Genomic DNA, 57671 nt, shown 5'->3' with positions numbered 1-57671 from the left:
GGGCATAAGGAAGTAATCTCATTGCCGAAGAAGTACGGAGCTTGCTGGCACCAGCACCCACAGGATCTAGAATGAATGGTTTACCCAAAGCATGTGCAACTTGAGCTGCGAATAAGGCTCTTTCCATAAAGACATCATCTAGAGTACCTATGTTGACGTATATAGCTTGGCTAAGATTAGCTAATTCTTCAATTTCTGCTTGAGACTCAGACATAAGGGGGGCAGCACCTAAAGCCAAAAGACTATTGGCCATAAAATCCATGGTGACGTAATTGGTTAGGCAAAGTATTAATGGTTTTTGCTTCTTTAATGAACTGATCGTAGCTTGTATCTGGTCGAGCATGTAAATTCCTGATGGTTATACTTCACGGAGTACTAGAAGCCGCGAAGTATAATCCTAAGCTTACCAAGCTGCAATTTTCTCTTCTGGCCTCAATGAGCATTCTTCTGAGATAGAGCCATCATTACATACAACGAGCCCCGTGATGCTATAAGTAGTTACAGGACCGCCTTTCCATAAGCAGCAACCCCGAAAGAGTTGTAAATCCATTACTGCATGTGGTGTGCAATAACAGGTAGAGTAAAAACCATTTTTACAAACAAGTCGTCCAGCCGAAGAGTCACAATAACTAATTCCGCCCATATTACTGCAACAGCCATCTACATAAAATTTAGTTCCTTGGGCCGCTTGTGCGGGTGAGATCAGAATACATAATATACTTGCATAGAAAAAAGCTTTAAGTGAGTGCATCTTGATTTCTCGAGTTATTTTTCTTTTTATCCCTTTAGAATAACATAGGGCCAGTTTACATTTCTACTATCTTGGCCAACCTGGGTCTGAAATCCCTTGAAAATAATTAGGGTAAAATCCAAATAGGTAGCTGACTGCTAAACCGGCGAGAAGACCAAACAAATGGGATTCCCAGGAGATGCCCTTTTCTTTGGGGAAAATACCAAAAAAAATACCAGCAAAATAGTAGATGCTGATGACTCCCAGGATTATGGTCGTTAAGGTTCCCTTTTGATAGATATTACTCACTAAAAAGCCCCAATAACCGGTAATCAGGCCACTAGCCCCTACATGTAAGCCAGGTTTGGCAAAGCACCAGATAGCAATCCCACTTAAGATGGTAATCAGTACCGTAACCACTAGAAAATAGTTAAGTCCGTTGATCAAAATGAAATTGCTTAAAACCACCAAAGGAATTGAATTAAAAAAAATGTGATTGAAATTGGCATGCAGGAGTGGGGCAAATAGGATGCCCGGTATGCCGCGAATTTGTCTTGGGATAATACCTAGAAATAATATTTTTCTATAGACCAGGCTTACCAAAAAGAAAAGCCAGGGTATTAACAAAATAATTTCCAATGTGGGAATGTTATTTTTTGTTTGGATGATAATGAAATCAAGACTATTGTTTAATTCTTCAAGCATATTATACGTATCCGTTTACGCCCATCTATCGAAAGGCAGCATTAGGCACATCATTGGCGCGAAAAGAAACTTAGGAAGCCTCACATAGGAATGTATATTAGGTTTCCTCCGCATCGTTTAAACGCAACCAGAGCTCAAATCCAACCTTTCACCAAAAATCAAGAATCCCTCATGAGCAGACACCTTTTTACTCGTTGATTTGAGTGATCTCGCAAGTTAAATTTCCTTGTGCCAAGAGTATCTCGATTGAGTCGCCAATAGTTACTTGCTGACTGGAAAACAACACTTTATTTTCTTTCGTTGCAATTGCATATCCTCTATCCAGTGTAGCCAAGGGGCTGACTGCATGCAAGGTAGACAGTTGAGTTCTTAATTGATATTGAAGTTGATTTAATTTATTTTGCATGTGTTGGACTAACTGCAAAGTAATTTTTTGTAACAGTATCTGGGTTTGTTTGATTTGTGTTTTGGGGTTTTTAGCATTCAGATGATTGATGCACAGGTGCAATTGATGTGTTTTTCGTTTGATAAGATACACCATATGCGCAATTAATTGCCGCTCCAGATAATCAGATGTTTGCCAGTAACTCGCAATCGCTCTTTGTGGTGATGATATCTTGTCGATTAAATGCTGTAGTTTAATTTGGTATTTTTGCAAAAATCGATGCGTTGCTTGATGCATTCGTGAGATAGAGTGATTTAATAATTTAACCAATTCATTATAATCAGGCGTTACTGCTGTAGCGGCAGCAGTAGGTGTTTCTGCCCTATAATCCGATACAAAATCAGCAATTGTAAAATCCGTTTCATGCCCTATCCCAGATACGGTAGGGATTGAGCTGCTTGCAATATGACGTGCTAATTGCTCGTCATTAAACGCCCAAAGATCTTCAATACTTCCTCCACCACGAGCAAGAAGAAGTACATCACATCGTTGTTCCTTATTCGCCAGTTCTAATGCATGAATCAATTGTTGTGCCGCACCAGCACCTTGCACTTCACTGGGATAGATTATGACCTTTGCTAAGGGGAATCGACGAGCAAGAGTGGATAATATATCGCGAATTGCGGCCCCAGTGGTTGACGTGATTACTCCGATGATACGAGGCATGACCGGTATTGGTCTTTTTTTTGCGGTGTCAAATAAACCCTCTAATGCAAGTTTATTTTTTAACGCTTCAAAACGTTGATAGAGCGCACCAAGACCTGCTTCGGTAATTTGTTCCACGATCAATTGATAATCGCCACGTGCTTCATAAAGACTTAATCTTCCACTAGCAACTATATGTTGGCCATCGGTCAGTTTATGCGCACTGACATGGCGATTTTTAAAGTAAACGCAACGGATTTGGGCGTTGCTGTCTTTTAAGGTAAAATAAAAATGCCCTGAGGAGGGTTTACTCAAATTAGAGAGTTCTCCTTCAACATCGACTATTCCCAGTTCATTTTCAAGATAGTTTTTAACTTGTCGGTTGAGCTGAGTTACGGTAAGAATTTTTTTTTGTTGTTCCATGATAAGTTAAAATTATCCCATAAAAATGAAAATAAATAGAAAACAAGCTTTATGTTTAAATTTTAAACATAACAAAAGTATTTCATCTTTAAGACGCAGAGTAACAAAATTCATCGCAGACTTACAGCACGAAAGAATGAACTTCATGCATGAGCCATCTTGGCAAACCTTCTAAGAATAGGCTATGATCTTTTCTCTAAAAAATAAGAATAATAATAAAATGAACTCTTTCTTCAAAAATAGAAAATTAGGTATTTTCTGCTCATTTTTGTTTTTTCTGATCAGCATGAACATGACTGGTTGTGTTGACTTGTCAGGTGGCAGGGCTTCTGAGAAAAAACCTATACCAAAGATCGCTCAATCTGTGGTGCATCAACCTAAATCTCAGAAATCAACGAAACAAGTGAAAACGGTAAAGTCGGGTAAGACACAATCCTACCGGGGTGAAGTACATACGATGTTAGGTGGCCTTGGACTTTTTAGTACGGGTATGCGAACACTGAGTGGTACTGTTGTTGAGGAATGTAATATACCAGCACCCAGTAATATGTGGTACAACGCGGGTAATGTGACGCGCTCTATTGTTTCTTATTATCAAAATCATAAGATGCACCGACCTATCATTCTGGTAGGGCATTCTTTGGGCGCTAATGAACAAATTAAAGTAGCACGTAATCTTGATAAAGCAGGCATTCCAGTGGATTTGCTTGTTACTGTAGATGCGGTGTCACAAACAATTGTCCCTCCTAACGTGAAGCATGCGATGAATTTTTACAAACCTGGTTTTGTACCCATGTTTAGTGGTTTAAAACTCAGGGCTGTAAATCCAGAAAAAACTCGTATTGACAATATCAATGTCGCTACGATAAAAGGAATTGAAGTGAATCATTTCACGATTGATAAAGATCCTGTGGTTCAAGCAATGATAATGGATGAAGTGAAAAAGGTGTTGAGTAATGCAAATAAAGCAAAAGGGTAAAAAAGATTGTCCCCGTGTCTGCGTTATTGGAGCAGGTCCTAGTGGACTTGCTGCAATTAAAAATTTGCAAGAACAGGGAGTCACTGATATCACCGTATTCGAAAAAAACAATCAGATCGGTGGTAACTGGGTATATGATGAAAAAAATAATCATTCCAGTGTTTATGAAACCACACATATTATCAGTTCTAAGCGTTGGTCGGAGTTTGAAGATTTTCCTATGCCCGCGCACTTTCCTGATTATCCAGCACATGCCTTGGTTTTAGATTATTTTAAAAGTTATGCTGAACATTTTGATTTGATTAAGTACATCCGTTTTAATACCAATGTTGTCAAGGTAGATCATACCGATCAGCATCAATGGAACGTTGTTTTTGAAAACGATCAAGGTACGAATGAAGCGTGTTTCGATTATTTGTTGGTTGCTAATGGTCATCATTGGGACCCTTTCATGCCAGACTATCCAGGTACCTTTTCTGGACAATTGCTCCATTCACATCAATATAAAAAAGCCTCGGTTTTTAAGGATCAACGTGTTTTGGTAGTTGGAGGGGGAAATTCTGCTTGTGATATAGCCGTAGAGATAGCTCGTAATTCGCCCAAAACCTGTATTAGTATGCGTAGAGGCTATAATATTTTTCCTAAATTTGTGTTTGGTAAACCGACTGATGATGCTGTGGCTAAAATCAGATGGATGCCTTCATGGTTAAGACAGAAAGTTTTGAGCTTTTTTATTCGTATCCTTCAAGGCCGATATGCGAAATATAAATTAATGAAGCCTGATTGTGGCCCTTTAGAAATTCACCCAACCATTAATTCAGAATTACTGTATTTTATTAGGCATGGAGAGATTTTTCCTCGCCCTGGAATTACTCATTTCGAAGGAAATCGAGTTCATTTTACTGATGGCAACTATGAAGAGTTTGATACAGTAATTTTTGCCACAGGGTATAAAATCAGTTTCCCATTTCTTGATAAAGAAATTGCAGACTTTAGTAACTCAACCAAAATACCGCTTTATCGAAAAATGATGCATCCAGAATATGATAATTTATATTTTATTGGTTTGTGTCAGCCTCAAGGGTGTATTTGGCCTCTTGCGGATTATCAATCAAAAATAGTCGCACGTATTATTATGGGTACTTTAAAACGACCTGATCAATTGCACGAAAAAATAATTCAAGAAATGAATAAACCCCATTATCGATTCAAATCGCATATACGACATGCCGTTGAAGTGGATTATCATAAATTCCGTCAAGAATTGTTGGATATGTTGGAAGCGTGATTGAAAAGTACGAAGATGAGTAGCCCGGATTAGCGCCGCGTAACCCGTGTTTTATATGCCAGAGATCCCGGATTACGCGGCGCTAATCCGGGCTAAAGTGAACAAGGTTGCCTTCAATGCCGAGATTCTTGTCGCTTAATGAGTGCGCACATTAATTTTTCAATATTAGTAACATGTGGCTTTTCTTGAAGTATCATTGCTTTAGTTCGTTCTTCACAATATCCTTTTACTTCTTTATCGGGAAAAATATAGAACTTTTTTTGTTCCACTTCATGAACTATGTGTTCTGCTATATCGACTGCAGATCGAGAATGCGATAAAAGTGACTTTAACGCCTCATGAAATGAGGAATTTGTATTGGTTGTATGAGATAACAGTGCCGTATCTGTAAAAGATGGAAAAACCACCGAGACATCCACTGGCTTGTTCAGGCGCACTAAATCAAAATACAAAGACTCAGATAAAGCCAGTACTGCATGTTTTGACATCGCATAGGAAGCTGTTTGTGACCCTGTACACAAAGCATATAAACTCGCTACATTAATGATATGTGAATGAACAGTTTGACGAAATAAGAAAGGAGTAAATGCCTGAATGATATGAATCATCCCGTATAGATTAACATCCATTACCTTTTGGATATGTTCAGGACATAAGTCCCAAAGGGGGGCTAATTGTCCTATGATGCCTGCGTTATTATAGATCCAGTCAACACGTCCCAACTGCTCCTCAATCTGCTTTACCAACTGCACTACTTCATTCGATTGAGTCACATCACATGGAATTTCCAGAATTTTTTCTGGGAATTGGGATAATAGACGTTCCGCCTCTTGTTTGAGCTTAATGCCGTCCTTATCCACCATGACTACAGTGTTGCCTCGTTGTAAATTGACTTCGCTTAACGCTAAGCCAATTCCATTCGCAGCTCCGGTGATTACAGCTACTTTCATTTTCTTTCCTTTTGCTATAATGTTTTATAAATAATACAAACATAAGGATGCTATTTTGAAAAACGGTGACGAAATACCAGAACCTTATGAGTATCCTGATGAGCCTAATGAGTATCCATCAGAACCAGAGCCCTATGAGCCAGATACTCCAGGAACTCCTGAGCCGGAGCCTTCACAGCCTTCCGAGCCCAATTGGGAGTAGTTTTTGTGTTCTGCCCCTTCTACCGAAAGGCTGAATTGGCTTAACTCAAACCGTTCAAAAAGATTCAGGCAGATACTCCCTAAGCCAAAACATTTTGCAGCCTGGCTGCAGCGATAGCGAAAACCGGTATACGGTGCTTACGCGTTCACCCATTGCCATTTAGTAAAGAGAAGATCTTATCCCCTTAGGGAGAAGGTCCCATTAGATCAGATCAGGGTAATGGATTTGGTTCATAGACCCTCAGACCGACTCCCTCACATGGGAGAAGGAATTTCCCCGTCTTCATCCATGCACAACACCCTCTAGTCTATTCCTCTCCATTGATAAGCAGATCTAAGGCTTTCCCTATGTCTTTAGCCCTCATTAAACTTTCTCCAATAAGAAAGGTATTAATGCCGTGAGATTGCATCAAATCGATATCTGTATGTGTATTAATACCACTTTCAGTAATGGTTATTCTGTCTTGAGGAATGTATTGTTTTAACTGGATGCTGAGTTGAATGTCTGTCTTAAACGTATGAAGGCTCCGATTATTAATGCCAATTAAAGGCGTAGGCAAACGCAGTGCGCGTTCCAGTTCTTCTTTGCTATGACTTTCTACCAATACCGCCATTTGCAGTTCATGCGCTAATTGGCAAAAATCAGCGAGTTGGATATCATCAAGTAAGGCAACAATCAGTAAGATACAATCCGCGCCTAATGCCAGGCTTTCATAAATTTGATAGGGATCAATTATAAAGTCTTTACGGAGTATCGGTAATTTGCAATGATTTTTTGCTTGAGCTAAATAATCAGGGTGACCCTGAAAAAAATCAACATCAGTAAGAACAGAAAGGCAACGTGCACCATGTTGTGCATAGATTGTTGCAATCTCCTCTACATTAAAATCTTCCCGGATTAACCCTTTGCTAGGGGAGGCGCGTTTAATTTCTGCAATAATTGCTGGGGCTTGATCCATGCTCAACGCAGCAACGAAATCACGGCGCTCCATAATGGGTTGTTGTACTAACAAATTTAATGGTTTGTTTTTTTGGGCCAGAGCAACTTCTTCCTGCTTACGTTCAGCAATTCGTTGTAATACACTATTCATGATGCGATTCTTTATTTAAAGTTTGAGTTAGTTGACTAAGTTGAGTAAAACATTGATTGGCTTTGCCGCTATCTATTGCGATCCTGGCTTGCTCTAATGCCTCTGCAAAAGAGGTATTCTCGTCAGCACAGTAAATCGCTGCAGCGGAATTTAATAAAACCATATCCCGTGCCGCTCCTTGTTTTCCAGAAAATACATCTTGAATAAATTCTAAACTTTGATGTGGTGAATCAACAATCACCTCATCTAAAGAATGGCGCTCTATACCATAGTTTTCTGGACAAATTATCCAATGATTAAAAGTTCCTTCCCGATATTCAATTACCTCTGTAGGTGCTGCAATACTGATTTCATCTAATCCATCTTGAGAGCTGACTACTAAAGCTCGTTCACTTCCCAAATGAGCAAGGACTGCAGCTAGAGGTTTTTGCCATGCCGTTGAAAATACACCTACGACTTGTCTCTTTACGCGAGCTGGGTTAATTAAGGGGCCTAGTAAATTGAACAACGTTCGAATACCCAATTGTTGTCGTGCAGTCCGTGCGTATCGCATGGCAGGGTGGTAGTGGGGGGCAAATAAAAATGCCAGACCGCATTGTTGGATACACGTTTGTACCTGTTGATCGGTAAGCGTCAATATGAAACCAGCCTGTTCTAATAGGTCGGCGCTACCACTCCGACTCGAAACAGAGCGATTTCCATGTTTTGCGACGGGAAAACCTGCCGCTGCCACTACAAAGCTGCAGGCTGTAGATACATTAAATGTATTTTTCCCATCACCACCGGTGCCAACGATATCAATCAGATTCGAACCGAGCTCTATAGGATGAGCCAAGTGCTGCATGACCTCGGCTGCAGCAATTAATTCCTCTGTAGTTTCACCCTTCATCCGCATGAGCGCTAAAAATGTTGCGACTTGTGCATCATTATATTCACCTGACATACACGCATGAATGACTTGGTGCATTTGTTCTGGGCTTAAGTTTTTTTTAGCGATCAGGTGTTCAAACAGGAGATTGGGTTTCATATTGTAAAAAATTCTCTAATAATTGCAGGCCATACTGGCTTAATATTGCTTCTGGATGGAATTGTAGACCAAAAACAGGGTATTGACGATGTGAAATCGCCATAATTGTATTATTTGCCCAGGCATCGATAGAGAGGCATTCTGGAAGACTGTTTTTTTCTACTGCTAATGAGTGGTAGCGGGTAGCTTTGAAGTGATTTGGAATATTTTTAAAAATTCCAGTCTGGTTATGTTCTATGGTTGATGTTCTTCCATGCATTATTTCTGGTGCAGGTATTATTTGCCCCCCAAAAACTTGAGCGATACTTTGGTGTCCAAGGCAAATACCTAATACAGGGATAGTTTGATAAAAGGTGCGAATCGCTTCCATTGAAATCCCTGCCTCATTTGGCGCTTTGGGGCCTGGTGAGATAACCAAATGGTCCGGCGCCAGTTCCTTTATTTGGCTTATATTGATTTGATCATGGGTATAAACTAACACTTCCTGGTCGAGACATTGAAAATATTGCACCAGGTTGTAGGTAAAAGAGTCATAATTGTCGATAATGAGCAGCATATTAAATCAAAATGTTAGTCAATCATGTAGACCGGGTACAGTGGCCGCGTAATCGGGTTTTATTTGGTCATCCGAGTATACGAAGGGATGACGTGTTCCAAGTTACAATGTAAATTCTTCCCCTAAATATACAGCCCTGACTTGTTGATTGGCCAGTATAATCTCAGGGGTTCCTTCACACAAGGTTTTTCCTTGGCTGACAATATAGGCTCGTTCGCATATATCCAGGGTTTCTCTTACATTATGATCAGTGATTAAAACGCCTATGCCTTTATGACACAAATGTTGAATAATTTTTTTAATATCAAGAACGGAAATAGGATCGACTCCGGCAAAAGGTTCATCAAGAAGAATGAAGGAAGGTTCTATCGCGAGAGCTCTTGCAATTTCAACACGTCGTCTTTCTCCTCCAGATAGAGCCATACCTAGACTTTTTTCTAAATGTGTAATGTGAAATTCTTGAAGTAATAAATCCAGTTTTTCTTCCCGAGCTTGTTCATTTAAATCTGCCCTAAGCTCCAAAATAGCCATGATGTTCTCCGCAACAGTAAGCTTACGGAAAACAGAAGCTTCTTGAGGAAGATAACTGATACCTAAACGTGCTCTTTGATGCATAGCACTTGCAGTTATGTCGCGGTCAGATAAGAAAATTTGTCCCTCATCGCATGATTGCAAGCCAACGATCATATAAAAACAGGTTGTTTTTCCGGCACCATTAGGACCGAGTAAGCCAACACACTCACCTTGTTTAATATGGATGCTGATGCCATTAACTACTGTTCGCGATTTAAAAGATTTTTTTAGATTTCGCGCTTCAAGGATGTTCATGATGGTTTCTTTTCTGGATGATAAATAATAGTTATTCTTTGGTTTTTGTTACCCTGAGACAGAACGTGCTGTTTTTCAATATCATAACTTATTTTTGCAGCAGAGAAAGAGTTTTCTCCTTGTTCTACCCGAGCATTTCCTATTAACTCAATTAAATGACGTAGGGGATAATATCGAATAGTATCTGCATAGGCATGCACCGGTGGTTTCTTGGGATCTGTTGTGGTCCAATAATGGGCTTGTTTTCCGGTAGTTCCGCTCGCTATCGCCACAACGAGTTGATTTTTTTCATTTCCTAAAGTCACTGCTTTGGCCGCATGCAGATTTGTTGTTCCTTGTACTAATTCGACATTGCCAGTATAAATGCCTTTATGTTCTTGCTGGCTTAGATCCGCTGTATCAGCCATGACATGCATTATTTTCTCTTTATCCTCTGTAAGAGCATATGCGATAGAAGAGAGTAACATGAGAAGAAGGATTAGAGTGGAATTAACCGTTCGCTGGAACATAACTGCCTCTTGCCTGGTGAAGTAATTCTACTCTTTTTTCATCAAGGTAAGCATTCATACCAGTCGATTGAATGATGTTCCCCGGTTGTTCATAGGTCACGAGCACATCGGAACTGGCTTTCTTTTCTTTAGGGAAATAAGTTACTTCTTCTGTTTTTAGAGTACTTTCTTGTGAATTATTTCCTTTTTGCTGACGTACAATGACATTACCTGTAAAAGTAATTCGTTTGCCACCTTCAAAGGATTTAGCTTTTATTGAACTAATATCCCAAGGGGCTTGCTCTTCCTGACTTACGATAATATGCGGTTTTTGAAATAAATAAATATTGCCATTTTGAATATGCTGCATGAGGGGGGCTTTCAGTATGTTGGCCAGCTTCCCTTGTTGATTAAACTGACGCACTGTAACATCAGAAATAGTCGTATCTACCGAATTGGCTAGAGTATCTCTATCCAGACGAATCATTGTTGTTGCTCGGCTGCCATAATACCATCCTGAACAGGCCAGGAGAATCAAAGTAAAAAAAAGCCACATAAGTTGTTTTGCTGCATTCATTTTTTTAGGTAACCTGCGATAGCCAAGTCCATTTTATTTTGTGCTTTGAGAATAAGGTCGCATAATTCGCGTACTGCTCCACGGCCTCCCGTAAGTGTTGTCTGCCACATGGCAATTTCTTTAATTTGATGTACTGCATTGGCCACTGCGACACTAAAACCGACTTGTTGCATAATTGGTGCATCAGGTAGATCATCGCCAATATAAGCAAAATGTTCATCTTGAAGATTGAGCTTCTCTTTTAGTTGCTTGTAGGTCTCTTGCTTATCAAACTGATCTTTATAGTAGTGAACAATACCTAGCTGCTGCATTCTATGATCTACTACTGCATTGCGCGAGCCCGTAATAACCGCTACTTCGATTCCAGCAGTCATGAGTAATTTTAAGCCCACTCCATCATGAATGTGGAATGTTTTTAGTTCATTAAAGTGATTGTCGATATATAAGAGACCATCAGTAAGAACGCCATCCAAATCACAGATCAGGCATTTAATGTTTTTGGCTCGTTCAATTAAGTTATTCATTTAAAAAACACCCGCTCTTAATAAATCATGGAGATGAAGAACTGCTGTTGGTCGCTTTTCGTCGTCAATGACAATTAATGAAGTGATACTGTGTTTTTGCATAATTGCCAAAGCTTCTGCGGCAAGCATTCCCTTAGGAATTGTCCGTGCATTTCGAGTCATGACCTCTTTAATTGGGGTAGTATTAATATCATATTGACGCGTTAAAGTTCGTCGAACGTCGCCATCGGTATAAACTCCAACAAGATAGCCTTTATTATCAATAATACACGTCATACCCAATTTTTTATCGGTTACTTCAATTAAGGCTTCACTCACGGTTGCATTTTCATGAACAAGTGGGAGTTGGTCTCCATGATGGCATAGTTCATCGATACGCAGTAAAAGTCGTTTACCTAGAGAACCTCCAGGGTGCGATAATGCAAAATCTTCTTCACTAAATCCTCTGGCCTGCAAAAGAGCAATCGCTAATGCATCACCCATAACTAAAGCAACAGTAGTGCTGGTTGTAGGAGCAAGGCCAAGTGGGCATGCTTCCTGCTTAATGCTGACATCTAAGTTCACATCCGCTGCTTTGGCTAAGGTAGACTCAGAATTTCCGGTCAAAGTAATTAGTGGAACTTCCATGCGCTTTAATAAAGGAAGCAGGGTAACTAGCTCCAATGTGTTGCCTGAATGAGAAATGGCGATCACTGTATCTTGTCGAGTAATCATGCCAAGATCTCCATGGCTTGCTTCGCCAGGGTGCATGAAAAAAGAAGGGCTTCCGGTACTAGATAGGGTGGCAGCGATTTTATTCGCAATGTGACCTGATTTTCCCATACCAGTTACTACGATCCGTCCCTTGCAAGCAAGTAACAGTTCGCAAGCTTTTTCAAATCGGTTGTCAATTCTTTGGGATAATTCAAAAACAGCTTGTGCTTCGGTTTCAATAACAGCAAGTCCAAGTGTACAAAAATTCATAGGTCATTCGATGTTTTTTGTTTATTTTTCATTCTAACAAAAAAACATTTGAATAAATAGGATTAGATACTTCATTTTTTTCGATAGAATTTATCTGTCGAAGATATTTTAAAATGCTATTTTTAACTTAGCATTTTTGTTTATCTTGGGTATACTTCTACTTTTGGCTATAACCGGAAAAGTGAGAATGCCTGAAAATTGGGTCGAAATCAAAAATCTTAGCTTCATACGCGAGAGCCGTTCCATTTTCAATGGAATTGACATGGTGGTTAAGCGAGGCAAGATTACTGCAATTATGGGGCCTAGTGGTTCTGGAAAAACCACATTATTACAGTTAATTGGAGCCCAGCTAAAACCTGACAGTGGTTTGATTCATGTGAATGGTCAAAATGTGCACCAATTGTCGCGTAAGGCTTTGTATGATGCAAGGCGTAATATGGGCTTACTTTTTCAAAGCTCTGCTTTATTCACTGATCTTTCTGTATTCGATAATGTGGCCTTTCCATTGCGTGAGCATACCTTGTTAAATGAATCCATGTTACGAGACATCGTATTGATGAAACTAGAAGCGGTGGGACTGCGGGGGGCTTCAAATCTGATGCCTGATCAATTGTCAGGAGGAATGGCCCGTCGAGTTGCTTTGGCGCGTACAATCGCTCTGGATCCCGAGCTGATGATGTATGATGAGCCCTTTACGGGCCAGGATCCTATTTCTCTGGGTGTTTTAGTTCGTTTGATCAAACGGTTAAATGAATTACTACATACTACTACAATTATCGTGTCGCATGATGTTGAAGAAACCTGTTCTATAGCAGATTATATTTATCTTATTTCTGGTGGAAAAATCATAGGACAAGGCACTCCCGAGGAACTCATACAATCATCAGAGCCTCAAATCAAACAATTTATGCATGGTGAAGCGGATGGAGTGGTTCCTTTTCATTATCCTGCCAGATCCTATTTAGAGGAGCTATTAGATGCTTGAGTTCATCACGCGTATCGGTAATCGTAGTTCACGGATTTTGCAAGACTTGGGAACTTCCGGTTTATTTTTGTTTTTAATGTTGTTCAGACGCCCTGGTATTGCAAGGCTTTGGCCTTTGCTACGCTATCAAATTTATTTCGTGGGTGTTTTATCGTGTTTGATTATTGTTGTTTCCGCATTATTTATTGGGATGGTTGTCGGTCTGCAAGGTTATAATACATTGCAAAAATTTGGTGCATCAAGCCAATTAGGGCAATTATTAGCCTTAAGTATCTCCAGAGAACTTGGACCGGTAATTAGTGCTTTGTTGTTTGCAGGCCGCGCGGGTTCCGCTTTAACTGCTGAGATTGGGTTGATGAAAGCAACAGAACAATTATCGAGCATGGATATGATGGGTGTTGACCCTTTGGGTAGGGTTATTTATCCTCGTTTTATAGCAGGCTTTATTACCTTGCCGCTTTTAGCCTTAATTTTTTCAGCTGTCGCGATTTTTGGTGGTTATTTTATTGGGGTGCATTGGTTAGGTGTCGATGCAGGAAGTTTTTGGTCCAACATGCAAGCAGCTGTGGATTTCCGTATTGATGTACTCAGTGGTATCATTAAAAGTTTAGTTTTTGCTTTTGTTGTAACCTGGATTTCTGTATTCCAGGGTTTTGAATGTGTTCCTACTGCAGAAGGTATTAGTCAGGCGACGACTAAAACAGTGGTTTATTCATCGCTTGCTGTATTAGGGCTTGATTTTTTGTTGACCGCAATGATGATTGGAGATTGGTAAATGAGTAAGCAACGTTATGTAGATTTTAGTGTTGGGCTATTTATGTTGCTTGGTATATTGGCTTTACTAGTCATGACAATGAAAGTAAGCAATCTTTCTAGTTTTATGGCTCATGACAGTTATGATGTAACGGCTGATTTTACCGATATTGGTGGTTTAAAAGTACGTGCGCCTGTGACTGTAGCGGGAGTTAAAATTGGAGAAGTAACTCATATTGAGTTACAACCTGGGGAACTGAATGCAAAGGTTACTATGCGCTTACGTAGCGATAAAAAAATCCCTTACGATGATGCTTCGGCACGAATTTTGACCGAGGGTTTGCTTGGTTCCAATTACATCAGTATCGTTCCTGGTTTTGAGGATGAGGAGAACAAAGATCATCCTTATTTGCAAAATGGAGACGTGATTGGAAAAACACAAGAAGCGATTATTCTTGAAAATTTAATTGGTCAACTACTCTTTAACATTAAAAAATAAGGTCAGAGACATGAGAATAATAAAAACAATTTTATTAGTTGTCAGCGTCATTTTATCCCCTGTAATGCATGCGTCGCAAAACTCTCCTATACCTATGCTGGAGCAAACTGCGAATAACATCATCGCTACGCTTAAAGAAAATAAGTCGAGTTTGAAAAATAATCCTGATGTGATTTATAAGGCCGTAGAAACCAATTTGCTTCCTATTGTTGATGTAACGGGGATGTCACGTTCGGTTTTGGGTAGACAAGCATGGAGTAAGGCAACCGATACGCAAAGAACGCAATTTTCAAAAGCGTTCACTCGTCTCGTAATTCGTACGTATTCTAGCCCTCTAGCACAGTATAGCGATGAAAGTGTACAATTTTTGCCTTTAAGAGGCTCATTGAACTCTCGGTTTTTGCGAGTTAATAGCATTATTGTACGTGCTGAAGGTCAAAACATTCCTTTGTCGTACAGTCTTGTTGCCAAAAATGGTCAGTGGAAAATTTATGATATTAGCGTTGAAGGGGTAAGCTTACTGCAAAGTTTCCGTTCACAGTTTGCAGCAGCATTACAGAACTCCAGTATTGATGAAGTCATCAAGTTAATGGAAAAAAAGCAACTTAAAAGGGCGTCATAATTGTGAGTACAGTGTATTTTAAACCGGGCGTCGATCTTTCATTTAAGTCTGTTGTTGCAGTGCGAGCAAAGATCTATCAAGCTTTGATGGATGATAAAACGGGTAAATTTGGCTTGGATTTAAGTGATGTGAAGCATTGTGATAGCGCTGGTTTAGCTTTACTTATCGAAGCCAGGAAATTATGTAAAAAAAATAATAAGGTATTTGAAATTATTGGAATTCCTGCTGAAACCCAATCCTTAGCCGAATTTTGTGGTGTTAAAGGTATTTTGGAGGCCGTATAAATTTTGATGATTCAGTGTTAATACTCAATTTTTTGGAAAACGGTTACTTTTTGAGAATTATAAATTGTAGCCTGGGTGATGCGTAGCGTAACCCGGGTTTTCTTTTTTTTATTTTGGGCGATAGAGGCTCGAAGAGGGCATATGCTGTCCTCGACAAATTTGTTGCCAAAAGTTGTATTTATTTCTATTTGTGGGCTAATTTTAATGATAAGTAATGAAGAAATTGAACAAAAATTTAAAGCCATTGATGATGTTTCCTACATCAAAGTGGAGGGGGATGGTTATCAATATCAGATAACCGTAGTAAGTGACGTCTTTTTAAATAAATCCAAAGTAGCAAGACAGCAGTGGGTCTATGCCCAGCTGAAAGAGTTAATTACTTCTGGCAAGCTGCACGCGATTAGCATGAAGACGTGGACGAAAGAAGAATGGGGAAAGCAACATGGATAAATTATTAATTAACGGTGGTAAGGCACTGAATGGTGAAGTTGTCATTTCAGGAGCAAAAAATGCGGCTTTACCTATTATGGCGGCAAGCTTGCTTGCTCGAGATCATGTGACCATTTCCAATGTTCCTCATCTCAAAGACATAACGACAATGATGGAGTTATTAGGTCAACTAGGGGCTCACTTAATCGTTGATGAAAAAATGAATGTTCAGGTTGATGCCAGCCAAGTGAATGAATTTGTTGCCCCCTATGATTTAGTTAAAACAATGCGCGCTTCAATTTTAGTATTGGGCCCCTTACTCGCTCGATTTGGTAAAGCGGATGTATCTTTACCAGGAGGATGTGCTATTGGGACAAGGCCTGTTGATTTGCATTTAAAAGCGTTAAAAACTATGGGGGCTGATATCACCGTAAAAAATGGTTACATTAACGCTCGTTGTAGACGTGGTCGTTTGCAAGGGAAGCGTTTAATGTTTGATACCGTTACTGTGACTGGAACTGAAAACGTACTCATGGCCGCTACCTTGGCTGAAGGGACTACCATTATCAAGAATGCGGCACGTGAGCCTGAAGTGGTTGATCTTGCTAATTTTCTAATTCAAATGGGTGCAAAAATTTCTGGGGCTGGGACTTCAATCATTGAAGTTGAAGGAGTTGAATCTCTTTCAGGAGGCACCTATTCAGTCATGTCTGATCGGATTGAAGCGGGTACTTACTTGGCAGCTGGGGCTTTAACCCGAGGTCATGTGACTGTAAAACGCGTACGCCCTGACACCTTATTGTCGCAATTGTGTAAGTTTGAAGAGGCCGGAGCTGAGTTAACCATAGGGGAGGATTGGGTAAGTCTTAATATGCACAATCAACGTCCTCAGGCAGTAAATATCTCTACTGCACCTTATCCTGCGTTTGCAACAGACATGCAGGCTCAATTTATGGCAATGAATTCCGTAGCAGCTGGTTCTTCAACGATTGTCGAAACGATATTTGAAAATCGTTTTATGCATGTACAAGAGCTTCAACGCATGGGGGCACAGATTCAACTTAATGGAAATACCGCACTCATTAATGGGGTTGAAAAATTAACTGGTGCACCTGTGATGGCAACGGATCTACGTGCCTCAGCCAGTTTAATTTTGGCTGGATTAGTTGCCGAAGGGGAAACCTCCGTTGAGCGTATTTATCATGTGGATAGAGGTTATGAACGTATCGAAGAAAAGTTATCTTTATTAGGTGCTGACATCAAGCGAGTTTCTGACCGGTGATTACTAGAGAAGAACTATCGTTATACCTGCATCAATTCTTAGAGTGTGGTCGATACAATGATTATGCTCCAAATGGAATGCAGGTTGAAGGTAGAGAACATATTAAACGAATTTGCACGGCGGTAACGGCCTCCGGGGATGTAATTTCCCAGGCAATTGCGTGGAGTGCCGATGCATTGTTGGTTCACCATGGCTACTTTTGGCGTGGTGAAGCGTCAATGATTATTGGAATGAAACGTCAGCGGATTTATAAGTTATTGTGTAATGAATTAAATTTATTTGCATACCATCTTCCTTTAGATTGCCATCCTGAGCTTGGAAACAATGCCTGTTTGGCAAAATTATTTGAAGTGGATTTGGTGCATACGCATCGTGCAGGAAATACCGATAATCTACTATGGTCGGGAAAGTTAAACCAAACCATGATACCGACGGAATTTAATGAGTATTTGGCGAAAAAATTACAACGCAATCCTTTGTTGATCTGTGGTGGAGAAAAGCCAATTACTCACATTGCCTGGTGTAGTGGGGGAGCACAAGATTTTATTGAGGAGGCCTATCGTTTAGGTGTCGATGCATATATCAGTGGAGAAATATCGGAGCGGACGTATTATCAAGCAAAAGAATTAGGCATTCATTACTATTCTTGTGGACATCATGCAACAGAACGTTACGGCATTCAGGCTTTAGGGAATCATCTCTCCTCACAATTTGAGTTAGAACACTTATTTATTGATAGTGATAATCCTGTTTAAACACTATTAATACCGCGTTCATGCCCATAATTTTATCAGCATAACTATTTATCAAAAAAATTCATTATTGAAAAACGAGTGAAATGAAATGTGCTACATTTAATAAATCAATAGTGATTTACCCTCATGCAGCTCTTGTACCAGTAGGCTTCATAAGCTAACATGATTTGATAATCGCTAAAGGATTGTTTTAATGATCAATTTTCGTTACGTTATGTTTTTAGTTTTTTTATTTTGCTCCTTTTCGAGCCATTCAAACACCAATGGAAAGCACAATAAAGCTTTTCGCAACTTTTGGCATCCTACATTTCTTGGAGAGCGCCTGGACTATTGTACTGTAGATGGCAAAGAGTGTGGCAAAATTGTAGCAGATCGTTATTGCCAAATGCTGGGCTATGATTATTCCAGTGATAATGAAATTGCCTACAATATAGGGCTAACACATTACCTATCAACTGGTGAGAGTTGTAAAGGCTGGCGCTGTAATGGGTTTATGACCATCGCTTGCGTCACGAACTTATCACATACTCCTCCCAAACCTTATCATTATCGAGAAAAGCGGTTTGCCGTTCCTCGTTATAATGATTATCGTGTGGATTGGTGTTATGACCAAAAACAAGGCTGTGGTTCACGGGCGGCTAATTCTTTTTGCAGTCGTATGGGGTTTCTACAAGCCAAATATTTTGTGAAAGAAGCTCAAGTAAGCGCTACTAAAACAATCGGAAGTCAAGAGTTGTGTTTTGGTAACCAGTGTAATGCGTTTAAATTGATCGTGTGTTACCGATAATTAATTATTGAAAATCATTTCTCGCTTTATGGGAGAAAGAAATGATGGTGCAAGTATAAAAAACTTAAGGATAAGTTTATGAGTATTAATGACACGGTTTTTATCATTGATAATAATGCAAGTCGTAGTGACAAGTTACGTACGATACTTGATTTTATCGGTGAATCGACTGAAGTCAGTAAATATGGCGAATGGCAAATTGCCGATATAAATCCTGAGGTGATTCTTTTTGGTGCAAGTGAATCGATTCAGGAGACTTTAAATGAACTGGACTTATTGGTAAACAAGTTTGTCAAAGTACCGGTTATTGTGGTGGGACAAAAACTAAATCATACTCAATGCCTATTGCGTAATGTCGTTTCTTGTCAACCTTTCCCCTTTAGCTATGCTCAAATCATGGAATCTTTGCACCAATGCCAAATTGCCAAAGAGGCAGTCAATTCGATTATCATCAGCAATCAAAAAAATCCTTTATTGCGCAGTCTGGTCGGAAATAGCACGGGTATTCGCACTGTTCGCAGACTAATAGAACAAGTATCTGATACTGAAGCCAGTGTTTTAATTCTTGGAGAATCTGGAACAGGTAAAGAAGTGGTTGCTCGTAATATTCATAGTCTATCATCAAGAGCCAGTAAGCCATTTATTCCAATTAACTGCGGGGCTATTCCTGCAGAGTTACTCGAAAGCGAATTATTTGGTCATGAAAAAGGAGCATTTACCGGTGCAATTACTTCGCGGCAAGGTCGATTTGAATTAGCAAATGGAGGCACTTTATTTCTTGATGAGATAGGTGATATGCCTTTACCAATGCAAGTAAAATTATTACGAATATTACAAGAACGTTGTTTTGAGCGAGTAGGTTCCAATAAAAGTATCGATGTAAATGTTAGGATTATTGCGGCAACTCATAGAAACTTAGAGGAAGCCATTAAAGAGGGCAAATTCAGAGAGGATTTATTTTATAGACTTAATGTATTCCCTATAGAAATGCCTCCATTAAGAGAGCGTGCAGAGGATATTCCACTCTTATTTAATGAGTTGATTTCACGTATTGAGAATGAAAACCGACCTAGTGTACGTTTAATGCCAGATGCTATGGCTGCATTAACTGAGTACAGTTGGCCAGGTAATATTAGAGAATTGGCCAATTTAGTAGAGCGTTTAACTATTTTGTATCCCAAAGGAATTCTAAGTAAAGAAGATTTGCCCCCAAAAGTTCGAGGTGAATATAAAGCTCCCTATACGGAATCTGACACGTCGAATTCTGAACGAGAAGCTCTGCTGGAGGGGATGAATCAAGAGCAGACGGCTGGTACAGAGGGTATCGATTTAAAAGAGCACTTGGTGAAAACGGAGTTAGCTCTGATTAGTCAAGCTTTAAATGAAGCCGATTGGGTAGTTGCTCATGCTGCAAGTTATTTGAATATGCGACGTACCACTTTAGTTGAAAAAATGCGTAAATATGGACTTACACGTCCTGAGCGGGTATGAATTTAAGCAATAGTATTGTTTACAGACGCCTCCTCATACCGAGGGAACGAGATATCTCCCTGTTGAGAACTATGTCCTAATGGGGAGATGCCTGATGATACTCGTGATGACGGCAATCAATTAGGTGGGGCTGTGCTGCACTCAGACTAAAATGCGAATCAGTGTAAACCATTATTGTTTGGTGTCATCAGGTTTTGATTCTTCAGCAGGGGTAGGTTCTACAATAGGCGCATCAGCTTTCGGGGGTTTTGTTTCTTTAACGGGCTCAGCTTGTGTTTGCGCTGCTTTTTCTGCTTCTTGAGCTCTATTTTCTTTATAATTCTGAACGATTTCACCTACGCTCTTTTTGATGTCGGTATATAATTTGCCTGTCATTGAAGCTAACTCTTTAAGATCAGGTAGTTTTGATTTAAAGTCACTCATAGCTCACTCCATTAGGTAATCTAACTTAATTATATACCATTATCTCGAATTCGGTAGTTTATTTAGCATATTGAATATTATAGCTTTTTAGGGGCTTGTTTCCTTAGCCCCATGGGTGCATCAATCGCATTGCTGGCTTGAGTAATTTGTTAGCCAGAGATGCTTTGGGAGGAACCATGAGTTTGAATGCTTTATAATGAGCAATCCTTTCTAGGAGATAATCATCGCTGGTGCATAGCTTATCAACAAGTTTAAGATCAAAGGCATCTTTTGCTAACCAATGCTCCCCGGTAGAAACTTCATCAATATTTAATTGTTCGCGATTCGCTGCTACATAATTTCTAAACGCAGCATGTATCTTCTCCAGGTCATCCTGAGCTTTTTTTCTACCTTTTTCAGTATTCTCACCAAACAGGGTTAGCGTTCGTTTGTATTCCCCAGCAGTTAACAACTCCACATCAATCTCATGCTTTTTAAGCCAACGATGGAAATTAGGGATTTGCGCTACTACACCTATAGAGCCAATGATTGCAAAAGGGGCTGCAATGATTTTATCCGCAACACAGGCCATTAAATAACCGCCACTGGCAGCCATTTTATCGATGCTCACAGTTAAAGGAATCTTTTTATCGCGAATGCGTTGCAGTTGTGACGCTGCTAAACCATAGGTGTTGACTATACCACCAGGGCTGTCCAGGCGAACCAAAACTTCATCTTCAGGTTTGGCAGTACACAGGACTGCGGTAATTTCCTCTCTGAGTTGCTCTACCTGGGAGGCTTTAATGTCACCATGAAAATCAATAACATAAAGAGTTGGCTTTTTGTCTTTATTTTTTTTCTTCTTAGGAGGTTTCTCACCCAAAACTTTTTTATTCATTGTGGATATGATATTATCATAGTGTTCATTTAATGAGATCACCTCCAGTTTAGGCTTCGGCTTGCGACTCATAGAAAAAAATCCGGCAAATACAATCAGGCAGGCAATAACTACAGTGATTGATTTTAAAAGGAACAGACCGTATTGAGTTAAAAATTCCATTGTTGACCTTTAAAAAAATAAAAACAAATTATGGCGATCAATAGGGTAGTTAGCAAGGGGCTATTAAGTAGATTTAATAAGTTGTAAAAAAAGCTGGGGGTTATGGAATCTAAAATATTAAGTCCAAATGAAATTAAAAGCTTATAAAAATTTTTATCGAGTAGTAGATGAATAAAAAGCGAAGCCTGATTATAAGAAAGTACTAGCTGTAAGCCAAGGATTGGTCACTTGGTTTTTCAGCAGGCTCGAAACATCCCCAGTGAATGCATTTAGAGAAATGGTTGCGAAGCGGAAAAGAGATCTGGAGCGTGAAGGGGCTTTGGCTGTGAACCTATAATAAAATAAAGCTTGTTTTGTTTTCTAGTTCGAGTACTATTTCTTGACATAGTGTGGTCTGGGTGAAGCGTGGCGAAATATGGGGATTATCAATTTTTCCTGCTCCTCCCTAGCTTCATGAATATCCAGAAATTGAACCTACAGTATATCTTTGACCTATGCTTGATGTGATTAACCTTGATTTTGATTATCAGGATCAGCCTTTATTAAACAATGTAGCTTTTCATTTGCCTGTAGGAGGTTTGCTTCATTTGCGCGGTAGAAATGGTGCAGGCAAGACAACCTTGTTGAAATTAATTGCTGGTTTATTTCATCCGCATCACGGTGAAGTGCAATTTTTTGGCCAAAATATAGCTAAAGACTATTCCGCTTATCAACGTCAGTTGTGTTTTGTGGGTCACAAAGCCGGTATTAACCCTAATTTAACATTACGAGAGAATTGTTATTTTGATCTCCATTATGCCTCCTCATCAGCGGCGAGTGTAAAAAAAGATCAATCCAATGCAATTGAAGAACTCGCTTCGATTTTTAAACTCGAACATCACCTGGATATGGCGTGTGGGTTGTTGTCCTCTGGGCAGCGAAGGCAAGCTGGATTGTTGCGTCTATGGTTCTCCTCCTGCAAATTATGGCTTCTTGATGAACCTTTAGTTGCCTTAGATGACCGCGCAATCGAAAGGGTCATGGATAAAATAGCCAGTCATCGAAAACAGGGCGGGGCTGTTTTATTAACATCACATCAGCAATTACCACTGGATTCATCTGAATATGAGGAGTACTGTTTGTGAGCTCCTCTTTTTCTATATTTGCCAAACAATGCCAACGGGAATTACTTATTCAGATAAGGCAAATACGTTTTTTAGTGAACTCATGCCTGTTTTTCTTAATTTTTCTTTTTATGTTTCCGTTAACGATTAAGCCGGAGGTTGTCCTGCTTCGCACTATTGCTCCCGGCTTAGTCTGGATGGCAATACTTTTATCTTTGCTGCTCTCAGCAGAACGTTTATTTCAGCAAGATTATGAACAGGGCGTCATGGAACAATGGATTATTTCCGGTCACTCTTTGCCTTTACTGATTGCTGCCAAAGTAATTGCTCATTGGTTATTTAATTTGCTTCCGTTGCTCGCTTTATGTCCTTTGGTTGGCTTGCTTTTTTCATTAAGTGCTTGGGAAACTGAAGTGCTTGCACTGACTATTATTTGTGGTACTCCTTCTTTATTATTTCTTTGTGCCCTGGCTGCTTCATTTGGAGTGGGAATGAACCAAAAGGGTCTTTTGATGGCGTTGATTTTGCTGCCTTTAACCTTGCCTATTCTCATTTTTGGAAGTGGAACTGTAAATATTGCCATGCAAAACCTGCCAATTAGTGCTTATTTGGCCTTATTATCGGCTATGTCGGTAGTTGCAATGGGATTTTTACCTTACGCAATTGCCGGTATCATACGTATCAGTCATGTTGAATGAGTGAATGAAGCTTTTTGTAACCTGGATTAGCACCGCGTAATCCAGGATCTTTTTGCCGTCATTCCGAGCATGGTGAGGGATCCCCCGAATGGAGCACGAGGTGTTGATCTAAGTTCCTTCCGCTCGTGATGACGTGGTGAGGCTGCTTTTATTTGAAACGGATTTTGCGAATAAGGGGATGCGTGTTAAAATCCGCTTTTTTTGATTCCAATTATTCCTATGTGGAAATTATTATATCAACTGGCATCACCTAAGTATTTTTATAATGCCGCTGGACGTCTTACTCCAATTTTGGCTGTGGGTGCTCTAGTGGCATTAGTTGTTGGTACCATTTGGGGGTTGGCTTTTACTCCTCCTGATTATCAACAAGGCGATGCATTTCGTATTATCTATGTACATGTTCCCAGTGCATTTTTGTCGATGATGCTTTATGCCTGGATGGGGTTTTTAGCGGTATTGCTTTTGATCTGGCGAATTAAAATCGCTGGTCTTTTAATCAGCATTGTTGCTCAAATTGGCCTGAGTATGGCTTTTTTGGCTCTAGTAACCGGAAGTATTTGGGGTAAACCCATGTGGGGGGCATGGTGGGTTTGGGATGCACGTTTAACTTCTGAGTTAATTCTTCTGCTACTTTATGCAGCAATTTTAGCAACACACTATACGGTAAAAAACAAAGAAGATGGTGATAAAATCATCGCTATCTTAACTTTAGTTGGAGTCATTGATTTACCAATTATTCATTATTCAGTGTATTGGTGGAATACATTACATCAAGGCTCTACTTTATCAGTCTTTGCTAAGCCCAAAATTGATGGCAGCATGCTGTATCCTTTGTTGTTAACCATAACAGGATTTTTTTTATATTCTTTGTGGATTATTTTAGAAAAAGCACGCCAAGAATTATTGCTTAGGGAAAAAAGACAATCTTGGGTTAGGATTCAATTTGAAGGGGAATTTAAATGAATCAATTTTTAGAGTGGTTGGCAATGGGGGGGTACTCCATCTATGTCTGGCCAGCCTATGGTTTGGTGGGTGTAGTTTTGATCATGAACCTGTTAGGGATGAAATGGAAAGGGAAACAGACACGCCGACAATTACAACAATGGTTTAAGCGATAGAAAATGACTCCAGCACGCAGACGAAAGATAACCCTTTTAATATTTACCATGTCTATTTTATCTATAGCTGCCGCGTTGGTTTTGTATGCTCTAAGGCAAAATATTAGCTTATTTTATACTCCAAGCCAGGCGGTGAAGGGCGAGGCGCCACAAAAACACCCTATTCGGATAGGGGGTATGGTAGAGAAAGGTTCCATTATCCGTTCAAAAAAAGGTCTGGATGTAGCGTTTAAGATAACTGATTTTGATCAAACTATAACTGTGACGTACACAGGCATTCTTCCCGATTTATTTAGGGATGGACAGGGTGTGGTTGCTGAAGGGCAACTGATTGATAGTCAACATTTTCGCGCCTCACAAGTATTGGCGAAACATGATGCGAATTATATGCCGCCGGAAGTGAAAGCTGCTTTATCCAAAAAGGTACATACATGATTGCAGAATTAGGGCTTTTTTCTTTGATTTTGGCGTTGCTTTCCTCCATTATGCTGGCATTGATTCCCTTGGCTGGATTGCAATTTAAACGCCCAGATTGGATGGATGCTGCGAGGACTTATGTCCTTTGCCAATTTTTCTTTATCGCTTTGTCCTATTTTTTTCTGACCTTTTGTTTTTTAAAGAATGACTTTTCAGTCATTTACGTGATGAGTAATTCCAGTATTTCCTTACCTTGGTTTTACAAGCTGTGTGCGGTTTGGGGCGGACATGAAGGCTCCATGTTGTTATGGGTTTCTATCCTTAGCTTTTGGACATTGCTGGTGGCTTGTTGCAGTTCGGGTTTGGATAAGGAAATGCGTACGAGAGTTTTAGTTGTGCTTGGTTGGTTAAGTATTGGGTTTATCCTGTTTTTGCTGACTACATCTAATCCTTTTTTGCGCCAGTTTCAAGTTTTGGATACTCAAGGACGTGATTTGAATCCTTTATTGCAAGATCCTGGTTTTTTATTCCATCCACCAATGCTGTATATGGGGTATGTTGGCTTTTCGGTTGCTTTTGCCTTTGCCATTGCTGCTCTTTGGGCCGGTAAGGTAGAAGCCAGTTGGTCCAAATGGACTAGACCTTGGACATTAGCTGCCTGGTGTTGTTTAACGACTGGAATTACCTTGGGGAGCTGGTGGGCTTATCGTGAGTTAGGCTGGGGTGGTTGGTGGTTTTGGGATCCGGTAGAAAATGCTTCGTTTATGCCTTGGCTGGTAGGAACTGCGTTGTTGCATTCTTTAGCGGTGACGGAACAGCGCCAGCAATTTAAGGCGTGGACTATGTTGCTTGCAATAGCTGCATTTTCATTAAGCCTCATTGGTACTTTTCTTGTCCGCTCTGGTGTTTTGACTTCAGTTCATGCCTTTGCTGTCGATCCGCAGCGAGGATTATTTATATTAGGATTTTTAGTTTTGGTGATTGGTGGTTCTTTATTGTTATTTCTTTTTAGAGCACAAACGTTACACTCTGATGGTAATCCCAGTCCTTTATCCAGGGAAAGCGCGTTATTATTAAATAATGTTTTTTTAGTTGTAATTATGCTCACCGTCTTGATGGGTACCGTATACCCTCTACTTATTGAAGGGTTAGGACTAGGCAAACTCTCAGTAGGAGCCCCATATTTTAATTCAGTTTTCGTTCCTTTGATGATTCCCATGTTGTTATTGATGGGAGTTGGTATTCATCTAAGATGGAATAGTGATGATTGGCGTGGGGTATTAAAAAAGCTTTGGAAGCTTGCTTTGCTTAGTTTCTTGATTCCGCTCGTTTTGCTCATTGCGACCACAAAAGAGTTTAATGCTTCCGCCCTTATGGGCTTAACTCTCGCGTTTTGGGTGATCATGAGCACTGTTAAAGCGGCTTACAGACGAATTTTTGATCGCGGTTTAACTCAAGTTGGACAAGCTTATTGGGGAATGATTCTGGCGCATTTAGGCGTTGCAACCACAGTAATTGGTATTGCAGTGTCTACTGCTTACGGCGTGCAAGATGATGTGCAAATGGAACCTGGAAAAAAAGTAGCTTTGCTTGATTATTCGATAGCGTTTATGAGTCAGGAGCCTTTATCTGGACCTAACTATAAGGGAACTAGAGCACAATTTGAAATAAGTTATAAAGGGAAAACGAAACTGATTTATCCTGAAAAAAGATTGTATAATATAGGCCAAATGGCTATGACTGAATCCGCAATTGATGTAACTCCCTTTAGAGATATTTATGTTGCTTTAGGTGAGCCATTAACCAATGATTCCTGGTCGGTAAGATTATACTATAAACCTTTAATACGCTGGATTTGGGCTGGCGGATTTATGATACTGGCAGGTGGTTTTTTTGCGCTGACTGATAGACGATATTATCAAAAAAAGGCAATCGTTGTCAGGGCTCAGGAGTTGAAGGCATGAAAAGAATAGGATGGAAAGTAGCTCCAATTACTCTTTTTTTATTGCTTTGTATTTTTCTTTGGCGTGGTTTATCTTTAAATCCCCATGAGCTGCCTTCGGTGCAACTTGGTAAGTCATTACCTCCATTTAGTCTACCGCAATTGAATAATCCGAATTCATTTTTTGATTCCAAGCAGTTGCGTGGTCAGGTTGTTTTGCTAAATGTTTGGGCAAGTTGGTGTGCGGCCTGTGTCGAGGAACAGGTTCTCATGTTGCAACTGGCACGTGAAGGTATACCAATTTATGGATTAAATTATAAAGATCAATCGGTTAATGCACTTCGATGGTTAGAGCAGTGGGGAAATCCTTATAAGCTCGTGATTGAAGATAGGGATGGAAAAGTGGCTATCGATTTAGGTGTTTATGGCGCACCAGAAACCTTTGTCATTGATAAGCAAGGAATAATTCGGTATCGACATGTTGGCATCATGACACAAAAGGTATGGCTAAAAGAAATTTTACCTTTAATCAAACGTTTGGAGCAGGCCTAGTGGCTCGAGTATTTTGCATATTTTGGGGCGTTTTAATTTTTTTAGGTTCGCCTGCTTGGGCAAACAGTACTTATCCTTTGGATTCCGCTCAAAAGGAAGCTCAGTTTAATCATCTACTTAAAGACTTACGTTGTTTGGTTTGTCAAAATCAAGATCTGGCCGACTCTAATGCAGAATTGGCCAAAGACTTGCGTGCCCAGGTGTATCAAATGGTAAAGGAAGGGAAGAGTGATTCTGAAATCAGTGATTATCTGACTGCTCGTTATGGCGATTTTATATTGTTTAACCCCCCGGTTAAGGCAGTAACTTATTTATTGTGGTTTGGACCTATTTTATTTTTAGTATTAGGGTTTGTTATTTTTTGGCGGACTTGTTTTCGAATGCGAGAGAGGGAAAGGACCTAATCAATCCACTGATTGTAACCAAATCGGAGTTAGCCTGTCCCACGCTTATTTGTTCTAATGGAACTCTTTATCGAATTCTATGTCCCACGGAAAAGGCATTAAATCGTGTATCAGGGTCTTTAGCCCTGATTATTTTTGAATTGGTGATTTTTTATGAATGAATGGTGGTTGTTGGGAGCCTTAGCCGCTCTAACTGGATTAGCTTGTATTTTCATGGTTTCTCCATTCAGACGCCGTTTTATTGCCAGTTTGCTCTTGTTTCCTACTGTGTTTTTGATGGCATTTACGGCATATTTTTATTGGGGCGGTTTTGGCGGTTGGCAGCAGTATGTTCACCACCTGAAGTCCCAGGAACAAGCTAAAAAAATATTGGAATCGGTTAAGAGTCCTCAAGAATTAATCGATAAATTAAAAGCAAAATTGGATGATAGTCCTGAGAGTGCTAAGGGTTGGTATCTTTTAGGGCGTTTATACAGTAGCCAAAATGACAAGCAAAATGCAGTGAATGCTTTTGCTAAAGCCTATCAGTTTAATCCGGATGATGAACAATTTGCAGTGAATTATGCGCACAGTTTGTGGGTATTAAATAATCAGCAATTTACTGAGCAGATTACTGAGCTATTTAGACGATTATTAAAAAATAATCCCAACCAGGCGGATGCCCTCGCGATGCTTGCGATGGATGCTTTTGTCAGTCATGCCTATGAAGATGCAATAAGTTATTGGCAGCGTTTATTAAAATTGGCACCAGAGCAATCAGAAGAAGCTCAAGCCATTCGCAAGGCAATTGCCAAAGCTGAAGAACGCATTCAGTTGAGAGATAAAAATTTGGATTAACCTCAGCGCTATTCTTTCGCACGGCATAACCTGAAAGAAGACTCTTTAATTCCAAGCATAGCGTGCATCCTCTCTGATGTGCCAGGTGTTATGGTGCGAATATTTCGCATTGGACTGATCAAAGGCGAAAATCCTGCTATTGAGAATTATTTTGCATTGGCACCCTGGTCTAATCTTAGGATTTATTTTATGCCTCAATACTTGAAAGGATTAATTAATGAGGAAATAAGATTGATGTAAAGGATGAATTCAACGCGCCAAAAAAATGACACGTTGAATTTTAAAAGCTCAACCCAAAGGCCAAAGATTTTTAATGGAACAGACTGTTGTTTATCGTAATCGAATGAACGAGAGTACTTTGTTCTGGCTCTGAATTAGAATTAAAGAATCCTTTTTTAAACCCTCCAAAGGTATATTCTTTTTTCGGAACAGTTAACTCTGGTTTCAAATCAATTGCAATGGGTTTGGGAGCAACGGCAACTGGTTTCAGAACAAGGGCAACTGGAGTACTCTCTAAAGTTTGTTGAGTCACTTGAGTAAGAGTATTCGCATCATGATATGCTTGGAGGAAGCGAGTATGTTCATCATTTGAAATAATAGAGTATTTCTCAAATGTAGTTAAAATACTGTCTAATTTTTTTTCATCAATCGATACAGAAAATTGAGCATGATAATGATTATCATCCATTTTAAAACTGTCTTGATGATACAAATAATGATCGGGGTCATCACGATGTACAAAGCGATAGACTCCTAACTCATTTTTTCGTTCCATAAAGAAGTGATCAACTTCGGCGCTAACACAATCCATTTGAGAAAATAATATGAGAAAAAGTAAGCTTAGTTCATCTTTTACAGGTGGAATGGGAAGACTTTTTGATAAATCGGGTTTGGGATATACAGTCAAGGTATCATTATACAAACTAAGATTAACTTTTTTGCATAAATGGGTGAAGGCTTTAGGCATAAAAACTCCTAATCGATTGTTGAAAAAAAAACTGCACGAAGTTTGGTTGATAAGTTTAATAAAAAACATTAAGGTTTTATTAAGAGCCGGTACTAGGCCTTCAAAAATATAAAAAAATAGGAGTTTTTTCGGGAGTTTATGGTTATGAGCTCAAACGTGCTCTATTTGTAATGCAATTAATTTTAAATCTGCTAGTCTATAGATAGACATCAGAATTTTAAGGAGAAAATGATGTATAAGAGGGTATTGTTTGCTACTGACTTTGATGAAGTTGGTATTATAGCAGCGCATAAGGCAAAAAAAATTGCTGATGAGAATGGTGCTGACTTGATATTAGTTCATGTCGTAGAACCCATTCCTGCTTATGCTTATCCTGGTTTTGCCGGGTTTGCTGAGGTTGAATTATCCATTCGTGAGCAAGCTGAAAAAGAGCTCAATGAATTGGGTCAAAAATTGGGAGTAGATGCAAAACACCGATTTATTGAATTTGGTTCCACTAAAAATGAAATTTTAAGAGTGGCTCAAGAGCGACAAATTGACTTGATTGTCACCGGTAGTCATGGCAAACATGGTCTTTCATTATTGTTAGGTTCCACAGCAAATTCCATTTTACATGGTGCTCAATGTGATGTTTTGATTGTCCGCTCAATTACACCAGAGAAGCATACGAAAGAGAAGCATGCATAATACTAATATTGACGGAATGTAGCCTGAATGCATTGTAGCCCGGATTAGCGCAGCGTAATCCGGGGATTTAGAGGTCATTCATGTCGATTCCCGGATCACGCTGCGCTAATCCGGGCTACAAAAGAATCCAGGTAACCAATAGCCACTAATATCCCATTTTGAATTTCTCTTATTATTTCTCAATAGAGTAGAAAACAAGTATACTATTGGATTCGGAGTTACACGATTGAACTATATATGAAATTGTTGCGCGGCATTCAACATTTTTCTGCTTTTGATAAAGGCGTGGTCGCTACTATTGGTAATTTTGATGGGGTGCACTTGGGCCATCAAAATCTTCTTAAGACTTTAAGAAACAAAGCAAATCACTTAAAGTTGCCTTTGGTCCTTATTTTATTTGAACCTCAGCCCAGAGAATACTTTCAACAGGAGAAAGCGCCCGCAAGACTCTCGAGCTTAAGAGAGAAATTGGATGTATTGCGTTCATGTCAGATCGATTATGTGTACTGTATTAAATTTGATAATGCATTAGCGCAAACAACAGCCACTGAGTTTGTCCGCACTTATTTATTTTCTATATTAAATGTGAAACATCTTCTGATCGGTGAAGACTTCCGGTTTGGTAAAAACAGGGAAGGGGATGTGAGTTTATTAATGAAACTTGGTGCAGAACAAGCCTGTGATGTGAGTATTTATTCAAACTTTTGCATTAATGAAGACCGAATTAGTTCAACCCGAATTAGAATGGCCTTACAGCATGGTGATATGAATACAGCAGCAAAGTATTTAGGTAGGCTGTATAGTATTTGTGGTCGTGTATTACATGGGGACGGTCGCGGGCGTCAGTGGGGAATTCCTACGGCAAATCTTGCGCTTCATCGTACTTCGTTGCCTTTACAGGGTGTATTTGTAGTTCAAGTTCGAATCGCATCCAAAATAGTGTATGGCGTAGCCAATGTCGGACGTCGCCCGACAGTGGATGGAAGCAAGAATATTTTGGAAGTGCATCTGTTTGATTTTGATCAGTCAATTTATGGCCAATTATTGCAGGTGTTTTTCTTGCACAAATTGCGTGATGAGGTTAAATTCACTTCAGTGGATGCTTTAATTGCGCAGATTTATGATGATATTGCGGCAGCTAAAGAATTCCTCAGGGATTATAATGAACTACCTCAATATCAAAATCTGGGTGTCGATTTGAATGCAAGCTGAATGAAAAATATTTTAACGGATGATGCGGTGTGCACTATTCGTTTCATTCGAGAAGCACTCAATGGGGCTGTACCCTGATTTGGGGTGAGTAATCACCAAAATTTAACGATTTCGCAGAGTGAACCTTATGGCAGAATATAAAGATACATTAAATCTTCCGAATACTTCATTTCCAATGAAGGCAAGCTTGGCTACTCGAGAGCCTGAAGTTTTGGCCAATTGGCAGACCAAAAAGGTATATGAACAAATTCGTAGAGCACGTGCTGGAAGTAAGCGTTTTATTTTGCATGATGGTCCTCCTTATGCAAATGGTCATTTACATTGCGGACATGCGTTAAATAAAATTCTGAAAGATATTATCATTAAATCCAAATCACTCAGCGGATATGATGCACCATTTGTCCCTGGATGGGATTGTCATGGATTGCCTATAGAGCTCAATGTAGAGAAAAAGATAGGTCGTGTTGGCGATAAGGTATCCGCCAAGGTATTTCGTGCTAAATGTCGTGAGTATGCTGCCAGTCAAATCGACATCCAACGTGATGAATTTCAACGACTCGGGGTTTTTGGAGATTGGTATAATCCTTATGTAACTATGGATTTTCGCTATGAGGCCAATATCGTACGCGCTCTCGGTTTGATGATCAAAAACGGCCATTTGCAACAAGGCTTTAAACCCGTACATTGGTGTATTGATTGCGGTTCTGCCTTGGCAGAAGCTGAGGTCGACTATGATGAGAAGACTTCACCATCAATCGATGTCGCTTTTTTTGCAGTAAAGCCTGAAGAGTTTATTGACCTATTTAATGTAAACGCAGAAACAAAACCGCTAAGCCTGCCTATTTGGACTACTACGCCTTGGACCTTACCTGCTAACGAAGCGGTATGCTTGCATCCAGCAATTGATTATTCTTTAGTCGATACAGGCGATTCTTATTTGATTCTTGCCACCGATTTGGTCGAATCTGCGATGGCCCGTTATCAGATGAGTCAATATGCTATTCGTGGCTCGGCAAAGGGAAAAGCTTTTGAGCATTTGAAATTAAAACATCCTTTTTATGATCGAGTTGTACCCGTCATACTAGGGGAGCATGTTACAACTGAATCAGGTACTGGAAGTGTGCATACTGCACCTGCTCATGGTCCAGATGATTATCTGGTAGGACAAGCCTATAATTTACCCTTAATTAATCCTGTTAAAGGAAATGGTTGTTTTGCTGATGATGTAGCTTTGTTTGCTGGACTTTCTGTATTAAAAGCGAATGACACCATTTTGGGAGTTTTGGCTGAAAAAGGTGTTCTTTTAGCGAAAGAAAATATTAGACACAGTTACCCTCATTGCTGGCGACATAAATCACCCATGATTTTCTTGGCTACGCCTCAATGGTTTATCTCTATGGATAAAAGTCAATTAAGAGAGCATATTGTTAACGAAATCGAGAAAGTAACTTGGGTTCCTGATTGGGGGAAAGCGCGTATCAGCAACATGGTCGAAAATAGGCCTGACTGGTGTATATCAAGACAAAGAGCTTGGGGAACCCCTATGCCTTTGTTTGTTCATAACACGACTCGTGAATTGCACCCAAATACCCTGGAGTTCATTGAAAAGATTGCGTTAGTTATTGAGAAATCTGGTATTGATGCTTGGTTTGAATTGGATAAAAGAGATCTACTAGGGGATGATGCCGAGTTTTATGACAAAATTAATGACACTATGGATGTGTGGTTCGATTCCGGTGTAACCCACTTCTGTGTTTTGCAGCAAAATAATGCATTGGCATTTCCCGCAGACATTTATTTTGAAGGTTCCGATCAGCATCGCGGTTGGTTTAACTCGTCACTAACTACTTCAGTAGCCATGTATGGAGTCGCTCCTTATAAAACGGTATTGACCCATGGTTATACTGTGGATGCTGAGGGTAAAAAGCTTTCTAAATCCAAAGGAAATTATGTTGCTTTAGATCAACTCGTCAATCAGCATGGTGCTGACATATTGCGCTTATGGGTAGCGTCGACAGATTATCGTCATGAAGTGAGTATTTCGGATGAAATTATCAAACGAAATGCAGATGCCTATCGAAGAATTCGTAATACCGCGCGCTTTTTGTTGGCGAATTTATTCGATTTTGATCCAGCCGTGGATTGCGTGCAAGACAAAGATCTTTTGGAATTAGATAAATGGGCATTAAAACGCAGCCAAGGGTTACAAGAAGAAATTATAGAAGCCTATGAAGGCTATCAATTTCATATTATCTATCAAAAAATTCATAATTTCTGTGCGGTAGATATGGGAAGTTTTTATCTTGATTTGATTAAGGACAGACAATACACCACGGCAAAAGAAAGTAAAGCGAGACGTTCTTGCCAAACTGCTATGTATCATATAGTTCGTGCATTTACACTTTGGCTTGCACCGATATTGTCCTTTACTGCCGAGGAAATAGGTCGCTATATCCCTGGTTACAATCAAGAGTCCGTGTTTACCGAGCTATGGTATGATGCGTGGCCCAAAATAGACGATGTGAATATGGCGGACTGGGACGAACTGCATTTAATTCGTGACGAGGTCAATAAGGCTCTCGAAGAAACGCGCCAAAAAGGAGAAATTGGTTCTGCCTTAGCTGCTGAGGTTACCTTATATGCAGACGATAAAGTTCTACCTAAGCTCACTCGTTTGGGCGAGGAATTGCGCTTTTTATTAATCACCTCTGGGGCAATCGTACATCCCAAGAGCTCAGTTCCAGCTGGATTATCTACTACGCCTTATGGTGTGTCCATTGCCGTTTCTGCAAGTTCGCATGAAAAATGTGCTCGTTGTTGGCACCGAAGACCTGATGTTGGTCAAGACAGTCAGCATCCTGAGTTGTGTTTACGGTGTGTTGGTAATATTAGTGGTCAAGAGGAAATGAGGCAATTTATATGAAAAAATGGCCATGGTTTTTACTTAGTTTTGCAGTAATTGTTTTTGATCAAGCAAGCAAATACTTGGTAGGGGTACTTCTAACTCCGTATAAACCATTGCCTGTTTTTCCCATGTTTAACCTGACCCTGGCCTATAATTCTGGTGCGGCATTTAGTTTTTTAAGCGGTGCTGGAGATTGGCACAGATGGTTTTTTGCCGGTTTTAGTCTCATCGTAAGTACGATACTTGCCATTTGGTTATATCGTACTGCAAGCCAGGCTAAATTACTTTTAGCCGGAATCAGCCTCATTTTAGGGGGGGCAGTGGGTAATTTGTTCGATAGGGCCTATCATGGTTATGTGATTGATTTTCTCGATGTCTATTATAAACATCATCATTTCGCTACTTTTAACGTTGCTGACAGCGCGATTTGTATCGGTGCTGGATTCTTTCTTTTGGATCTATTAGTGAATAAACAGGAGTCCTAATCTGTTTATAAATAGAAACAGGTAAAGTTCATTAAAAAATATAAACAGTTCAAAGAATAAGGCTCTTTCCGGCTTGCAGCCTTGCTTATAGGCACTCTAAATTTGGGGCCAATTCCTTTTTTCTTAAGAGCTTTGTCTATAAACGGGTATTTCCTCACATAGGGCTTCTTCTGCTTTTTCTTTTAATTCTTGGAATTGACTATTGATTTTCTTTTTTGCTGTATCGTATGTTATTCCTAACACTGCTTTTACTTGATTAAAACGTTCTTCTGGGGAGTTTAAAGTTACAGCTTTCTTTAACTCATCAAACAGTGTTCTATAAGTGGGGGAAAAAAAAGATAATAGGGTATGACCCCATGTAGCCTCTTTGGATTTGACAAATTCAGTCACTAATTGAATAACATTCGATTCTTGGCTGCGAGATGCCTTTACCATATGATTCAGACTCAGTTGAAGTCCTTGTACGTTATCTAATGCTCTAGCTATTGACTTATCTAAGGCCAATATTTTCTCGGCGGTGGATAGGTGAGACGGCAAAGGTTGTTGGGTGTAGCTCAGAGTACTTACGGCTTCATTCAGAAATAGTCCAAAAGATTTTTCAACATCAGTACAATCTGCATGTTTTTTCATTAGTTCAATTTTTTTATGAATTTCTTTGAGCGATTTAACCGTTTCTTTTTGTTGTTCTAAATTTTTTTTAAAGGCTTCAATATCACTATTTATTTTCTCTAAGATATTGGTTTTTTTGTGTTCCATAACGTCTAAAAGTTCGGCTTTGAGCGAATCCATTTCCATCTTTTTTAATCCGGTCAAATTTTTTAATTCTTTTTCTATATCGTCAATCAGTTGACAAGGTCTTTCTCCAGCCGGAATTAATTTGTGCTTTTTAATTTGAGGTTGAATGGCGTTAAGAGGTTCTTTAGCCGCGTTACTTTTGCTGAGGAGAACGTTCACAGAAATCGTGTTACTTGCAATTCCACCCCAACCCTTAGAAGGTCCCCAGCTCCCGGTCCAAAATGCCGCTGCAGCTTGTTTCAGATATGAGCCGTGTTGGTAATTAAAATAGAGTTGCCATCCAGGTCTTTCTTGCTTTGGTACCTCAAGATCGGCTAAAAGCTGATCGAATTTTGCTTGCGTAGGATACTCCTTCCAAAATAGCTTCATTTTTTCTTGTTCTTCTTTTTCCTTATCGTTGCCCTCTGATGGCTGCTTATTTAACAATTGTTGTAATTTATCTATTCGAGCACATTGTTCTTCTGATGTATCCAGTTCTTGCTGTTTTTGCTCTTGTTGTTTTTTTAAAAGGACTAATTGCTCTTTGAACTGCTGATATAAAACTTCTTCCTTTGAGATCAGTTTTTGAAAGGCGTCATTGATTTGTTTAGCTTGTTTGCTTTCACGTTCTAATTGTTGTTTTAATTCAGTAAACTTAGTCGCTATCAAAGTTTTTATTATGAGTATGTCATTTTTATAGGGTCTTGCTAGGAGTCCTGCACTTGATATCTTTGCTTCAAATGCACATGCCGCAGCGTAAAGCGTTAATAAAGTTTCATGCCTGGTTTGATTACATTGACTGATATCATATTTTTGAATCCAATCTTTCATTCCATTTAGAACATTATGAGTAGCTACTGTATTAAAATTAAATCCCTTGACCCACCCATTGCTTAATCCAGCTAATAGGGTATCAATGGGGGTGATTTCCTGATGATCTTTGGGGAGATCATTTTTACGTTCTATTGCCAATGCGGCTAAAGCAAAAGCTAGGGTCCACGTACGCTTTTTATCACTTTGCTCATCAATTGTCGCAGACATATTATTGGGCTTGTCCTCCATTTCTTTGCCAATAAATGCCAACTGTTGGTCAAGTGGCAATTGTTCTTTGCTGTGCTTTATAAATCCAATTAGAGCATTTTTAATGCCTTTTTTGTATTTAGCAAAGTCTGAATCTATTTTAGTTTTTTCACCAAAACTCGAAAGAGTAGCTGCTGCTTTATCCAATATCGTATCAGTAAGCATAGAATCAAAGCCTATAATATTACTTATTGTTTATTATAAGTGCTTCAACATTAAGGAACTATTATTAATTTTTTTTAGAGGGCAAATGGACAGCTTATACCAAGGAACGACCACATTTGGACCGTTCACCAAGGCTTATTCATCCTGCGTAAAATAGAGCTAGGCCAAAATGCTTGTTGTAAGCGCATTGAGCTGTTTTGTATCTGGATTATGGATACTCACTGCGGCTACTGCAGGTAAATTCAGGAAATGTTCTGCTTCTTCCCATTCAATTTCAGCGGGAAATAATTTTAGATGAGGAAGGCATTTATTTAAAAGGGTACAAAAAGCCAAATCCGCGGGAAACGGGCGAACATGCGTGTAACCAAGACTCATCACTGCCATTGCTTCTGAAATGGTAGCCACTCCGGGTAGGTAATTGAATGAGTAAACGTTGGCTGTTTGTGCAATTTCGGGTAAATAACCAGGGCTAGTTGCAAAATGCACACTTGCCTGATAACAATTTTCAAGTTGTTGGGTATCAATCACACCGCCAGCACCAATTTTAAGAGATGGGTAGCGGGCAACTGCTTGAGCTAATAATTTTTGATCAGTTGAATTAATTTCAACCAAGTCAAAACCAGCATCTTTAATTTGTTGTAATCGTTCAAACAAAAAATTGTCTACATCCAGTGATATAATTACAGATTGATTGCCCAGTAACTTATCTAAGATCATAGTGAGTCCTACGGTGATGTATAGTATTTTTTAGTAAACTTTGTTTCATATGAGCGTAAAGTTTAATGTTAGAAGAGTTAGATTGTATTGGCAAGTATATTAATGATTCTTAGTTAAAGAAATTAAGGATATTAATTAGACCCTCGACCGGGATCTTGGTAAAAAAGGATTATGTCCAAGCATTAGGCTCCAAAAAGACAGGTTACCTTGTCTCCTGGAGCTTAGTGATGATGGGTATTAGGCCTGTCAAAGAGTTGTTAGAGAGCAAACTGAATAAGAATACCGTGGATAAAGTGCTCATATATACTCCTAATCGATAAATTAGTTGAATTACATAATCAACATGGATAAAGCCGTTCCAATCATCATCAAGTTTTCAGTGAGTGAAATAAATCCTAAAGGTACGTTACTGTCGCCCCCCACACAGGCGCATTTTAGCTCACGTTTGTCGATATAAACGGCTTTAAACACAGAAAGAGAACCTACCGTTCCAATAAATAAGGCAACGGGAATGGAAAACCAATTGAGTGTTCCTGAAATCATTAATATGCCTGCCGAACCCTCAGCATATGGATAAATATAGCTGTAAGGAACCCAACGTTTAGCCAAAAGATCATAGTTTAGAAACATCGTTGAAAAACTTTCGATATTCTGTAATTTTAATAGAGCAAGAACTGCCATGCTAAAAGCAATAAACCAGCCCAAAGCACTAACAGTAAACAGGTTCCCAAAGAACGCGTAACTCACTGATGTTGCCATCATCGCAGTAATTACAAAAAGTACTATGACTGGTCGATAACTTTTTTCTTTAGGATCTCTGAACTTCTTCTTAAAGTGACGTCGCAAATCATCATAACCCCCAATCCGCTCTCCATGGATAAAAGTTTGAGGTGTGGTTTTCACATCGTGCTTTTGTTTGAACGCATTGACTTGCTCACGTGTTGATAGCCAATTATCTTCCACCTCATAACCTTGGCGCTTCAATAAATCTCTAGCTTTAAGGCCATAGGGACAAACGTGATGTTTCATCACCATGCGATACAGAATTGCTTTTTTAATAGAAGGATTGCTCATTTCTATACCCTTTAATTGATGGTCCAAAAATAGTAATATAGAGTACGTACCATAGTACGGAGTCAAGTAATGCATGATAAGAAAATTAGTGAATTTGCTAAATTATGTGGAGTTGGGGTTGAAACCATACGTTATTATCAACGCCAAGGTCTACTTCATGTCCCGTTGCGTCACAATCAATTTGGAACCGGAAAAATAAGACGTTATGGTGATAATGATATAAGCCGTTTAAGGTTTATCCTGTTAGCTAAAAAAGCAGGCTTTACTCTAAAAGAAATAAAAGAACTCTTAGATTTTGATGCGAATAATGATCGGGAGCGTGTAAGAGACATGGCTCAAAAGCGTATTGAAAAACTTAACCTAAAAATTAATGAGTTAAGAGAGGCTCGTAACACGTTATCACTTTTGGTAGCTCAATGTAGAGACAGTATTTCTTCGCCTTGTCCGATTCTAATGACTTTTGAAAAAAGTTAAATGAGTAAGAGAGAGGAACGTTTTTTAAAGAGGCTCAATATCGTCAAGATGATTTAGCAATTTTATCAGCTTATTTCACTGAGAATATTAACCGTTATGGTGTTTTTTATTTGTCCAGGTCATGTCAGACGATGCCATTACAGTTTGGTATTAATAGCGATTATAAATCGAGCAGTACTCGTTTTTGCTAAGATTCCGGTCTGGACAATGAGTTTGAATCAATTAGGGTCTGTAAAAAGACCCTAAAGTGTAGCCTGAGTATCTCATTGAGTATTCACAGGATAGATTTCCTCAGTTATCGACGGCTAAGATCCCTACATATTCGTAGCGGAGGGTGATATGGTATCGGGTTCTCGTTTTTGTTGTTCTATCGGACCCTGTTCTGGGGTGACATTCTCCTTATAGGCTTCTTCAAATGCAGCCATATGCTTCAGGAATGCATTCATGGTGACTTCAGGCACTGGGGTTTGCTTTAACATTTCCTTTAGATTATCCAGGGTAGATGGCTTATCTTTTGATTGGCTTTTTTTGGCCTCATCTGTTAGGAATTTATCTGCTTCCTCTTTCACTCGTGGATCTTGAATTTCATCGACAAATTTAAATAATTTACCCCAAGTTGTTTGAGTACCTGGCTTTTGTCCTTGATTCAGTGTTTGGACAAATGCCGCATTAAAAATTTGTTGCGGAGTCTGAATTGGAGTTGAGCCGACTTTGGATGATTGTGGTGTTTGAGCTAATGTTGGCAATGGAACTGAAGGGGTAGTGAGAGTGGAGCGAGGTGCTTTCAACGCTAAATTGTCCGTTGGATTTTGTTGTAAAGACTGCTGTACTGTGGCACGTGCTGATTGCATTAACCTCGCCTGGTTTTCTAGCATTGTTTTTTCTGCTTTGTTTTGTGCAAGACTCAGTGCATTGAGGTGTAATGCTTTATCATTCTCTGCAATACTTTTCGCGTTGAATTCTAATGCCTCTTTTTTGGTGTCTTTTACAACATCTCTTACGACTTGAATGTCCTTTTTCTCACGTTGGAACGCTTTTTGCGCTTCCTCTTTTTGGCTTGGGGTCATCTGATCAAAGGATTCCCCTTTTTTGATTAGAAAATAATTTCCATTTTTATCTTTGACAATTTCTTTATTTCGAGGAATAACAAAAGCAGCATCTTTCATGCTAGCGGGTTTTCCCTGAGCATCAACGAATTGTTTTCCGCCTTCTTTTTTAGTAGCGATTATATCATTCAAGTTGGCAATTTTTGATTCGATGGCATTGAGCTGATGTCCTTTTGCATAAACTTGCTCGTCGGTTAGCTTTAATTTCGGATCCATCATCTCATCAGCGATTTCATTGGCCCGTTCTTGGAGTTTTTCGATTTCAGCTCGAATCTCTGCTTCTGATTGTTCTTCGAACTTAGGAGCGTCGTCTAAACTCTTCTCCATCGCATCATATTTATTTTCAATTAAATTTTTCTCTTGTGCTAACTTTTTTGAACGGTTCTCAAGTGCCTTTCGATCTTCTTCAAGCTGTTTTATCGTATTATCATAACCTTTAATGGCTTCCTGGGTGGCTTTGTTTGGTTCAGGAGGGGTTGCTTTTTGCTGCGCTTTTTGCTCATCTTTCATCGTTTTTTCTTGTTGCATTGCGATCAACTCATTTTGAGCTTTTTTAGCTTCTGCTTCATCCTCTTCCATGAGAAAATGGAAAAAGGCCCTTCTTTGTTCCTCCATCCGGATTTGTTCTTGAAGTTGCTGCTGCTGCCATTCTTCAATAGCTCTCTCGTTTTCTTTTTCAGTAACAAGCCTCTCCGTTGTTGTTTCTCCAGCAGGGGTTAACAAAAAACGTCTTAAACTGTCAGAATCTTGTAGACCAAAAAGGCTAAGATTTATTGAAGAATTAGGATCATCATCTATCTTAGTTTTTATCGATTCAGCTAATTTGTTATCCAGGGCTTTATATTCAATGGGTGTAAGCACTTCAGAGAGGGATTGTTTCGATAGCGTCATATATATATCCTCTTACAGCTTATTATAATTATATAATACTGGTCAATAAAATACCAAAGTTTGGCTGTTTTTAAAGTAGGTGTACCCTACATACTATAGTTAATTACCTCTTTTTGGGAAGAAGCTTTCGGAATACTTTGCGAATTTTTTACTGGAAATATAGAGGGATGATGAGGTATTGGGCTATGGCGGTCTTCTAACAAGTGTGCGTCACCGCTGTTATCCAAAAGTGTTCGTAACAAACAATGACTGCTTGAGTGCGGGATCAATTCATAACGTCGGGGATCACTGGAGTAATATTCTGCATCGTTTAAAGTCGTGTGCAATTTTAGATCTTCATGTGCAAATGCCCAATGGTATAAATGACCACGTTGACTTTCTATAAAAGATAATAATGTTTGTTTCAGAGCACAGGCTTGGTTATCGATCCAGTTACAGGCCATAACGATTCCTTTTGCACTGGCTGCAAACAAGACACCTAAGGATTGATCCCATACTTCACCGAGCGTACATATAATATTGCCTAAAGCATAGGCAAGAATACGGGTTATAGGATTTAAAAGAGTAAGCCCGATACGTGTAGTAAACGAGATGAAATCAAGAATAGGCAAGATAAGGAGATTTTTGGCTAATTGTAACAGCGGTATGCAAAGGACACGAACACTATTAATGCAGAGATTGAGGAATTGATCATCAGAAAAATGGCCAAATGGCCAGGTAAAACCATAAAGCGGGGAAAACCGGAAATTGACTAAAAAATTCTCTGAGGGCGGCCGTGTAGAAAAGGAAAGTAGTAATTCGCCTGTATCACTGATGTTACCGAGAATTGCAAGTGTTTTAGTGAATAGATTCGTAATCCCACGAAAGGGGACATGGATAAAAAGGGCGCTTGCCTCAAGCAGTGGAATAGTAAGCAGCGCTAAAATAAAATCAATGCTGGCGGCAAAAATTTGCTTGCTGAGATTTTTAAACAGCCTCCAACTTTTTCCCAAACCTTTGAGAAAGCCATCATAAAATCCATAATGGTAGCCTTCAAAAAAAGGAGCAATACCAAGTTTCCCTAAGTTTACAAAAAATTTGCATAGCCATTTACAAGTCCCTAAAAACCAATCGTCACCTGGGTGCATGATCGTATCGTAAATAGCAGCTCCGCCTTTTCCACCTAATGCAGCGTAATTAGTATAAGGAAATTCCCCCATTTCGCGTCCTAGCGAAGGAATTACTTTTGTCAAACTATAACCTAAACTCAGCGCCAACGAAGCGATAATGGCAATTTCTGCTGGATCTTCTTTGAGTACATTCACCGCCTCAACAAAAAATTTATCCAGGTTGCCACCCGCCACGACACCTTGCCAGTAGGTTATCGATGCAGAAATTGCTTCAGAAATTGTTCCATGACTCATCCAATGAGCTAATTTTTGTGTCGGCTCAATGCCTGAGATTAAACCGTGCAAGTGTAATTTGGTTAAAATCGATTTAAGGAATTCGGGAGCAAGTACAGCGCCACCACCGTAGGCATAGGCAGCCATCGCTAAAGTACCAATCAAGGGATTTCTTTCACTCACGTCGATAAAAAAACTGGCAATATGGCGTATTACTTCCAACGCTCGATGAAAGGGATTGTCATAAGCATGGGGACTGGGCGGATGATTGGAGCGTGCAATGATGTAAGGGCTGTCGCTAATTCGTTCTTTAATAAACTCTTCTAAGGTTTGTCCCGTAGCTAAAAGTCCTTTGTTTTCTAAGGCCAAAATAAGAGAGTTTCTTGCTTTAGCGTGCTGTTTTTGTTGTTTTTTTAGCTCAAAGGAATCTTGCGGGGGGAGGTGTGTGTCATGGATATGATTGAAAAAATCGTCATGTAAGTCATGAATTATAAAACGATTCATGCTTTTATAGAAGTTATGGAAAAATCGAGGTATTCGTGAAAAAAAGGCATTAAGTTTAAGGCCGACACGTTCAGGTAAATAGAGATGACGTTTACTAATTTGTCCTAAAGTATATAAATCTTGTCCTTCCGGCAATGGATAGAAAAGCCCCTCATGAATGAAATAACGAACTTGCACCAATTGGTTTTCTTGCCTTATCAGGACGAGTTGCTCATTAGCAATAATTGCCCAGCTTCCATGGGGTAATTGGTTCAGCATTTTTTTTGCTTTTTTTATGTTACTTACCCATGTGGGTTCGCTAGAACTATCGATTAGTTGGTTAATTAAGGTTTTTAAATCGGGATAACCTTTTTGTGGAAAACCTTGAAGTCTGTAGTAGGGCGTTATTTGGGTTATTGTTAAACCATCCAAGCGCTTTAATACCTCGGTTTTATGTTCCGGCTTGGCATTCATTGATAAATAATTGATCCAATCATGGCCATCTCGCCATAATTTATTAAAAAAAGCAGCAAGCTGGACAAATCGATTTGCAGGGACATTGCTCAACTTTGCTGCATGTGACAATTTATAATAATCACAGATAACCCTTAAAGCATCATCTAAATCCTTGCTGTTATGGCCTATATGGAGTTCGCTGTCCCAAACAAGACAAGGGTGTGGTGCTGCATGTTTTTTTAAGATATGGCTAAAATCCATTTGGTCTTGCCGCGAGACGGAAAAAACACGGTTGAATGAATGATTTTGCGCCGTTTTATGAGCCTCATAAAGAATATCTCCTAGACTACCTTCGGATACGAGGGGAGTAGTCGAAATTAAGCGATTTTGATTGGAGCAATGTCCTATGATATCAATCACTTGTTTTTTTAGTGCCTGATGCCCTTCATGATCCTGGCTGCTTAGTTTCCGTTCTTTCTTTAACAATTTTTTTAATGAATCAATGCATTCGTTTGCGAGTCGCAGCTTTTGCTCTTGTGCCGAGGTGAGAGGATGGCTGTAACTGGCTGAACGTATTCGGTAGCGATGAACTTTGCTGATGATGTTAGCAACTAATGAAGCGGGTCGATCTCCTGGAAGAAGTTGGATTAGTTCGTCGTGGTGGGTGAATAACATAAGCTGCACGGTTTTTTTATCATGGTTGGCAATTAAGCGCAGCCTGTCACCTCCAGGGAGGAGGTATTCCATATTATAATGCCCATAAAGTACTGCCCCTGCTTCATGGCTGAATGGACTTCCAGTAACCGTGGGTAGTGCTTGATGGCTAAAGGGGGTAATGGTTAAGGGAACGATAATTTGTGTGTGCCCTTTTGTCGTTACAAAATCAGACATCGGAACCATCCTTTGTTCACATACTGCACAGGATACTTGGTTTTTTAATGAAATATCAAGTAGGAGCGGCTACAAAATCTGGAAATTTTATGGTGTGACTGATAAAATGTTTTAAAAATAAACAGGAATCTATTTTAATGACTAGTTATTGTGGTTATATCGCCTTGGTTGGTAGGCCTAATGTAGGTAAATCAACACTCCTCAATTGTATTTTGCAACAAAAAGTCAGCATTACCTCAAGAAAGCCTCAAACAACCCGTCACAGTATTTTGGGGATACGTACTGAGGGTGATTACCAATTTGTTTATGTCGATACGCCTGGAATCCATCAGGGAAGTAAAAAAGCAATGAATCGCATGATGAACAAAACGGCAATAAGTGTATTGCGTGATGTGGATGTGATTGCTTTTTTAGTTGATGGAACTCATTGGCAAGAAGAAGATGAATACGTTTTAAGTTTGGTCAAACAGGCCAAAGTACCTTGTATTTTAGTGGTCAATAAAGTAGATAAAATTGATGACAAAACGCAGTTATTGCCTTGGATAGAGCAAATGAGTGAAAAGCATGAGTTTGCCGCAATTATTCCTGTATCTGCAAAAACAGGGGTCCAAGTTGATGATCTGCAAGATCAATTACGGAATTATCTGCCCGAGGGACCTCATCTGTTTCCTGATGACCAATTGACTGATCGGTCCATCAAATTTTTATGTGCTGAATTATTGCGTGAAAAGATTTTCCGTTTTTGCGGACAAGAATTACCTTATTCTGTTACTGTAGACATAGAATCTTATAAAGATGAAGGCGCGCTTGTGCGCATTCATGCATTAATTCTTGTAGATAAAGACAATCATAAACGTATGATTATTGGTGATAAGGGACAAAAATTAAAGGAAATGGCAACTAATGCACGGATGGATATGGAAAAGCTATTAGGTAAAAAAGTATTCTTACAGTGCTGGTGCAAAGTAAAATCAGGCTGGTCGGATGACGAGCGTATATTAAAACAATTAGGCTATGACCACTAAGACGATAGAGGCTTGGGTTTTACATAAAAAATGGTCTGGGGATACAAGTGCTCAAGTTAGTTTTTTTACACGCGAGCTAGGATTGATCCAGTGCCTTTATAAAGGGGGGCGCACCCCTAAAAAGCAAGCCCTTCTCCAACCGTTTACACCTTTATGGGTGAGTCTTTCGGAACGTCATGAGCGACATTATGCACAAACGGTTGAAAGTATTTCCCCAACACTTTACCTTAACGGCAGCTCGCTTTTTGCGGGCTTATATGTCAATGAAATTCTCTATTATGCACTAAGCCCTAACTATTCTGATTCAACCTTATTTGATGCCTATCTATTTACTATGAATGGTCTTGCTTCGACCACGGAGCGATTGATGATTGAAGCCCTGTTAAGGCGTTTTGAGTGGACTTTACTTCATGCATGTGGTTATTCGTTTTCATTAACGCATGAAGCAAGAACGGCAAATCTGATTGTTGAAGAGGTATGTTATCAATTTGTCGCGGGTGAAGGCTTTGTTGAAGACAGTAGAGGAATACCTGGTGCGCATATTCTTGCATTGGCACAAGATAATTTAAACGAAGCGCCCTATCTCAAATCAGCAAAAATAATTATGCGCCAAGCAATAGATCATCTTTTAGGTGGGCGTGAGATTAAGACAAGGGCATTGTATTTTGCAGAAGTAAAATAAATGAGTGTGAATAAGAGTGTGGTTCACGAAAGGATCTAGAAAAACCGTACTTTTCTTCCCACCTTAAATAAATAGGGTTCTTGCTCTAGGCCATGATGGACCTTATACTCTTTATTTTATTTAGTAAGGTGTTGCATGAATAAGCCAATATTACTGGGTGTCAATATCGATCATATAGCTACTGTACGTCAAGCGCGCGGAACCCGCTACCCTGATCCGGTTCAAGCTGCGATGGATGCCGAAGAAGCTGGTGCTGATGGTATTACTTTACATATGAGAGAAGATTTACGCCATATCCAGGCTCGCGATGTACGTTTGATTAAACAAGTATTACAAACGCGAATGAATCTTGAATTGGCAGTAACCGACGCGATGCTCGATTTTGCAGAAGAAATTGCACCTGAACATACGTGTTTGGTTCCAGAAAAGCGGGAAGAGATAACCACAGAAGGTGGTTTAGATGTGCTCACACATCGAAAATCGGTAGAAAATGCAGTAAGACGTTTGCAGGCTATAGGTAGTGAAGTTTCTTTATTTATTGATCCAGAACCTGATCAAATTGCGGCTGCAGCAGATGTTGGCGCTCCTGTGATTGAATTGCACACAGGTTGTTATGCGGATGCCGTCGATGTGGAACAACAACAGCGTGAATTAGAACGGATAAGACACGCTGCGGAATATGCGGCCAGCTTAAATTTGATTGTCAATGCAGGCCATGGTCTCAACTATCATAATGTACAAGCCATAGCGGCTATAAATGAATTACACGAACTTAACATTGGCCATGCGATTATTGCCCGAGCTCTATTTTGTGGTATGAAAGAGGCAGTAAGACACATGCGTCAACTCATGCAGGAAGCAAGACTTTATGTCAACATCTGACGTTATTGTAATTCGGATTACTGGGGATTCAGGTGATGGTGTCCAATTGGTGGGGGAACAACTCACTATCAGTGCGGCACTTACTGGTCGTGATGTACGGACTTTACCTGACTTTCCTGCAGAAATTCGAGCGCCAGCAGGCACTGTGGCTGGGGTTTCTGGTTTTCAACTGGCAATGGCCGAGCATGCTATTTTTACCGCAGGTGAGTCCCTTGATGTACTGGTTGCTTTAAATCCTGCTGCATTAAAAAATTCTTTGCAACATTTGAATCAAGGTGGTTTGCTCATTATCAATGAGGACAGCTATCAGGACAAAGACTGGCAAAGGGCTGGAATGGACAAGAGCTTTCTTGATAATTGCGCCGAGCATTATCAAATTATTTCATTTCCTTTAATTACCCAGACCTTACAAGCCGTATCTTCGCTTGAATTAACAAAGCCGCAAGCGACAAAAACCAAGAATTTTTATGTTTTGGGTTTGGTACTGTGGTTATTTGATTTATCCACAACAGCGTGCGAAGCATTCATTACCAAAAAATTCAAAGCAAATCCTATGGTTGCCCAAGCCAATCAATTGGCTTTATTAGCCGGATACAATTATGGCATGACCTTAGAGTTAACGCGCCGTGACTATATGCTGGGCGAAGTAAATCGAGATGTGGGGGAGTATCGCCAAATTACCGGGGTTGAAGCAGTAGGCTTAGCACTTGCCGCACTTGCAACTTCAACGCAAGTCCCAATGTTAGTTTCAGGATACCCGATTACACCTTCGTCAGCAATACTGCATGAATGTGCGCGTCTAGCTGATTATGGAGTGCAGTTATTGCAAGCAGAAGACGAAATTGCTGCCATTTGTGCGTGTATTGGTGCTGCATATGGTGGCAGATTGGCTTTAACGACAACTTCCGGACCGGGTTTGGATTTAAAAAGTGAAAGTCTTGGTTTGGCTGTGGTGGCTGAATTACCCCTGGTTTTGCTTGATGTACAACGCGCAGGAGCTTCTACAGGATTGCCCACAAAAACAAGTCAAAGTGATTTACGACAAGCACTTTACGGGCGACATGGCGAAGCGCCATTACCGGTATTGGCAGCACAATCCGCAGCAGATTGTTTTAATACAGTGCTAGAGGCATTTTGTTTGGCGGTGAAATACATGACTCCCGTGATTGTTTTACTGGATGCTTATCTGGCCAATGCAGCGGAGCCGTGGAAAATACCAGAGGCAGCGTCTTTAAAAGTACCTCAAATTGAATTTAACCGTTTTCCAAAGCCATTTACGCGGGATGAATTTTTAAGTCGTAGCTGGAATAAACCTGGGACGCCGGGATTTATTCATCAATTGGGCGGCCTAGAAAAACAAGGTGAAGAGGGTCGGGTAAGTTATGATGCTGAAAATCACCAAAAAATGGTTCTTTTACGACAACAGAAAATTAATGGGATTGCACGAGAATATGCTCCTTTGACGATTGAAGGGGATGCCAATGCATCAATCATTTTAATTGGTTGGGGCAGCACTTACGGCAGCTTAAAATCAGCAGTTTTGCAGTGCTTGGAACAAGGATTAGCGATTGCTTATGTACATTTACGTCATCTCAATCCTTTACCCGAAGATTTAGGCGCTATTGTAAAAAAATACGATAAAGTTTTGGTTGCTGAATTAAATTCAGGGCATTTATGTCAGATTATTCGGGCAAACTATTTGGTTGATGCGCAAGTGATAAGTCAATCGAATGGTCAGCCTTTTACTGTCAGTCATCTGGTGAAAACTATCAAAGCGGAAGCCCATTATGAATAATAACTATAAACGTGAAGATTTCGCTAATGCAAATGAAGTTCGCTGGTGTCCTGGCTGTGGTGATTATGCCATCTTAATGGCGTTACAAAAAATGTTGCCTGATTTAGGGTTCGCTCCAGAACAGCATGTTTTTATTTCAGGTATAGGATGCGCAGGACGATTGCCTTACTACATGAATACGTATGGATTTCATACCATTCATGGCCGAGCCACAGCAGTTGCAACTGGATTAAAGGCACTTCGTGACGATTTATGCGTTTGGGTAATTACCGGAGATGGTGACGCTTTAAGTATTGGCGGTAATCATTTAATTCATATTTTACGTCGTAACGTCAATGTTAATATTTTATTATTTAATAATCAGGTGTATGGCTTAACTAAAGGACAATTTTCACCCACATCACAAAAAGGCCAAGTAACCAAAACTTCTCCTAAGGGGGTAGCAACGGAACCGGTAAATCCCCTGACCTTAGCGTTAGCGGCTGGTGCAAGCTTCGTAGCTCGTGCAGTAGACAAAGATCCTGTTCATTTGAGTACTATCTTAAGAAAAGCCCAGGAACATCAGGGCTGTTCATTTGTAGAAATCTATCAAGATTGCAATATCTTCAATCATGGTGCTTTTGATGAATTTGCGGTTAAAAGTAATCGAGCCGAAAATACAGTGGTATTGGAAGAAGGGCAACCCTTGCTATTTGGCGTACAAAAAGACAAGGCATTGCTGGTAAAAGATGAGCAATTGATCTGTGCCCCAGCTGATGCAGAGGATATTTATCATCATGACCCCAGCAATTTCAATGCAGCAATGCGTCTTGCTTCGTTGTCTTTTCCAGATTATCCAGTTCCATTAGGTGTGTATTACCAAAAATCTCGTGATTTGTTTGCCTTACCTCAAGAGATAAGAAAGACTGTAGATGATTTGCCCGAACTATTCAGGGCGAAAGCTACCTGGCAACAAAGTTAATAATCGTTTTTCATAAATCGTCACCAAGATATGATTTTCTTTGTGATCTTTCTTTATTGATAAAACATTTCCTTTGTTCGACGTGTTAGTGCTTTCAAGATTAATGGTTCATGATAGCAACAAACGCTCTTCATTGTCGTTTTGGTCTTTTGGATAGTTTAAACTTTGAGCATAAGGCAATAAAATAAACTCCATGCGTCTTGCTAAAGAACCCTTAGGATTTTTCAAGGGGATTTTAGCCAGACGAACTGATAATTCCTCCATAGAGGAAATTTCTCCTGTATCGAGTGCCTTCACAATTTTATTAACATCAACTACATGATGTCTATTCCAATGAGCATGAATAACTCTACTTATCCAAGAGTTACTTTTTGTATAATCATCTAAAATTGCTCTTGCTTGTTTCAGTTTATCACTTATTTCATAAGTGATTTCACTATAAGAACCGGGAAAGCTCGCTATTTTGGGTAATGAAAGAAAGCGTTTATATTCCTTCAAAATAGCCATTTTTTCATTCTCAGAATGAACAAGTTTTTGATATATTGTCTGGAACCTTTGCGGGTAGTAGTCAAAAGCTGTTTCACAATCTTCTTGATTTAACTCAGGATTAAGTTCCATCATTTCTAGAACGCTTAATCTTTTTTCATTATCCAGTGATCTTTTTATATCTTTAACTAAGTTCTGGATACATAGGCTATAGAATTCCGGATCTTTCGCGGCACTCATTTCAGTCTTTATTGTTTCCGGAAAATAGTTGAAAATTTTCGATCTAATATTAACCTCGGATTTATCTTCTAATTGTACCAAGGCCATTAATATTTGAAGATGTTTTGAGAAAGATTTTTCAGGTAATGTCGCTTCAGATGGAAGTGATAATGATACTTCCTTTTCTTTTAAAAGTTGAATGTAATCGTTTGTTAATTTTTCCAGACTAACGCTTGATTGTTCTCTAAGTAGATTATTTAATACTTGAACCACTTCTTGATAATCATTAAATACCTTGTCTGTACTCTCAGCATTTTCTTTCGCCGAGTGTAGGAGTTCTTTGAGCTCCTTATCTGTTTCTGATTTTCTTAATCGATAATGCTGAAAATGGTAAATTAATCGCTGCGCAGATTTAACCACTCCTAGTGGATGAATACGATACTCTTGTAAATCTTTCAAACTAATCGAAACGCTTTCTAATGGGTCTTGATATCGCTCTGGATTATAATCGTCATGCTGATGCAAAATCCCATGTCGTTTTTTATACGGCTTATTTGAACTATAGGTAAATGGAGTAATAAATTCCTGTTCGCAATGAACCTCCTTCTCGCCTCTAGAAGGACTGCTGTATGCTAACTCTACCCCTTCATCTTGCAAGGCTTTCCATATACTCAACATTAATATCTTTAAATATGCGGGATTAGGGTAAGCTTGCCCCTCATAATATTCAGGCTTGTTCTTAGATAGACAGTATTCCATATAAACACAAATTTCTTTTCCTCTTTGGTCTCTATCTCCTCCATGCAACGAAGGATCCCATGTACTTAAATTATCGTTATCGTCGGGTAAAAATACTTTAAATTCTGGATGAAAGTTAGTTTGAAATTGTTTGATGGTGGCGAGCGCTTTCAGAGCTTTTAAGGCATTTTTTCGATTAGGTTTAATACTAATTCTAAATTGCCAGCAAGGGAGGGAATTCGTTTGGTCCACGATGCTGTCGGCAACGTTACCTTGAACAGAAAACCAGTCTGATTGAATTTTGGGAGCTAGCTCCTCAATCATTTTTTGACTAATAGCCATTTTTTTAAAAAAAAGTAAATAATGGTAGATTATAATTAATTCTGCGTTTTTATTCAACAATTGGACGATACGTTTTATTTTTGTTGCTTGTGATAGGCTTTAGTTAGGCTATTGAGGGAGCATAAATCAGCAACACGTGGTGGTTCGTACCTTTTATATCTTATTGACCACTTCAAGTCTTGCAAAAATACAAAAAAAATCCCGGCAAAAAAACTAACCGGGATTCAGGTAGAGGAGAATGGATAACTAGTCGCGGCCTGAAAACGCACCTAATATGTTAAGCAAGCTGACGAACAAGTTATAAATCGATACAAAAAGACCTACTGTAGCTGAAATGTAATTGGTTTCACCTTCATGAATAATTGCACTGGTTTGCATGAGAATTAATCCTGAAGAAATCAGTATGAAAGCAGCTGAAATGGCTAATTGCAAAGCAGGGATGTGAATGAAAATTCCTGCAATCATCGCCAATAAAACGACCATCATACCTACAAAAAGAAATCCGCCCAGGAAGCTAAAATCTTTTTTCGTTGTTAATGCATAACCAGATAAAGCAAAGAAAATGATACCAGTACCGCCTAAGGCCGTTGCAATTAATTGTGGGCCGTTACTGAAATGACTAATGTAGGCGCTAAGTACTGGTCCTAAGGTATACCCCAGGAAGCCGGTAAAGGCAAAAACACTGACTAAACCCCAAACACTGTTTCTTAAAGCTTGAGTCAAAAACATCAAACCATAAACACCAACTATCATCAGAAGAGGGTTCATGGGACGTGCGCCACTTGTAAGAGATAAAACTGCCATAAACGCACTGAACAAAAATGTCAGACCTAATAATAGATAAGTGTTACGCAGTACCTTATTACTCGAAAGCACTGATTCATTACGTCGTGTAAGGATGGTGACATCATTTCGGTTCATTGTTTGAAGCTCCTCTATGTTTATATTTAGTCTAGCATATCTATGGGTTAGTTTCCTATATTTCAAGTTTTAAAACAAAGTATTTTTGTTTTGAGGTTCTATAGTACTATAGTAGTATTGTAAACCGGTTACAGCGCCGTTCCCCCTTATCGCTCCTTACCGTTGTGATGAGGGGCAATTCGCTGTACGCAGGCTACTTTGGATATATGTTTCGACCGTTTTTAAGTCAAAATTTTAGGATTTATTATGGCACGGGCAGCATTAGTACAAATGGTTTCCTCAGCACATGTTGCTGAGAATTTACAACAAGTGGAACAACTGATTAAGCAAGCCCGTGACGAACAGGCAGAACTGGTACTTTTGCCTGAAAATTTCGCATTTATGGGGCTTCATGAAACCGATAAATTGCAGATTGGTGAAGTTTTTGGTGTAGGTCCAATACAAGAAAAAATCAGTCAATTGGCAAAAAAATTCGGTTTGTGGATTATTGCCGGAACAATCCCTCTTAAAGGTATGGGCTCTAAAGTACGTGCGAGTTGTTTGGTTTATGACGCCCAAGGTAAGTGCGCTGCGCGTTACGATAAAATTCACTTATTTGATGTAAGCGTCTCAGCAGGAGAGGCATATAAAGAATCGATGTCTATTGAGCGCGGGCATGATTTGGCTCTAGTAGATACTCCGATTGGAAAAATTGGATTGACGGTTTGTTACGATTTACGTTTTCCAGAACTTTATCAACTCCTGATGTTCAAAGGAGCGCAATTGTTTACCGTCCCTTCTGCATTTACAGCCGTAACAGGTCTTGCTCATTGGGAAGTATTGTTGCGAGCCCGAGCGATTGAAAATCTTTGTTATGTTTTAGCAGCCAACCAAGGCGGGCGGCATGAAAATGGGCGGAGTACTTTTGGTCATAGCATGGTTGTTGATCCTTGGGGTAAAGTCCTGACACAGCATGAAATAGGTGTGGGTGTAGTGACGGCAGAGATCGATTTACAAAATCAGCACGAATTACGTCGAAATTTCCCCTGTTTGGAACACCATGTATTAAACTTATAATAGAGTTTAAACTCTATGAATAACAGTTTTATTAAAAAGGTAATGATTAAATGACAGAAGCCCTTACTACAGCAAAAAAAATTTTACTAGCTCCTGCATCATTAGATGAGACGGGTATAGAAAAATTATTTAGAACCATGATGAGCCATCATATTGATGATGCGGATCTCTATTTCCAAAGTTGCAGCTATGAGTCCTGGTACTTAGAAGACTCTGTGGTCAAAAGCGGTAGTTTTTCTTTGGATAGAGGGGTGGGTATTCGAGCGGTTAGTGGTGATAAAACAGGTTTTGCTTATTGCGATGATATTTTATTTCCTTCGATGTTGCGCGCAGCTGATGCGGCTCGTTCTATTGCCCTCACTGGTTCCAAACCCGTTCAATCCATTCAAGTTCAAAGTGCTGCAATCAGTCGCTATCAAGGATTAAATCCTATTGAGGGGATGAGCAAACAAGAGAAAATTGCTTTATTAGAGGCGATTGATAAAGAAGCTCGCCGCATCGATCCGCGCGTCATTCAGGTCAATGCTTCATTAAGTGGTTGCTACGAAGTCGTGATGGTCGCTGGAATGCATGGGCAAATGATTGCAGATGTGAGACCTTTGGTCAGTATCAACGTGAGCGTTATTGTAGAAGACAAGCATGGAAAACGGGAGTCTGCTCGTTCTGGAGGGGGTGGTCGAGTGCCTTATTCCTACTTTCACGAAAAAGACAACGCTCTAAGCTATGCACGAGAAGCTGTGCGCGAAGCATTGATTAATTTGGAGGCCCAACCGGCACCTGCAGGAACAATGCCTGTCGTTTTGGGACCAGGTTGGCCAGGCGTATTATTGCATGAAGCCGTCGGGCATGGTTTGGAAGGTGATTTTAATCGCAAGGGATTATCTGCTTTCTCGGGGCGTATTGGCCAACAAGTGGCTGCACCAGGTGTTACGGTAGTTGACGACGGTACATTGAAAGACCGACGAGGTTCCATCACTATTGATGATGAAGGAACTCCATCGCAATGCACTACATTGATCGATAATGGCGTTTTGGTGAATTATATGCAAGACAAGTTGAATGCCAAATTGATGGGCATGCAATCCACAGGCAATTGCCGACGTGAATCTTATGCACACGTACCCATGCCCAGAATGACCAATACCTACATGTTGGCAGGGCAACATGACCCCGAAGAAATTATTCGTTCTGTACAACGTGGCTTGTATGCGGTGAATTTTGGAGGGGGACAAGTTGATATTACTTCTGGTCAATTTGTATTTTCTGCAAGTGAGGCTTATCTCATTGAGAATGGTAAGATTACTGCACCAGTTAAAGGAGCAACCTTAATCGGCAATGGGCCTGACGTGATGAAAAAAATCAGTATGATTGGAAATGATCTGGGATTAGATCGTGGAATTGGCGTTTGCGGTAAAGAGGGACAATCCGTTCCTGTTGGTGTCGGTCAACCTACTCTAAAAATAGATGCTTTGACCGTCGGTGGGACTAGTTAAAATCCACATTATTTGGGGCTTTAACCTGTGATATTCGTATTTCTTGCGATTCAGTAACATGAGGATACTTGCTAATCCTGGATACAGCCAAAAGGACTGTATCCAGGTTCTAGAGTTGTTCTCTTTTCTTAGGGTTCATCGTACAGAGAATGCTTTGGTTATTGGGCGTCCTTACCTGATAATTTATTGAGTAGAGAACTAATCTCAAAAATTCGTCCTTCCGAATCAGTACTGTCTAGGTTAAATCGTAAGCGTTGAGGACCATCCATTTGATATCTTTTCGCATGAACTTGAATCAAATGAATCAAAACGCCAGGATCAATGGAGGGATTTTCAGAAAACTCCAGTTTTCCCTGTTGCGAGCCGGCGCTGATTTTTTGAATTCCCATTTTTTCGGCTTTTAATTTTAATTCCGTAATCAATAATAAATGCTTGACTTGATGAGGTAATAAACCGAATCGGTCAATCAATTCAACATGTAAGTCATGCAACTGCTCTTTGGTCTTTGCGTTGGCAATTCGTTTATACATAATCAGCCGATTATGGATATCTGGAATGTATTCATCAGGAATAATCGCACTGATTCGTAAATCGATCTCGGGTCCTTGATGCATTGGAGCGGATAATTCAGGTGTCTTTCCAGCTTTTAAATCATGAACTGCTCTATCGAGCATTTCCATAAACAAATTAAATCCAATTGCTTGCATGTTGCCACTTTGCTCTTCTCCTAAAAGCTCACCCGCCCCACGAATTTCAAGATCATGGGTTGCTAAGGTGAAGCCTGCGCCTAAATCTTCCAAGGAGACAATGGCTTCCAAACGTTTCACGGCATCAGAGGTCAATAATTTTTCATTCGGAGTAAGTAGGTAGGCATAGGCTTGATGATGCGAGCGACCTACACGTCCACGTAATTGATGCAATTGGGCTAAACCAAATTTATCAGCGCGATCAATAATAATCGTATTGGCAGTGGGAATGTCGATACCGGTTTCAATGATGGTGGTACAGACCAATACATTAAAACGGTGATGATAAAAATCGGACATGACTCGTTCTAATTCACGTTCACGCATTTGGCCATGAGCTGAGCGTATTTTTGCTTCAGGAACTAGGGTTTGTAAATCCTGACACACTCGATCAATGGTTTCTACATTATTATGCAGGAAAAAAACCTGCCCCCCCCTAAGGATTTCTCTTAGTATCGCCTCACGGACGATAGGGTCCTTTTTTTCTTGCCAAAAAGTTTTAATTGCGAGACGTTTCGCTGGAGGTGTGGTCATTAGAGAAATGTCCCTTATTCCTGCCATTGCCATATTCAATGTTCTAGGAATAGGGGTCGCAGTCATGGAAAGAATATCCACATGGGTACGTAGTGCTTTGATGTGCTCCTTTTGTTTGACCCCAAAACGATGTTCTTCATCAATAATAAGCAATCCAAGATTTTTAAAAGCAATCTTGCTTTGAAATAATTTATGAGTCCCGATGACTATATCAACCGTTCCCGATTTTAATGAGGCAAGCACTGCCTCAGTTTCTTTAGCTGAGCGAAAACGTGAAAGTAACTCAATATTAATGGGAAAGTCCGCAAATCGATCTCGGAACGATTCAAAGTGTTGTCCTGCCAGCAAAGTAGTTGGGACAAGAATACAGACTTGTTTATTGTTTTGCACTGCAACAAAAGCGGCGCGCATCGCTACTTCAGTTTTACCAAAACCTACATCGCCACAAATTAAACGATCCATTGGTCTCGGGGATTCCATATCTTTTATGATTTGCTCGATTGCCTGTAATTGATCCGGTGTTTCTGTAAATGGAAAGGCACTGGCAAATTTAACGTATTCGTTATGATCGATTTGATATTGGTGTCCAGGTTGGGCTTCTCTTTTGGCGTAGAGATCAAGTAACTCGATGGCCACATCATGAATTTTTTCAGCGGCCTTTTTCCTTTCTTTTTGCCATTGATCTGAACCGAGTCTATGTAAGGGGGCATGTTCACTATCAACCCCAGTATATCGGCTAATTAAGTGAAGTGAGGTCACAGGAACATAAATCTTGTCCTCGCCTGCATAGGTTAGGACTAAAAATTCACTCGCAATCCCATTGGATTCTATATGCTGTAATCCTTGATAACGTCCTACACCAAATTGCAGATGAACTACAGGCGCACCAACACGAAGTTCAGCCATGTCACGGATAATTAAGTCAGGATCAACTGTTTTTTGCGCACTGCGCCTTTGCGGTGTACTTTGTTCACCAAACAATTGGGATTCAACAATAATCACGATATGACTTTGTCTTAATTCACATCCGTAAATGAGGTCTCCGGTAGTGATGTTGATCGGAGCATTATCGTTAATGAAATCGTGCCAGGAAGATTGTACTTTAGGATTAATGCTGCTTGGTTTAAGCAAATCCAGTAACACTTCACGCCGCCCCGCACTCTCGACTACAATCAAATAACGACGTGTTGTGTCTGCACAAT

Annotated in this window: 58 protein-coding genes (2 of these 58 cut by a window edge); 34 read left to right on the top strand and 24 right to left on the bottom strand. The window is 39.7% G+C overall.

The genetic code is table 11. The features are described 5' to 3' along the window. The 4 genes from thiM to xseA all read right to left on the bottom strand — a co-directional run. Positions 1-343, bottom strand: the 5' portion of a protein-coding gene (gene thiM, locus OQJ13_RS03095) for a hydroxyethylthiazole kinase (protein WP_265709119.1). 455 nt of this gene lie to the left of the window's left edge; only the first 343 of its 798 coding nucleotides appear in the window; it begins with the start codon at positions 341-343; the stop codon falls past the left edge of the window. Between the two features lie 60 nt (positions 344-403). Further along, positions 404-751 (bottom strand): neurogenic locus notch, encoded by a 348-nt coding sequence (locus OQJ13_RS03090; protein ID WP_265709117.1) that lies wholly within the window; start codon positions 749-751, stop codon positions 404-406. A 66-nt stretch (positions 752-817) separates the two neighbouring features. Next, the gene (locus OQJ13_RS03085; protein ID WP_265709114.1) at positions 818-1435 is read right to left on the bottom strand and encodes a rhomboid family intramembrane serine protease; all 618 of its coding nucleotides are present in this window, start codon (positions 1433-1435) and stop codon (positions 818-820) included. A 187-nt stretch (positions 1436-1622) separates the two neighbouring features. After that, entirely contained in the window at positions 1623-2948 is a 1326-nt protein-coding gene (gene xseA, locus OQJ13_RS03080; RefSeq protein WP_265709113.1) for an exodeoxyribonuclease VII large subunit, read from the bottom strand. A gap of 220 nt (positions 2949-3168) precedes the next feature. Between xseA and OQJ13_RS03075 the strand changes: the two genes are divergently transcribed. Together OQJ13_RS03075 and OQJ13_RS03070 are read left to right on the top strand one after the other, a co-directional pair. Next, entirely contained in the window at positions 3169-3927 is a 759-nt protein-coding gene (locus OQJ13_RS03075; RefSeq protein WP_265711875.1) for a hypothetical protein, read from the top strand. Further along, on the top strand, positions 3905-5215 hold the full coding sequence (locus OQJ13_RS03070) for a flavin-containing monooxygenase (RefSeq protein WP_265709112.1): 1311 nt from the start codon (positions 3905-3907) through the stop codon (positions 5213-5215). The genes OQJ13_RS03075 and OQJ13_RS03070 overlap by 23 nt, the downstream gene beginning before the upstream one ends. 113 nt (positions 5216-5328) lie before the next feature. On the opposite strand, the gene OQJ13_RS03065 is transcribed toward OQJ13_RS03070, so the two are convergent. Then, complete coding sequence (locus OQJ13_RS03065; RefSeq protein ID WP_265709111.1) at positions 5329-6165, bottom strand: SDR family NAD(P)-dependent oxidoreductase; 837 nt, start codon at positions 6163-6165, stop codon at positions 5329-5331. 55 nt (positions 6166-6220) lie between these two features. Here OQJ13_RS03065 and OQJ13_RS03060 point away from each other — a divergent pair, with 55 nt between their 5' ends. Beyond that, positions 6221-6367 carry a hypothetical protein gene (locus tag OQJ13_RS03060; RefSeq protein ID WP_265704610.1) on the top strand — a complete coding sequence of 49 codons (147 nt, stop codon included), beginning with the start codon at positions 6221-6223 and terminating at the stop codon, positions 6365-6367. 307 nt (positions 6368-6674) lie between these two features. Here OQJ13_RS03060 and trpC read toward each other — a convergent pair whose 3' ends face one another. The 8 genes from trpC to OQJ13_RS03020 all read right to left on the bottom strand — a co-directional run bounded on the left by trpC (position 6675) and on the right by OQJ13_RS03020 (position 12420). Beyond that, positions 6675-7457 carry an indole-3-glycerol phosphate synthase TrpC gene (gene trpC, locus OQJ13_RS03055; RefSeq protein WP_265709109.1) on the bottom strand — a complete coding sequence of 261 codons (783 nt, stop codon included), beginning with the start codon at positions 7455-7457 and terminating at the stop codon, positions 6675-6677. Beyond that, on the bottom strand, positions 7450-8484 hold the full coding sequence (gene trpD, locus OQJ13_RS03050) for an anthranilate phosphoribosyltransferase (RefSeq protein WP_265709107.1): 1035 nt from the start codon (positions 8482-8484) through the stop codon (positions 7450-7452). The genes trpC and trpD overlap by 8 nt, the downstream gene beginning before the upstream one ends. Continuing rightward, positions 8462-9040: an anthranilate synthase component II gene (locus OQJ13_RS03045; protein ID WP_265709106.1), complete on the bottom strand. Its 579-nt coding sequence runs from the start codon at positions 9038-9040 to the stop codon at positions 8462-8464. Before OQJ13_RS03045 ends, trpD begins: the two co-directional genes overlap by 23 nt. 102 nt (positions 9041-9142) lie before the next feature. Then, on the bottom strand, positions 9143-9868 hold the full coding sequence (gene lptB / locus OQJ13_RS03040) for an LPS export ABC transporter ATP-binding protein (RefSeq protein ID WP_265709105.1): 726 nt from the start codon (positions 9866-9868) through the stop codon (positions 9143-9145). Beyond that, entirely contained in the window at positions 9865-10377 is a 513-nt protein-coding gene (lptA, locus tag OQJ13_RS03035) for a lipopolysaccharide transport periplasmic protein LptA (protein ID WP_265709103.1), read from the bottom strand. The genes lptB and lptA overlap by 4 nt, the downstream gene beginning before the upstream one ends. Next, entirely contained in the window at positions 10358-10933 is a 576-nt protein-coding gene (lptC, locus tag OQJ13_RS03030) for an LPS export ABC transporter periplasmic protein LptC (RefSeq protein ID WP_265709102.1), read from the bottom strand. The genes lptA and lptC overlap by 20 nt, the downstream gene beginning before the upstream one ends. After that, positions 10930-11457: a 3-deoxy-manno-octulosonate-8-phosphatase KdsC gene (gene kdsC / locus OQJ13_RS03025; RefSeq protein ID WP_265709101.1), complete on the bottom strand. Its 528-nt coding sequence runs from the start codon at positions 11455-11457 to the stop codon at positions 10930-10932. Before kdsC ends, lptC begins: the two co-directional genes overlap by 4 nt. Beyond that, positions 11458-12420 carry a KpsF/GutQ family sugar-phosphate isomerase gene (locus OQJ13_RS03020; protein ID WP_265709100.1) on the bottom strand — a complete coding sequence of 321 codons (963 nt, stop codon included), beginning with the start codon at positions 12418-12420 and terminating at the stop codon, positions 11458-11460. 187 nt (positions 12421-12607) lie between these two features. Between OQJ13_RS03020 and OQJ13_RS03015 the strand changes: the two genes are divergently transcribed. From OQJ13_RS03015 to OQJ13_RS02970, 10 genes are all read left to right on the top strand, one after another. Further along, positions 12608-13405, top strand: coding sequence for an ATP-binding cassette domain-containing protein (locus OQJ13_RS03015; protein ID WP_265709099.1), 798 nt, complete (start codon positions 12608-12610; stop codon positions 13403-13405). Then, positions 13398-14180, top strand: a complete 783-nt coding sequence (mlaE, locus tag OQJ13_RS03010) for a lipid asymmetry maintenance ABC transporter permease subunit MlaE (protein WP_028380126.1) — start codon at positions 13398-13400, stop codon at positions 14178-14180. Before OQJ13_RS03015 ends, mlaE begins: the two co-directional genes overlap by 8 nt. Continuing rightward, positions 14181-14657 (top strand): outer membrane lipid asymmetry maintenance protein MlaD, encoded by a 477-nt coding sequence (gene mlaD / locus OQJ13_RS03005; protein ID WP_028380127.1) that lies wholly within the window; start codon positions 14181-14183, stop codon positions 14655-14657. Between the two features lie 10 nt (positions 14658-14667). Next, positions 14668-15279: an MlaC/ttg2D family ABC transporter substrate-binding protein gene (locus OQJ13_RS03000; RefSeq protein ID WP_265709098.1), complete on the top strand. Its 612-nt coding sequence runs from the start codon at positions 14668-14670 to the stop codon at positions 15277-15279. A 2-nt stretch (positions 15280-15281) separates the two neighbouring features. Then, on the top strand, positions 15282-15563 hold the full coding sequence (locus OQJ13_RS02995; protein WP_265709097.1) for an STAS domain-containing protein: 282 nt from the start codon (positions 15282-15284) through the stop codon (positions 15561-15563). Between the two features lie 204 nt (positions 15564-15767). Further along, entirely contained in the window at positions 15768-16013 is a 246-nt protein-coding gene (locus OQJ13_RS02990; RefSeq protein WP_028380130.1) for a BolA family protein, read from the top strand. Continuing rightward, positions 16006-17274 (top strand): UDP-N-acetylglucosamine 1-carboxyvinyltransferase, encoded by a 1269-nt coding sequence (gene murA / locus OQJ13_RS02985; RefSeq protein WP_028380131.1) that lies wholly within the window; start codon positions 16006-16008, stop codon positions 17272-17274. Before OQJ13_RS02990 ends, murA begins: the two co-directional genes overlap by 8 nt. After that, a complete protein-coding gene (locus OQJ13_RS02980) occupies positions 17271-18029 on the top strand; it encodes a Nif3-like dinuclear metal center hexameric protein (protein ID WP_265709096.1) in 759 nt (252 codons plus the stop codon). The genes murA and OQJ13_RS02980 overlap by 4 nt, the downstream gene beginning before the upstream one ends. 193 nt (positions 18030-18222) lie before the next feature. Then, positions 18223-18816, top strand: coding sequence for a hypothetical protein (locus tag OQJ13_RS02975; protein ID WP_265709095.1), 594 nt, complete (start codon positions 18223-18225; stop codon positions 18814-18816). Positions 18817-18894: 78 nt separating this feature from the next. After that, a complete protein-coding gene (locus OQJ13_RS02970; RefSeq protein ID WP_265709094.1) occupies positions 18895-20307 on the top strand; it encodes a sigma-54 dependent transcriptional regulator in 1413 nt (470 codons plus the stop codon). A 171-nt stretch (positions 20308-20478) separates the two neighbouring features. Here OQJ13_RS02970 and OQJ13_RS02965 read toward each other — a convergent pair whose 3' ends face one another. Both OQJ13_RS02965 and sohB read right to left on the bottom strand, forming a co-directional pair. Continuing rightward, the gene (locus OQJ13_RS02965; protein ID WP_265709093.1) at positions 20479-20730 is read right to left on the bottom strand and encodes a hypothetical protein; all 252 of its coding nucleotides are present in this window, start codon (positions 20728-20730) and stop codon (positions 20479-20481) included. A gap of 103 nt (positions 20731-20833) precedes the next feature. Further along, a complete protein-coding gene (sohB, locus tag OQJ13_RS02960; RefSeq protein WP_265709092.1) occupies positions 20834-21769 on the bottom strand; it encodes a protease SohB in 936 nt (311 codons plus the stop codon). A 494-nt stretch (positions 21770-22263) separates the two neighbouring features. Between sohB and ccmA the strand changes: the two genes are divergently transcribed. The 9 genes from ccmA (at position 22264) to OQJ13_RS02915 (ending at position 28840) form a co-directional block, all read left to right on the top strand. Next, the gene (gene ccmA, locus OQJ13_RS02955; protein ID WP_265709091.1) at positions 22264-22893 is read left to right on the top strand and encodes a heme ABC exporter ATP-binding protein CcmA; all 630 of its coding nucleotides are present in this window, start codon (positions 22264-22266) and stop codon (positions 22891-22893) included. After that, positions 22890-23570: a heme exporter protein CcmB gene (gene ccmB / locus OQJ13_RS02950; RefSeq protein ID WP_265709089.1), complete on the top strand. Its 681-nt coding sequence runs from the start codon at positions 22890-22892 to the stop codon at positions 23568-23570. Before ccmA ends, ccmB begins: the two co-directional genes overlap by 4 nt. A 219-nt stretch (positions 23571-23789) precedes the next feature. After that, positions 23790-24533: a heme ABC transporter permease CcmC gene (gene ccmC / locus OQJ13_RS02945; RefSeq protein WP_265709087.1), complete on the top strand. Its 744-nt coding sequence runs from the start codon at positions 23790-23792 to the stop codon at positions 24531-24533. Continuing rightward, the gene (gene ccmD / locus OQJ13_RS02940; RefSeq protein WP_265709086.1) at positions 24530-24688 is read left to right on the top strand and encodes a heme exporter protein CcmD; all 159 of its coding nucleotides are present in this window, start codon (positions 24530-24532) and stop codon (positions 24686-24688) included. Before ccmC ends, ccmD begins: the two co-directional genes overlap by 4 nt. Positions 24689-24691: 3 nt before the next feature. After that, complete coding sequence (gene ccmE, locus OQJ13_RS02935; protein ID WP_265709084.1) at positions 24692-25123, top strand: cytochrome c maturation protein CcmE; 432 nt, start codon at positions 24692-24694, stop codon at positions 25121-25123. Continuing rightward, positions 25120-27069 carry a heme lyase CcmF/NrfE family subunit gene (locus OQJ13_RS02930; protein ID WP_265709083.1) on the top strand — a complete coding sequence of 650 codons (1950 nt, stop codon included), beginning with the start codon at positions 25120-25122 and terminating at the stop codon, positions 27067-27069. The genes ccmE and OQJ13_RS02930 overlap by 4 nt, the downstream gene beginning before the upstream one ends. Further along, positions 27066-27599: a DsbE family thiol:disulfide interchange protein gene (locus OQJ13_RS02925; protein WP_265709081.1), complete on the top strand. Its 534-nt coding sequence runs from the start codon at positions 27066-27068 to the stop codon at positions 27597-27599. The genes OQJ13_RS02930 and OQJ13_RS02925 overlap by 4 nt, the downstream gene beginning before the upstream one ends. 17 nt (positions 27600-27616) lie before the next feature. Beyond that, the gene (locus OQJ13_RS02920; protein WP_265711874.1) at positions 27617-28003 is read left to right on the top strand and encodes a cytochrome c-type biogenesis protein; all 387 of its coding nucleotides are present in this window, start codon (positions 27617-27619) and stop codon (positions 28001-28003) included. A 153-nt stretch (positions 28004-28156) separates the two neighbouring features. Further along, complete coding sequence (locus OQJ13_RS02915; protein WP_265709079.1) at positions 28157-28840, top strand: tetratricopeptide repeat protein; 684 nt, start codon at positions 28157-28159, stop codon at positions 28838-28840. A gap of 310 nt (positions 28841-29150) precedes the next feature. Here the strand turns inward: OQJ13_RS02915 and OQJ13_RS02910 are convergent, their stop codons facing one another. Further along, a complete protein-coding gene (locus tag OQJ13_RS02910; RefSeq protein ID WP_265709078.1) occupies positions 29151-29807 on the bottom strand; it encodes a hypothetical protein in 657 nt (218 codons plus the stop codon). A 231-nt stretch (positions 29808-30038) separates the two neighbouring features. Between OQJ13_RS02910 and OQJ13_RS02905 the strand changes: the two genes are divergently transcribed. The 4 genes from OQJ13_RS02905 to lspA all read left to right on the top strand — a co-directional run bounded on the left by OQJ13_RS02905 (position 30039) and on the right by lspA (position 35096). Then, positions 30039-30494, top strand: coding sequence for a universal stress protein (locus OQJ13_RS02905; protein WP_265711873.1), 456 nt, complete (start codon positions 30039-30041; stop codon positions 30492-30494). A 237-nt stretch (positions 30495-30731) separates the two neighbouring features. Further along, positions 30732-31706: a bifunctional riboflavin kinase/FAD synthetase gene (gene ribF / locus OQJ13_RS02900; protein ID WP_265709076.1), complete on the top strand. Its 975-nt coding sequence runs from the start codon at positions 30732-30734 to the stop codon at positions 31704-31706. Positions 31707-31833: 127 nt separating this feature from the next. After that, positions 31834-34629, top strand: a complete 2796-nt coding sequence (gene ileS, locus OQJ13_RS02895) for an isoleucine--tRNA ligase (RefSeq protein WP_265709074.1) — start codon at positions 31834-31836, stop codon at positions 34627-34629. After that, on the top strand, positions 34626-35096 hold the full coding sequence (gene lspA, locus OQJ13_RS02890) for a signal peptidase II (RefSeq protein WP_265709072.1): 471 nt from the start codon (positions 34626-34628) through the stop codon (positions 35094-35096). Before ileS ends, lspA begins: the two co-directional genes overlap by 4 nt. 123 nt (positions 35097-35219) lie before the next feature. Here the strand turns inward: lspA and OQJ13_RS02885 are convergent, their stop codons facing one another. The 3 genes from OQJ13_RS02885 to OQJ13_RS02875 form a co-directional block, all read right to left on the bottom strand. Beyond that, positions 35220-37115, bottom strand: coding sequence for a hypothetical protein (locus tag OQJ13_RS02885; RefSeq protein ID WP_265709070.1), 1896 nt, complete (start codon positions 37113-37115; stop codon positions 35220-35222). 159 nt (positions 37116-37274) lie between these two features. Further along, a complete protein-coding gene (locus OQJ13_RS02880; protein ID WP_028380153.1) occupies positions 37275-37832 on the bottom strand; it encodes a bifunctional 4-hydroxy-2-oxoglutarate aldolase/2-dehydro-3-deoxy-phosphogluconate aldolase in 558 nt (185 codons plus the stop codon). 330 nt (positions 37833-38162) lie between these two features. Beyond that, positions 38163-38906: a glutaredoxin gene (locus OQJ13_RS02875; RefSeq protein ID WP_265709068.1), complete on the bottom strand. Its 744-nt coding sequence runs from the start codon at positions 38904-38906 to the stop codon at positions 38163-38165. Between the two features lie 69 nt (positions 38907-38975). Here OQJ13_RS02875 and OQJ13_RS02870 point away from each other — a divergent pair, with 69 nt between their 5' ends. Next, the gene (locus tag OQJ13_RS02870; RefSeq protein WP_265709067.1) at positions 38976-39380 is read left to right on the top strand and encodes a MerR family transcriptional regulator; all 405 of its coding nucleotides are present in this window, start codon (positions 38976-38978) and stop codon (positions 39378-39380) included. Positions 39381-39694: 314 nt separating this feature from the next. Here OQJ13_RS02870 and OQJ13_RS02865 read toward each other — a convergent pair whose 3' ends face one another. Together OQJ13_RS02865 and OQJ13_RS02860 are read right to left on the bottom strand one after the other, a co-directional pair. Next, positions 39695-41377: a coiled coil protein gene (locus OQJ13_RS02865; protein WP_265709066.1), complete on the bottom strand. Its 1683-nt coding sequence runs from the start codon at positions 41375-41377 to the stop codon at positions 39695-39697. Positions 41378-41463: 86 nt separating this feature from the next. Further along, positions 41464-44589, bottom strand: coding sequence for a hypothetical protein (locus OQJ13_RS02860; RefSeq protein ID WP_265709065.1), 3126 nt, complete (start codon positions 44587-44589; stop codon positions 41464-41466). 137 nt (positions 44590-44726) lie between these two features. On the opposite strand from OQJ13_RS02860, the gene era reads away from it, so the two are divergent. The 5 genes from era (at position 44727) to OQJ13_RS02835 (ending at position 49934) form a co-directional block, all read left to right on the top strand. Beyond that, positions 44727-45614, top strand: coding sequence for a GTPase Era (gene era, locus OQJ13_RS02855; RefSeq protein ID WP_265709064.1), 888 nt, complete (start codon positions 44727-44729; stop codon positions 45612-45614). Next, positions 45604-46296 carry a DNA repair protein RecO gene (recO, locus tag OQJ13_RS02850; protein ID WP_265709062.1) on the top strand — a complete coding sequence of 231 codons (693 nt, stop codon included), beginning with the start codon at positions 45604-45606 and terminating at the stop codon, positions 46294-46296. Before era ends, recO begins: the two co-directional genes overlap by 11 nt. A 135-nt stretch (positions 46297-46431) precedes the next feature. Next, positions 46432-47178 carry a pyridoxine 5'-phosphate synthase gene (pdxJ, locus tag OQJ13_RS02845; RefSeq protein WP_265709060.1) on the top strand — a complete coding sequence of 249 codons (747 nt, stop codon included), beginning with the start codon at positions 46432-46434 and terminating at the stop codon, positions 47176-47178. Beyond that, positions 47165-48973 (top strand): 2-oxoacid:acceptor oxidoreductase subunit alpha, encoded by a 1809-nt coding sequence (locus OQJ13_RS02840; protein ID WP_265709058.1) that lies wholly within the window; start codon positions 47165-47167, stop codon positions 48971-48973. Before pdxJ ends, OQJ13_RS02840 begins: the two co-directional genes overlap by 14 nt. Continuing rightward, positions 48966-49934 (top strand): 2-oxoacid:ferredoxin oxidoreductase subunit beta, encoded by a 969-nt coding sequence (locus OQJ13_RS02835; protein ID WP_265709056.1) that lies wholly within the window; start codon positions 48966-48968, stop codon positions 49932-49934. The genes OQJ13_RS02840 and OQJ13_RS02835 overlap by 8 nt, the downstream gene beginning before the upstream one ends. Before the next feature lie 108 nt (positions 49935-50042). Here the strand turns inward: OQJ13_RS02835 and OQJ13_RS02830 are convergent, their stop codons facing one another. Together OQJ13_RS02830 and OQJ13_RS02825 are read right to left on the bottom strand one after the other, a co-directional pair. Beyond that, positions 50043-51779 (bottom strand): DUF5617 domain-containing protein, encoded by a 1737-nt coding sequence (locus OQJ13_RS02830; RefSeq protein ID WP_265709053.1) that lies wholly within the window; start codon positions 51777-51779, stop codon positions 50043-50045. A gap of 186 nt (positions 51780-51965) precedes the next feature. Continuing rightward, entirely contained in the window at positions 51966-52640 is a 675-nt protein-coding gene (locus OQJ13_RS02825) for a Bax inhibitor-1/YccA family protein (RefSeq protein WP_265709051.1), read from the bottom strand. Positions 52641-52886: 246 nt separating this feature from the next. On the opposite strand from OQJ13_RS02825, the gene OQJ13_RS02820 reads away from it, so the two are divergent. Continuing rightward, on the top strand, positions 52887-53696 hold the full coding sequence (locus OQJ13_RS02820) for a carbon-nitrogen hydrolase family protein (protein ID WP_265709049.1): 810 nt from the start codon (positions 52887-52889) through the stop codon (positions 53694-53696). 50 nt (positions 53697-53746) lie between these two features. Further along, the gene (gene tldD, locus OQJ13_RS02815) at positions 53747-55189 is read left to right on the top strand and encodes a metalloprotease TldD (protein ID WP_265709047.1); all 1443 of its coding nucleotides are present in this window, start codon (positions 53747-53749) and stop codon (positions 55187-55189) included. Between the two features lie 158 nt (positions 55190-55347). Here tldD and mfd read toward each other — a convergent pair whose 3' ends face one another. After that, positions 55348-57671, bottom strand: partial view of a transcription-repair coupling factor gene (gene mfd / locus OQJ13_RS02810; RefSeq protein WP_265709046.1) — the 3' portion only. 1132 nt of this gene lie beyond the right edge of the window; the window shows 2324 of its 3456 coding nt (coding positions 1133-3456); the start codon falls outside the window, past its right edge; the stop codon is at positions 55348-55350.

It is taken from the genome of Legionella sp. PATHC035, from assembly GCF_026191115.1.
GTDB lineage: Bacteria > Pseudomonadota > Gammaproteobacteria > Legionellales > Legionellaceae > Legionella.
Note: the sequence above shows the minus strand (reverse complement) of the source record. Positions and strands in the feature narration are given on the sequence as shown.

What these genes read in the sequence shown, in the direction of transcription:
- OQJ13_RS03090 (WP_265709117.1), bottom strand. Translation starts at nt 751, where the DNA reads ATGCACTCACTTAAAGCTTTTTTCTATGCAAGTATATTATGTATTCTG.
- OQJ13_RS03085 (WP_265709114.1), bottom strand. Translation starts at nt 1,435, where the DNA reads ATGCTTGAAGAATTAAACAATAGTCTTGATTTCATTATCATCCAAACA.
- xseA (WP_265709113.1), bottom strand. Translation starts at nt 2,948, where the DNA reads ATGGAACAACAAAAAAAAATTCTTACCGTAACTCAGCTCAACCGACAA.
- OQJ13_RS03075 (WP_265711875.1), top strand. Translation starts at nt 3,169, where the DNA reads ATGAACTCTTTCTTCAAAAATAGAAAATTAGGTATTTTCTGCTCATTT.
- OQJ13_RS03070 (WP_265709112.1), top strand. Translation starts at nt 3,905, where the DNA reads ATGCAAATAAAGCAAAAGGGTAAAAAAGATTGTCCCCGTGTCTGCGTT.
- OQJ13_RS03065 (WP_265709111.1), bottom strand. Translation starts at nt 6,165, where the DNA reads ATGAAAGTAGCTGTAATCACCGGAGCTGCGAATGGAATTGGCTTAGCG.
- trpC (WP_265709109.1), bottom strand. Translation starts at nt 7,457, where the DNA reads ATGAATAGTGTATTACAACGAATTGCTGAACGTAAGCAGGAAGAAGTT.
- trpD (WP_265709107.1), bottom strand. Translation starts at nt 8,484, where the DNA reads ATGAAACCCAATCTCCTGTTTGAACACCTGATCGCTAAAAAAAACTTA.
- OQJ13_RS03045 (WP_265709106.1), bottom strand. Translation starts at nt 9,040, where the DNA reads ATGCTGCTCATTATCGACAATTATGACTCTTTTACCTACAACCTGGTG.
- lptB (WP_265709105.1), bottom strand. Translation starts at nt 9,868, where the DNA reads ATGAACATCCTTGAAGCGCGAAATCTAAAAAAATCTTTTAAATCGCGA.
- lptA (WP_265709103.1), bottom strand. Translation starts at nt 10,377, where the DNA reads ATGTTCCAGCGAACGGTTAATTCCACTCTAATCCTTCTTCTCATGTTA.
- lptC (WP_265709102.1), bottom strand. Translation starts at nt 10,933, where the DNA reads ATGAATGCAGCAAAACAACTTATGTGGCTTTTTTTTACTTTGATTCTC.
- kdsC (WP_265709101.1), bottom strand. Translation starts at nt 11,457, where the DNA reads ATGAATAACTTAATTGAACGAGCCAAAAACATTAAATGCCTGATCTGT.
- OQJ13_RS03020 (WP_265709100.1), bottom strand. Translation starts at nt 12,420, where the DNA reads ATGAATTTTTGTACACTTGGACTTGCTGTTATTGAAACCGAAGCACAA.
- OQJ13_RS03015 (WP_265709099.1), top strand. Translation starts at nt 12,608, where the DNA reads ATGCCTGAAAATTGGGTCGAAATCAAAAATCTTAGCTTCATACGCGAG.
- mlaE (WP_028380126.1), top strand. Translation starts at nt 13,398, where the DNA reads ATGCTTGAGTTCATCACGCGTATCGGTAATCGTAGTTCACGGATTTTG.
- mlaD (WP_028380127.1), top strand. Translation starts at nt 14,181, where the DNA reads ATGAGTAAGCAACGTTATGTAGATTTTAGTGTTGGGCTATTTATGTTG.
- OQJ13_RS03000 (WP_265709098.1), top strand. Translation starts at nt 14,668, where the DNA reads ATGAGAATAATAAAAACAATTTTATTAGTTGTCAGCGTCATTTTATCC.
- OQJ13_RS02990 (WP_028380130.1), top strand. Translation starts at nt 15,768, where the DNA reads ATGATAAGTAATGAAGAAATTGAACAAAAATTTAAAGCCATTGATGAT.
- murA (WP_028380131.1), top strand. Translation starts at nt 16,006, where the DNA reads ATGGATAAATTATTAATTAACGGTGGTAAGGCACTGAATGGTGAAGTT.
- OQJ13_RS02975 (WP_265709095.1), top strand. Translation starts at nt 18,223, where the DNA reads ATGATCAATTTTCGTTACGTTATGTTTTTAGTTTTTTTATTTTGCTCC.
- OQJ13_RS02970 (WP_265709094.1), top strand. Translation starts at nt 18,895, where the DNA reads ATGAGTATTAATGACACGGTTTTTATCATTGATAATAATGCAAGTCGT.
- OQJ13_RS02965 (WP_265709093.1), bottom strand. Translation starts at nt 20,730, where the DNA reads ATGAGTGACTTTAAATCAAAACTACCTGATCTTAAAGAGTTAGCTTCA.
- sohB (WP_265709092.1), bottom strand. Translation starts at nt 21,769, where the DNA reads ATGGAATTTTTAACTCAATACGGTCTGTTCCTTTTAAAATCAATCACT.
- ccmA (WP_265709091.1), top strand. Translation starts at nt 22,264, where the DNA reads ATGCTTGATGTGATTAACCTTGATTTTGATTATCAGGATCAGCCTTTA.
- ccmC (WP_265709087.1), top strand. Translation starts at nt 23,790, where the DNA reads ATGTGGAAATTATTATATCAACTGGCATCACCTAAGTATTTTTATAAT.
- ccmD (WP_265709086.1), top strand. Translation starts at nt 24,530, where the DNA reads ATGAATCAATTTTTAGAGTGGTTGGCAATGGGGGGGTACTCCATCTAT.
- ccmE (WP_265709084.1), top strand. Translation starts at nt 24,692, where the DNA reads ATGACTCCAGCACGCAGACGAAAGATAACCCTTTTAATATTTACCATG.
- OQJ13_RS02930 (WP_265709083.1), top strand. Translation starts at nt 25,120, where the DNA reads ATGATTGCAGAATTAGGGCTTTTTTCTTTGATTTTGGCGTTGCTTTCC.
- OQJ13_RS02925 (WP_265709081.1), top strand. Translation starts at nt 27,066, where the DNA reads ATGAAAAGAATAGGATGGAAAGTAGCTCCAATTACTCTTTTTTTATTG.
- OQJ13_RS02915 (WP_265709079.1), top strand. Translation starts at nt 28,157, where the DNA reads ATGAATGAATGGTGGTTGTTGGGAGCCTTAGCCGCTCTAACTGGATTA.
- OQJ13_RS02910 (WP_265709078.1), bottom strand. Translation starts at nt 29,807, where the DNA reads ATGCCTAAAGCCTTCACCCATTTATGCAAAAAAGTTAATCTTAGTTTG.
- OQJ13_RS02905 (WP_265711873.1), top strand. Translation starts at nt 30,039, where the DNA reads ATGTATAAGAGGGTATTGTTTGCTACTGACTTTGATGAAGTTGGTATT.
- ribF (WP_265709076.1), top strand. Translation starts at nt 30,732, where the DNA reads ATGAAATTGTTGCGCGGCATTCAACATTTTTCTGCTTTTGATAAAGGC.
- ileS (WP_265709074.1), top strand. Translation starts at nt 31,834, where the DNA reads ATGGCAGAATATAAAGATACATTAAATCTTCCGAATACTTCATTTCCA.
- lspA (WP_265709072.1), top strand. Translation starts at nt 34,626, where the DNA reads ATGAAAAAATGGCCATGGTTTTTACTTAGTTTTGCAGTAATTGTTTTT.
- OQJ13_RS02885 (WP_265709070.1), bottom strand. Translation starts at nt 37,115, where the DNA reads ATGCTTACTGATACGATATTGGATAAAGCAGCAGCTACTCTTTCGAGT.
- OQJ13_RS02880 (WP_028380153.1), bottom strand. Translation starts at nt 37,832, where the DNA reads ATGATCTTAGATAAGTTACTGGGCAATCAATCTGTAATTATATCACTG.
- OQJ13_RS02875 (WP_265709068.1), bottom strand. Translation starts at nt 38,906, where the DNA reads ATGAGCAATCCTTCTATTAAAAAAGCAATTCTGTATCGCATGGTGATG.
- OQJ13_RS02870 (WP_265709067.1), top strand. Translation starts at nt 38,976, where the DNA reads ATGCATGATAAGAAAATTAGTGAATTTGCTAAATTATGTGGAGTTGGG.
- OQJ13_RS02865 (WP_265709066.1), bottom strand. Translation starts at nt 41,377, where the DNA reads ATGACGCTATCGAAACAATCCCTCTCTGAAGTGCTTACACCCATTGAA.
- OQJ13_RS02860 (WP_265709065.1), bottom strand. Translation starts at nt 44,589, where the DNA reads ATGTCTGATTTTGTAACGACAAAAGGGCACACACAAATTATCGTTCCC.
- era (WP_265709064.1), top strand. Translation starts at nt 44,727, where the DNA reads ATGACTAGTTATTGTGGTTATATCGCCTTGGTTGGTAGGCCTAATGTA.
- recO (WP_265709062.1), top strand. Translation starts at nt 45,604, where the DNA reads ATGACCACTAAGACGATAGAGGCTTGGGTTTTACATAAAAAATGGTCT.
- pdxJ (WP_265709060.1), top strand. Translation starts at nt 46,432, where the DNA reads ATGAATAAGCCAATATTACTGGGTGTCAATATCGATCATATAGCTACT.
- OQJ13_RS02840 (WP_265709058.1), top strand. Translation starts at nt 47,165, where the DNA reads ATGTCAACATCTGACGTTATTGTAATTCGGATTACTGGGGATTCAGGT.
- OQJ13_RS02835 (WP_265709056.1), top strand. Translation starts at nt 48,966, where the DNA reads ATGAATAATAACTATAAACGTGAAGATTTCGCTAATGCAAATGAAGTT.
- OQJ13_RS02825 (WP_265709051.1), bottom strand. Translation starts at nt 52,640, where the DNA reads ATGAACCGAAATGATGTCACCATCCTTACACGACGTAATGAATCAGTG.
- OQJ13_RS02820 (WP_265709049.1), top strand. Translation starts at nt 52,887, where the DNA reads ATGGCACGGGCAGCATTAGTACAAATGGTTTCCTCAGCACATGTTGCT.
- tldD (WP_265709047.1), top strand. Translation starts at nt 53,747, where the DNA reads ATGACAGAAGCCCTTACTACAGCAAAAAAAATTTTACTAGCTCCTGCA.